General features: G+C 64.8%; 49 protein-coding genes and 2 tRNA genes (1 of these 51 running past the window's edge). 32 read left to right on the top strand and 19 right to left on the bottom strand.

All coding sequences use genetic code 11. From position 1 onward, the window contains the following. The 3 genes from HU735_RS15870 to HU735_RS15860 all read right to left on the bottom strand — a co-directional run. On the bottom strand, positions 1-155 hold the 5' end (the start) of the coding sequence (locus HU735_RS15870) for an ethanolamine ammonia-lyase subunit EutB (RefSeq protein WP_186714266.1). 1,240 nt of this gene lie to the left of the window's left edge; the window shows 155 of its 1,395 coding nt (coding positions 1-155); the start codon lies at positions 153-155; the stop codon falls past the left edge of the window. A 49-nt stretch (positions 156-204) separates the two neighbouring features. Further along, positions 205-1,653, bottom strand: coding sequence for an ethanolamine permease (eat, locus tag HU735_RS15865; RefSeq protein ID WP_028690369.1), 1,449 nt, complete (start codon positions 1,651-1,653; stop codon positions 205-207). Between the two features lie 124 nt (positions 1,654-1,777). Further along, positions 1,778-3,298, bottom strand: a complete 1,521-nt coding sequence (locus tag HU735_RS15860; protein WP_186714265.1) for an aldehyde dehydrogenase family protein — start codon at positions 3,296-3,298, stop codon at positions 1,778-1,780. A 267-nt stretch (positions 3,299-3,565) separates the two neighbouring features. On the opposite strand from HU735_RS15860, the gene HU735_RS15855 reads away from it, so the two are divergent. From HU735_RS15855 to HU735_RS15840, 4 genes are all read left to right on the top strand, one after another. Continuing rightward, entirely contained in the window at positions 3,566-5,539 is a 1,974-nt protein-coding gene (locus HU735_RS15855; RefSeq protein ID WP_186714264.1) for a sigma-54-dependent Fis family transcriptional regulator, read from the top strand. Positions 5,540-5,605: 66 nt separating this feature from the next. Continuing rightward, positions 5,606-6,955 (top strand): UDP-N-acetylmuramate:L-alanyl-gamma-D-glutamyl-meso-diaminopimelate ligase, encoded by a 1,350-nt coding sequence (gene mpl, locus HU735_RS15850; protein ID WP_186714263.1) that lies wholly within the window; start codon positions 5,606-5,608, stop codon positions 6,953-6,955. Beyond that, positions 6,952-7,581: a flavin prenyltransferase UbiX gene (ubiX, locus tag HU735_RS15845; protein WP_050707140.1), complete on the top strand. Its 630-nt coding sequence runs from the start codon at positions 6,952-6,954 to the stop codon at positions 7,579-7,581. Before mpl ends, ubiX begins: the two co-directional genes overlap by 4 nt. Further along, positions 7,578-7,865, top strand: a complete 288-nt coding sequence (locus HU735_RS15840) for a YceK/YidQ family lipoprotein (RefSeq protein WP_050707139.1) — start codon at positions 7,578-7,580, stop codon at positions 7,863-7,865. Before ubiX ends, HU735_RS15840 begins: the two co-directional genes overlap by 4 nt. 94 nt (positions 7,866-7,959) lie before the next feature. Here the strand turns inward: HU735_RS15840 and HU735_RS15835 are convergent, their stop codons facing one another. Further along, positions 7,960-8,601 carry an oxidoreductase gene (locus tag HU735_RS15835; protein ID WP_186714262.1) on the bottom strand — a complete coding sequence of 214 codons (642 nt, stop codon included), beginning with the start codon at positions 8,599-8,601 and terminating at the stop codon, positions 7,960-7,962. 27 nt (positions 8,602-8,628) lie between these two features. Beyond that, the gene (locus tag HU735_RS15830) at positions 8,629-10,362 is read right to left on the bottom strand and encodes a C13 family peptidase (RefSeq protein WP_186714261.1); all 1,734 of its coding nucleotides are present in this window, start codon (positions 10,360-10,362) and stop codon (positions 8,629-8,631) included. Positions 10,363-10,617: 255 nt separating this feature from the next. Between HU735_RS15830 and HU735_RS15825 the strand changes: the two genes are divergently transcribed. Further along, complete coding sequence (locus tag HU735_RS15825) at positions 10,618-12,552, top strand: methyl-accepting chemotaxis protein (protein WP_186714260.1); 1,935 nt, start codon at positions 10,618-10,620, stop codon at positions 12,550-12,552. A 135-nt stretch (positions 12,553-12,687) separates the two neighbouring features. On the opposite strand, the gene HU735_RS15820 is transcribed toward HU735_RS15825, so the two are convergent. From HU735_RS15820 to HU735_RS15805, 4 genes are all read right to left on the bottom strand, one after another. Next, positions 12,688-14,253, bottom strand: coding sequence for an iron ABC transporter permease (locus tag HU735_RS15820; protein WP_186714259.1), 1,566 nt, complete (start codon positions 14,251-14,253; stop codon positions 12,688-12,690). Beyond that, positions 14,253-15,266: an extracellular solute-binding protein gene (locus tag HU735_RS15815; protein WP_186714258.1), complete on the bottom strand. Its 1,014-nt coding sequence runs from the start codon at positions 15,264-15,266 to the stop codon at positions 14,253-14,255. The genes HU735_RS15820 and HU735_RS15815 overlap by 1 nt, the downstream gene beginning before the upstream one ends. 283 nt (positions 15,267-15,549) lie before the next feature. Next, a tRNA-Leu gene (locus HU735_RS15810) sits at positions 15,550-15,636 on the bottom strand. Between the two features lie 87 nt (positions 15,637-15,723). After that, positions 15,724-15,810: transfer RNA gene (locus HU735_RS15805), tRNA-Leu, on the bottom strand. A 271-nt stretch (positions 15,811-16,081) separates the two neighbouring features. Here HU735_RS15805 and rnr point away from each other — a divergent pair. The 8 genes from rnr to HU735_RS15765 all read left to right on the top strand — a co-directional run bounded on the left by rnr (position 16,082) and on the right by HU735_RS15765 (position 25,774). Beyond that, positions 16,082-18,655 carry a ribonuclease R gene (gene rnr / locus HU735_RS15800; RefSeq protein ID WP_186714257.1) on the top strand — a complete coding sequence of 858 codons (2,574 nt, stop codon included), beginning with the start codon at positions 16,082-16,084 and terminating at the stop codon, positions 18,653-18,655. Continuing rightward, complete coding sequence (gene rlmB / locus HU735_RS15795; RefSeq protein ID WP_186714256.1) at positions 18,652-19,398, top strand: 23S rRNA (guanosine(2251)-2'-O)-methyltransferase RlmB; 747 nt, start codon at positions 18,652-18,654, stop codon at positions 19,396-19,398. Before rnr ends, rlmB begins: the two co-directional genes overlap by 4 nt. Before the next feature lie 292 nt (positions 19,399-19,690). Continuing rightward, positions 19,691-20,116, top strand: a complete 426-nt coding sequence (rpsF, locus tag HU735_RS15790; protein WP_011535936.1) for a 30S ribosomal protein S6 — start codon at positions 19,691-19,693, stop codon at positions 20,114-20,116. Between the two features lie 28 nt (positions 20,117-20,144). Then, entirely contained in the window at positions 20,145-20,375 is a 231-nt protein-coding gene (rpsR, locus tag HU735_RS15785; RefSeq protein WP_003249563.1) for a 30S ribosomal protein S18, read from the top strand. Positions 20,376-20,410: 35 nt separating this feature from the next. Continuing rightward, positions 20,411-21,277, top strand: a complete 867-nt coding sequence (locus HU735_RS15780) for a hypothetical protein (RefSeq protein ID WP_186714255.1) — start codon at positions 20,411-20,413, stop codon at positions 21,275-21,277. Positions 21,278-21,297: 20 nt separating this feature from the next. Further along, the gene (rplI, locus tag HU735_RS15775) at positions 21,298-21,744 is read left to right on the top strand and encodes a 50S ribosomal protein L9 (protein WP_011535934.1); all 447 of its coding nucleotides are present in this window, start codon (positions 21,298-21,300) and stop codon (positions 21,742-21,744) included. A gap of 113 nt (positions 21,745-21,857) precedes the next feature. Next, on the top strand, positions 21,858-23,255 hold the full coding sequence (gene dnaB / locus HU735_RS15770; protein WP_023629368.1) for a replicative DNA helicase: 1,398 nt from the start codon (positions 21,858-21,860) through the stop codon (positions 23,253-23,255). 221 nt (positions 23,256-23,476) lie between these two features. After that, positions 23,477-25,774, top strand: coding sequence for a YgiQ family radical SAM protein (locus tag HU735_RS15765; protein WP_186714254.1), 2,298 nt, complete (start codon positions 23,477-23,479; stop codon positions 25,772-25,774). Positions 25,775-25,889: 115 nt separating this feature from the next. Here HU735_RS15765 and HU735_RS15760 read toward each other — a convergent pair whose 3' ends face one another. Next, entirely contained in the window at positions 25,890-26,477 is a 588-nt protein-coding gene (locus tag HU735_RS15760) for a TIGR00730 family Rossman fold protein (protein ID WP_186714253.1), read from the bottom strand. A 348-nt stretch (positions 26,478-26,825) separates the two neighbouring features. Here HU735_RS15760 and azu point away from each other — a divergent pair, with 348 nt between their 5' ends. Beyond that, positions 26,826-27,272 carry an azurin gene (gene azu, locus HU735_RS15755; protein ID WP_050707129.1) on the top strand — a complete coding sequence of 149 codons (447 nt, stop codon included), beginning with the start codon at positions 26,826-26,828 and terminating at the stop codon, positions 27,270-27,272. A 111-nt stretch (positions 27,273-27,383) separates the two neighbouring features. Here azu and nadE read toward each other — a convergent pair whose 3' ends face one another. Beyond that, positions 27,384-28,211, bottom strand: coding sequence for an ammonia-dependent NAD(+) synthetase (nadE, locus tag HU735_RS15750; protein WP_186714252.1), 828 nt, complete (start codon positions 28,209-28,211; stop codon positions 27,384-27,386). A gap of 3 nt (positions 28,212-28,214) precedes the next feature. After that, positions 28,215-29,420 (bottom strand): nicotinate phosphoribosyltransferase, encoded by a 1,206-nt coding sequence (gene pncB, locus HU735_RS15745; protein WP_186714251.1) that lies wholly within the window; start codon positions 29,418-29,420, stop codon positions 28,215-28,217. A gap of 441 nt (positions 29,421-29,861) precedes the next feature. On the opposite strand from pncB, the gene HU735_RS15740 reads away from it, so the two are divergent. From HU735_RS15740 to HU735_RS15710, 7 genes are all read left to right on the top strand, one after another. Beyond that, a complete protein-coding gene (locus tag HU735_RS15740; protein WP_050707126.1) occupies positions 29,862-30,998 on the top strand; it encodes a branched-chain amino acid ABC transporter substrate-binding protein in 1,137 nt (378 codons plus the stop codon). 156 nt (positions 30,999-31,154) lie between these two features. After that, on the top strand, positions 31,155-32,069 hold the full coding sequence (locus HU735_RS15735) for a branched-chain amino acid ABC transporter permease LivH (RefSeq protein ID WP_186714250.1): 915 nt from the start codon (positions 31,155-31,157) through the stop codon (positions 32,067-32,069). A 2-nt stretch (positions 32,070-32,071) separates the two neighbouring features. Then, the gene (gene livM / locus HU735_RS15730; RefSeq protein ID WP_050707125.1) at positions 32,072-33,373 is read left to right on the top strand and encodes a high-affinity branched-chain amino acid ABC transporter permease LivM; all 1,302 of its coding nucleotides are present in this window, start codon (positions 32,072-32,074) and stop codon (positions 33,371-33,373) included. Further along, on the top strand, positions 33,370-34,245 hold the full coding sequence (locus HU735_RS15725; protein ID WP_186714249.1) for an ATP-binding cassette domain-containing protein: 876 nt from the start codon (positions 33,370-33,372) through the stop codon (positions 34,243-34,245). The genes livM and HU735_RS15725 overlap by 4 nt, the downstream gene beginning before the upstream one ends. Beyond that, positions 34,242-34,958 (top strand): ABC transporter ATP-binding protein, encoded by a 717-nt coding sequence (locus tag HU735_RS15720; RefSeq protein ID WP_028688239.1) that lies wholly within the window; start codon positions 34,242-34,244, stop codon positions 34,956-34,958. Before HU735_RS15725 ends, HU735_RS15720 begins: the two co-directional genes overlap by 4 nt. A gap of 649 nt (positions 34,959-35,607) precedes the next feature. Continuing rightward, positions 35,608-36,375 (top strand): SDR family oxidoreductase, encoded by a 768-nt coding sequence (locus HU735_RS15715; RefSeq protein WP_186714248.1) that lies wholly within the window; start codon positions 35,608-35,610, stop codon positions 36,373-36,375. A 50-nt stretch (positions 36,376-36,425) separates the two neighbouring features. Then, positions 36,426-36,905, top strand: a complete 480-nt coding sequence (locus HU735_RS15710) for an NYN domain-containing protein (protein WP_186714247.1) — start codon at positions 36,426-36,428, stop codon at positions 36,903-36,905. Positions 36,906-36,946: 41 nt separating this feature from the next. Here HU735_RS15710 and HU735_RS15705 read toward each other — a convergent pair whose 3' ends face one another. Continuing rightward, positions 36,947-37,405, bottom strand: coding sequence for an Lrp/AsnC family transcriptional regulator (locus HU735_RS15705; protein WP_186714246.1), 459 nt, complete (start codon positions 37,403-37,405; stop codon positions 36,947-36,949). A gap of 153 nt (positions 37,406-37,558) precedes the next feature. Between HU735_RS15705 and yedA the strand changes: the two genes are divergently transcribed. Then, complete coding sequence (yedA, locus tag HU735_RS15700; RefSeq protein WP_186714245.1) at positions 37,559-38,479, top strand: drug/metabolite exporter YedA; 921 nt, start codon at positions 37,559-37,561, stop codon at positions 38,477-38,479. A 55-nt stretch (positions 38,480-38,534) separates the two neighbouring features. Continuing rightward, complete coding sequence (locus tag HU735_RS15695) at positions 38,535-39,866, top strand: DEAD/DEAH box helicase (RefSeq protein ID WP_186714244.1); 1,332 nt, start codon at positions 38,535-38,537, stop codon at positions 39,864-39,866. Positions 39,867-39,899: 33 nt separating this feature from the next. On the opposite strand, the gene HU735_RS15690 is transcribed toward HU735_RS15695, so the two are convergent. The 3 genes from HU735_RS15690 to HU735_RS15680 all read right to left on the bottom strand — a co-directional run bounded on the left by HU735_RS15690 (position 39,900) and on the right by HU735_RS15680 (position 43,054). Continuing rightward, the gene (locus HU735_RS15690; RefSeq protein ID WP_186714243.1) at positions 39,900-41,141 is read right to left on the bottom strand and encodes a TIGR03862 family flavoprotein; all 1,242 of its coding nucleotides are present in this window, start codon (positions 41,139-41,141) and stop codon (positions 39,900-39,902) included. 149 nt (positions 41,142-41,290) lie between these two features. After that, positions 41,291-42,205: a histone deacetylase gene (locus tag HU735_RS15685; protein WP_186714242.1), complete on the bottom strand. Its 915-nt coding sequence runs from the start codon at positions 42,203-42,205 to the stop codon at positions 41,291-41,293. Between the two features lie 162 nt (positions 42,206-42,367). Beyond that, positions 42,368-43,054, bottom strand: coding sequence for a histidine phosphatase family protein (locus HU735_RS15680; RefSeq protein WP_186714241.1), 687 nt, complete (start codon positions 43,052-43,054; stop codon positions 42,368-42,370). 166 nt (positions 43,055-43,220) lie between these two features. Here HU735_RS15680 and HU735_RS15675 point away from each other — a divergent pair, with 166 nt between their 5' ends. From HU735_RS15675 to HU735_RS15660, 4 genes are all read left to right on the top strand, one after another. Next, entirely contained in the window at positions 43,221-43,790 is a 570-nt protein-coding gene (locus tag HU735_RS15675) for a GNAT family N-acetyltransferase (protein ID WP_186714240.1), read from the top strand. A gap of 91 nt (positions 43,791-43,881) precedes the next feature. Continuing rightward, the gene (tesB, locus tag HU735_RS15670; RefSeq protein ID WP_050707021.1) at positions 43,882-44,751 is read left to right on the top strand and encodes an acyl-CoA thioesterase II; all 870 of its coding nucleotides are present in this window, start codon (positions 43,882-43,884) and stop codon (positions 44,749-44,751) included. Then, positions 44,748-45,338 carry an HAD family hydrolase gene (locus HU735_RS15665; RefSeq protein ID WP_186714239.1) on the top strand — a complete coding sequence of 197 codons (591 nt, stop codon included), beginning with the start codon at positions 44,748-44,750 and terminating at the stop codon, positions 45,336-45,338. The genes tesB and HU735_RS15665 overlap by 4 nt, the downstream gene beginning before the upstream one ends. Before the next feature lie 66 nt (positions 45,339-45,404). Then, a complete protein-coding gene (locus HU735_RS15660; protein WP_186714238.1) occupies positions 45,405-46,415 on the top strand; it encodes an NAD(P)-dependent alcohol dehydrogenase in 1,011 nt (336 codons plus the stop codon). A 25-nt stretch (positions 46,416-46,440) separates the two neighbouring features. Here the strand turns inward: HU735_RS15660 and HU735_RS15655 are convergent, their stop codons facing one another. Together HU735_RS15655 and HU735_RS15650 are read right to left on the bottom strand one after the other, a co-directional pair. Next, complete coding sequence (locus HU735_RS15655; protein WP_186714237.1) at positions 46,441-47,334, bottom strand: GNAT family N-acetyltransferase; 894 nt, start codon at positions 47,332-47,334, stop codon at positions 46,441-46,443. 92 nt (positions 47,335-47,426) lie between these two features. Next, a complete protein-coding gene (locus tag HU735_RS15650; protein ID WP_186714236.1) occupies positions 47,427-48,098 on the bottom strand; it encodes an FCD domain-containing protein in 672 nt (223 codons plus the stop codon). 316 nt (positions 48,099-48,414) lie between these two features. Between HU735_RS15650 and HU735_RS15645 the strand changes: the two genes are divergently transcribed. Together HU735_RS15645 and gudD are read left to right on the top strand one after the other, a co-directional pair. After that, positions 48,415-49,743 carry an MFS transporter gene (locus HU735_RS15645; RefSeq protein WP_186714235.1) on the top strand — a complete coding sequence of 443 codons (1,329 nt, stop codon included), beginning with the start codon at positions 48,415-48,417 and terminating at the stop codon, positions 49,741-49,743. Positions 49,744-49,760: 17 nt separating this feature from the next. After that, positions 49,761-51,116 carry a glucarate dehydratase gene (gene gudD / locus HU735_RS15640; RefSeq protein ID WP_186714234.1) on the top strand — a complete coding sequence of 452 codons (1,356 nt, stop codon included), beginning with the start codon at positions 49,761-49,763 and terminating at the stop codon, positions 51,114-51,116. A 190-nt stretch (positions 51,117-51,306) separates the two neighbouring features. Here gudD and HU735_RS15635 read toward each other — a convergent pair whose 3' ends face one another. Further along, on the bottom strand, positions 51,307-52,404 hold the full coding sequence (locus tag HU735_RS15635; protein WP_186714233.1) for a peptidase C39 family protein: 1,098 nt from the start codon (positions 52,402-52,404) through the stop codon (positions 51,307-51,309). Between the two features lie 92 nt (positions 52,405-52,496). On the opposite strand from HU735_RS15635, the gene HU735_RS15630 reads away from it, so the two are divergent. From HU735_RS15630 to gabP, 3 genes are all read left to right on the top strand, one after another. Continuing rightward, positions 52,497-54,083, top strand: a complete 1,587-nt coding sequence (locus HU735_RS15630) for a RimK family protein (protein ID WP_238349831.1) — start codon at positions 52,497-52,499, stop codon at positions 54,081-54,083. Between the two features lie 12 nt (positions 54,084-54,095). Further along, positions 54,096-55,112 (top strand): magnesium transporter CorA family protein, encoded by a 1,017-nt coding sequence (locus tag HU735_RS15625; protein ID WP_186714232.1) that lies wholly within the window; start codon positions 54,096-54,098, stop codon positions 55,110-55,112. A 352-nt stretch (positions 55,113-55,464) separates the two neighbouring features. Then, positions 55,465-56,859, top strand: coding sequence for a GABA permease (gabP, locus tag HU735_RS15620; protein ID WP_186714231.1), 1,395 nt, complete (start codon positions 55,465-55,467; stop codon positions 56,857-56,859). Positions 56,860-57,164 lie beyond the last annotated feature (305 nt).

The following is a 57,164-nucleotide window of genomic DNA, read 5'->3' as shown; positions in this document are numbered from 1 at the left end:
AGGGCCATCTGCGCCGCCACCCGCTCGCCGTCGTTGCTGGCGGCGACCCCCGCCAGGTAGTCGCCCGAACGCGCCGGGCTGGCCTTGGCCATTACCTCTTTGAGGCTGTCGAAGCGGTAGACCTGGTGGCCCACCGTATGCGTGAAACTTGCCATACAGAATCTCCAGGGCGCCGCAGGCCTGGCCTGCGGCGCAAGTCGGCGATCAGTGCAGGGCCTCTTCGGCCTTCTGGATCGCGGCGAATTCCTCTTCCGGGGTACCGGCCACCAGGTGGTGACGGCTGTAGAAAGCAAAGTAGGCAATTAATACTGCATAGATCACCGCAGCGCCAATCACCACCCGCGGATCGACCAGGAACCCGGCGACCACGGCGATGCAGGCCAGCACCAGGGCCACGCCCGAGGTAAAGATGCCGCCGGGGGTGCGGTACGGACGCTCCATTTTCGGGCGGCGAATGCGCAGGGTGATGTGCGCGGCCATCATCAGCACGTAGGACAGCGTGGCGCCGAAAACGGCTACCAGGATCAGCAGGTCGCCCTGGCCAGTCAGCGACAGGGCGAAGCCGATGATGCCGGGGATCACCAGGGCCAGCACCGGGGCCTTGCTCTTGTTGGTTTCCGACAGCTTGCGCGGCAGGTAGCCGGCACGGGAAAGGGCGAAGATCTGCCGCGAATAGGCGTAGATGATCGAGAAGAAGCTGGCGATCAGGCCGGCCAGGCCCACCAGGTTGACGAAGCCGCCCATCCAGGTGGAGCCGCCGTAGGCCTTGGACAGTGCCTCGACCAGCGGGTTGCCCGATGCTTTCAGGGCTTCGGAACCGGCGCCGCCGGGGCCGACCACCAGGATCAGCAGGGCGAAGGCCAGCAGCACCAGCATCGCGCCGATCAGGCCGCGGGGCAGGTCGCGTTTCGGGTTCTTGGTCTCTTCGGCGGCCAGCGGCACGCCCTCGACCGCGAGGAAGAACCAGATCGCGTAGGGAATCGCCGCCCACACGCCGACGTAGCCGAACGGCAGGAAGCTGCTGGCACCCACGGCGTCGGTCTTGGCGATGTCGAACAGGTTGGCTGCATCGAAATGGGGCACCATGCCGATCAGGAACACCGCCAGGGCGATGGCGGCGACGGCGGTGATGATGAACATCAGCTTCAGCGCCTCGCCCACCCCGAAGATGTGGATGCCGATGAACACGATGTAGAAGGCCAGGTAGATCATCCAGCCGCCGATGCCGAACAGCGACTGGCAGTAGGCGCCGATGAACACGGCGATGGCCGCGGGGGCGATGGCGTACTCGATGAGGATCGCCGTGCCGGTGAGGAAGCCGCCCCAGGGGCCGAAGGCACTGCGGGCGAAGCCGTAGCCGCCGCCGGCGGTGGGGATCATCGACGACAGTTCCGCCAGGGAGAAGCACATGCACAGGTACATGGTGGCCATCAGCAGGGTGGCGAGGAACATGCCGCCCCAGCCGCCCTGGGCCAGGCCGAAGTTCCACCCGGCGTAGTCGCCGGAGATCACGTAGGCCACGCCCAGGCCCACCAGCAGGACCCAGCCGGCGGCGCCTTTCTTCAGTTCACGTTGCTGGAAATAGTCCGATCCGACTTTTTCGAAGTCGACGGAGGAACTCGCCGGCGCGCTGCCGGAATGATCGCTTGGCATAGGGTTCACCTGTTGTTTTTCTTAGGTTGCCGGAGGGACTGCCGGCCACTGGTGATTCGTTTTGCAGGAAGCGGGCCAGAGCGGTTCGTGCACGCGACCCGACTTGCCCCGCGATGAGCCGAACTTAGAAGAAGCCCAGCGGATTGATGTCGTAGCTCACCAGCAGGTTCTTGGTCTGCTGGTAGTGGTCGAGCATCATCTTGTGGGTTTCACGGCCGACGCCGGACTTCTTGTAGCCACCGAACGCGGCATGCGCCGGGTACAGGTGGTAGCAGTTGGTCCATACGCGGCCGGCCTTGATGCCGCGGCCCATGCGGTAGGCGCGGTTGATGTCGCGGGTCCACACGCCGGCACCGAGGCCGAACTCGGTGTCGTTGGCGATGGCCAGGGCCTCGGCTTCGTCCTTGAAGGTGGTGACGCTGACCACCGGGCCGAAGATCTCTTCCTGGAACACGCGCATCTTGTTGTTGCCCTTGAGCAGGGTCGGCTGGATGTAGTAGCCGCTGGCCAGCGCGCCTTCGAGTTGCTCCACCTTGCCGCCGGTCAGCAGCTCGGCGCCTTCTTCCTGGGCAATCTTCAGGTACGACTGGATCTTCTCGAACTGCTGCTGGGATGCCTGGGCGCCGACCATGGTGTCGGTGTCCAGCGGGTCGCCGCGCTTGATCTGCAGGACCTTCTTCATCACCACTTCCATGAACTGCGGGTAGATCGACTCCTGCACCAGGGCGCGCGACGGGCAGGTGCACACCTCGCCCTGGTTGAAGAACGCCAGCACCATGCCTTCGGCGGCCTTGTCGATGAAGGCAGGCTCGGCCTGCATGATGTCCTCGAAGTAGACGTTGGGCGACTTGCCGCCCAGCTCGACGGTGGACGGGATGATGTTCTCGGCCGCGCACTTCATGATGTGCGCGCCGACCGGGGTGGAGCCGGTGAAGGCGATCTTGGCGATGCGCTTGCTGGTGGCCAGGGCTTCACCGGCCTCGCGGCCATAGCCTTGGACCACGTTGAGCACGCCCTTGGGCAGCAGGTCGCCGATCAGCTCCAGCAGCACGGTGATGCCCAGCGGCGTCTGCTCGGCGGGCTTGAGCACCACGCAGTTGCCGGCGGCCAGGGCCGGGGCCAGCTTCCAGGCAGCCATCAGCAGCGGGAAGTTCCACGGGATGATCTGCCCGACCACGCCCAGTGGTTCGTGGATGTGATAGGCCACGGTGGTTTCGTTGATCTCGGCGGCGCCGCCTTCCTGGGCGCGGATGCAGCCGGCGAAGTAGCGGAAGTGATCGACCGCCAGCGGGATGTCGGCGTTGAGGGTTTCGCGGATCGGCTTGCCGTTGTCCCAGGTCTCGGTGATGGCCAGCAGTTCGAGGTTCTGCTCGATGCGGTCGGCGATGCGCAGCAGGACGTTGGAGCGGTCTTGCACCGATGTGCGGCCCCAGGCATCAGCGGCGGCGTGGGCGGCGTCGAGGGCCTTGTCGATGTCTTCGGCGCTGGAGCGGGGGAACTCGGCGATCGGCTGGCCGTTCACCGGCGAGGTGTTGGTGAAGTACTCACCCTTTACCGGAGGAACGAACTCACCACCGATGTAGTTGCCGTAGCGGCTCTTGAAGGAAACCTTCGCGCCCTCGGTACCGGGATGTGCGTAACGCATGGTGTGTCTCCTGGTCGTTGTGATTGTTGCGGAGTTTCCTAGCGTAGAGCAAAGGTCGGGCCAGTGCCTGGAGGTCCTTGTGTATCAATGACTTGGGTCAAGATCGGGCAGTGACTGGCGCTGCCCTGTGCCAGGGCTGGCACGGTCTGGGTGACACTTTGTACCGTTTGCGACACAGCCCGTGACCGCAGGGTCAGTGCACCATTGCAAAGCGTTCCCGCCTGGAGGATGCTGGCGACACGCTCTATCTGCGGAGAACAACTACAAATGCAGAGCAACCCGTTCAGCCGCCATGCCCAGCAAGTGCTCACGGTCGCCCACGGCCAGGCCAGCGGGCCGGGCAGTGACCCGTCGATCGCCCGCTCCTGGCTGCGTTGCCTGGAGGACTACCACCTCGACCCGGCACGGGCCCAGGCCCCGGTGGTGCTCGAGCACGGCCGACTGCTGGAGAGCCGCGAGCGCCTGCACCAGGTACTGCAGATCGCCGACAACGAAATGAACAGCCTGCATCAGCAGCTCTCCGGCAGCGGGCACGCCGTGTTGCTGACCGACGCCCGCGGGGTGATCCTCAACTGCGTCACCGCCCCCGGCGAGCGGCGCATCTTCGAGCGCGCCGGGCTGTGGCTTGGCGCCGACTGGAGCGAAGCCCGCGAGGGCACCAATGGCATCGGCACCTGCCTGGTCGAGCGCCAGGCCCTGACCATTCACCAGGACGAGCATTTCCGTGGCCGCCACACCGGCCTGACCTGCTCGGCCAGCCCGGTGTTCGACCCCCATGGTGAGCTGCTGGCGGTGCTCGACGTGTCGTCGGCGCGGCCGGATGTATCGCGCCAGAGCCAGTTCCACACCATGGCCCTGGTCAACCTGTCGGCGAAGATGATCGAAAGCTGCTATTTCCTGCGCCATTTCGAGCAGCAGTGGCTGCTGCGCTTCCACCTGCAGGCCGAGTCGGTCGGGCTGTTCAGCGAGGGCTTGCTGGCCGTCGATGGCGACGGGCGGATCTGCGCCGCCAACCAGAGCGCCTTGAACCTGCTGGGCACCATCCGTGGCGGCGTGCTGGGCAAGCCCCTGGACAGGTTCTTCGCCTGCAGCCACGACGAGCTGTTCAGTCGCGCCACGCCCCAGGGCAACAGCGCCTGGCCGCTGCATACCCGCGATGGCCGCCAGGTGTTCGCCAGCCTGCGCGGCCAGGCCCGGACGCCGGTGTGGTCGGTGCCGGTGGCCTTGCCCCAGGCCAGCGCCCCCGGCATCTGCCTGCTCGATCCGGCCCTGCGCGAGGAGTTCCGTCGTGCCGTGCGGGTGTTCGAGCGCGACGTGCCCCTGCTGCTGCGCGGCGAGACCGGCTGCGGCAAGGAGGCCTTCGCCCAGGCCGTGCACCAGGCCAGTTCGCGCCGGCACAAGCCGTTCGTGGCAATCAACTGTGCGTCGATTCCCGAGAGCCTGATCGAAAGCGAGCTGTTCGGCTATCGCGGCGGCAGCTTCACCGGCGCGCGCAAGGAAGGCATGCGCGGCAAGCTGTTGCAGGCCGATGGCGGCACCTTGCTGCTGGACGAGATCGGCGACATGCCGTTGGCGCTGCAGACCCGCCTGCTGCGGGTGCTCGAGGAGCGCCAGGTGGTGCCCATCGGTGGCGAGCCGCAGGCGGTGGATGTACGAATCGTCAGCGCCACCCACCGTGACCTGCTGGAACGGGTGGAGCAGGGTGGTTTCCGCGAAGACCTCTATTACCGCCTCAATGGCCTGGAGGTGGCCCTGCCGGCGCTGCGCGAGCGCAGCGACAAGGCGCAGTTGCTCGACTTCCTGCTGGCGCAGGAGGCCGAGGGCCAGGCCATCGGCCTCGACCCGGCCGCCCGCCAGGCGCTGCTGGACTTCACCTGGCCGGGGAACGTGCGGCAGATGAGGAATGTGCTGCGCACCGTGGTGGCGTTGTGCGAGGAGGGGCGAGTCGAGTATCGGGATCTCCCGCTGGTGGTGCGCAACGTGGGAGCGGGCTTGCCCCGCGATGGCGCGCGACCAGGCAACGCCAATGACACTGCCGACGCCATCGCGGGGCAAGTCGCATCGGCGCACCGCCGCTCCCACAGTGGGCGTACCTGCCTTGAGGGGGCCGAACGCCAGGCCTTGCTCACCGTACTGGAGGCAAACCGCTGGCACCTGACCCGCGTCGCCGAGCACCTGGGCATCAGCCGCAATACCTTGTATCGAAAACTGCGCAAACACGGCATCGCCAGGGCCGGTTGAGCGAAACAGCGAGTGCGATTTCCCTCGCCCTGGGCTACCCTGCCTCGACGTTTTGCGAGGTCGATCATGCACATTCATATTCTCGGTATTTGCGGCACTTTCATGGGTTCGCTGGCCGTGCTGGCCAAGGAACTGGGCCACCGCGTCACCGGCTCCGACGCCAACGTCTATCCCCCGATGAGCACCCAGCTCGAGGCCCAGGGCATCGAGCTGACCCAGGGCTACGACCCGGCCCAGCTGGAGCCGGCGCCGGACCTGGTGGTGATCGGCAACGCCATGTCGCGGGGCAACCCGGCGGTGGAGTACGTGCTGAACAAGGGCCTGCCCTATGTGTCCGGCCCGCAGTGGCTGGCCGATCATGTGCTGCAGGGCCGCTGGGTGCTGGCCGTGGCTGGTACCCATGGCAAGACCACCACCAGCAGTATGCTGGCCTGGGTCCTGGAGCATGCCGGCATGAGCCCGGGCTTCCTGATCGGCGGCGTGCCGCAGAACTTCTCGGTGTCGGCGCGGCTGGGCGATACGCCGTTCTTCGTGGTCGAGGCCGACGAGTACGACAGCGCCTTCTTCGACAAGCGCTCCAAGTTCGTCCACTACCACCCGCGTACCGCGATTCTCAACAACCTCGAGTTCGACCACGCGGACATCTTCCCGGACCTGGCGTCCATCGAGCGGCAGTTCCACCATCTGGTGCGCACCATCCCCAGCGAAGGCCTGGTCATCCACCCGACCACCGAGCAGGCGCTGGAGCGGGTCATCGGCATGGGCTGCTGGACCCCGGTGCAGACCACCGGCGAAGGCGGGCAATGGCAGGCGCGCCTGCTCAGCGCCGACGGTTCGCGCTTCGAGGTGCTGTTCGACGGTGAGGCGCAGGGTGTCGTGGATTGGGCGCTGACCGGTCAGCACAACGTCGCCAACGCCCTGGCTACCTTGGCCGCTGCCCGGCATGTCGGCGTGGCGCCGGCCATGGGCATCGAAGGCCTCAGCGCGTTCAAGAGCGTCAAGCGGCGCATGGAGAAGGTCGCCGAAGTGCAAGGCGTGACTATCTATGACGACTTCGCTCACCACCCGACCGCCATCGCCACCACCCTCGACGGCCTGCGCAAGCGCGTCGGCGAGGCGCCGGTGATCGCGGTGATCGAGCCGCGTTCCAACTCCATGAAGCTCGGCGCCCACCGCGATGGCCTGCCGGAGAGCGTCAACGATGCCGACCAGGTGATCTGGTACGCGCCGCCCAACCTGGGCTGGGACCTGGCGGGCACCGCCGCGCAGTGCAAGGTGCCAAGCGTGGTGGCCGACAGCCTCGAAGCCATCATCGAGCGCATCAAGGGCCAGGCCCGCCCAGGCACCCATGTGGTGATCATGAGCAACGGCGGCTTCGGCGGCCTGCACGGCAAGCTGGCCGAGGCGCTGAAGTGAACGGGCCGGAACGCATCACCCTGGCCATGACCGGCGCCTCCGGGGCGCAGTATGGTCTGCGCCTGCTCGACTGCCTGGTGCGCGAGGACCGTGAGGTGCACTTCCTCATCTCCAAGGCCGCGCAGCTGGTGATGGCCACCGAGACCGACGTGCTGCTGCCGGCCAAGCCCCAGGCCATGCAGGCGTTCCTCACCGAGTACACCGGCGCGGCCGACGGGCAGATCCGCGTGTACGGCAAGGAAGACTGGATGTCGCCGGTGGCCTCGGGCTCCGGCGCGCCGGCGGCGATGGTGGTGGTGCCCTGTTCCACCGGTACCCTCTCGGCGATCGCCACAGGTGCCTGCAACAACCTGATCGAGCGCGCCGCCGACGTGACCCTCAAGGAGCGTCGGCAATTGATCCTGGTGCCGCGCGAGGCGCCGTTCTCCACCATCCACCTGGAGAACATGCTCAAGCTGTCGCAGATGGGCGCGGTGATCCTGCCGGCGGCCCCGGGTTTCTACCACCAGCCGCAGAGCATCGACGACCTGGTCGATTTCGTCGTGGCGCGCATCCTCAACCTGCTGAACATCCCGCAGGACATGCTGCCGCGCTGGGGCGAGCATCACTACGGGGTCGATGATTGAAGCGGGTGCTGGCGGGGCTGGTGATACTGGCTCAGCTCGGTGGTTGCGCGACGGTGCGCACCCTCGATGCCAACAAACCGGGGGCGCCGGTGGTGTATGCCGGGACGCGGCTTGACCTGTACGTGATCAATGGCGGTTGTTGCCCCGAGGATCGCTTTGGCGCCGAGGCGCCGGCCTATCCGGGGCTGGACCTGCCGGGGAGCGCGTTGCTGGATACCTTGCTGCTGCCGTTGTCGTTGTTGACGGCGGCGGGGGTGGGGTTCAACGCCACGGGCGGTCTGTAGCGGCCCTTTCGCGGGTAAACCCGCTCCCACAGGGCCTGTGCACAACCTGTGGGAGCGGGTTTACCCGCGAAAGGGCCATAACAGGTCAACGCTATTACTTGCCGAGTTTTCGCAACTCGTCCGACTCGACCACCCGAATCCCGTCTTCCTCCTCCAGCGCCAGGCGCCACAGCGCCCGAGCCAGGGTGCAGGCCTCGATACCCCGGTACTTGCCCGGTATCAGACGGGCAAACGGCGCCGCCATGCGCTCACCCAGGCGCGGCTCCATGCGCTCTCCGAGCAACAACGAAGGCCGCACGATGGTCAACTGCGGCCAGTCCTGCTGCTTGAGCGCCTCTTCCATCTCGCCCTTGACCCGGTTGTAGAAGACCGACGATTTCGGATCGGCGCCCAAGGCGCTGATCACCAGCAGGTGGCGTGCGCCCATCTCGCGGGCACGCTTGCTGAAGGCCACGACCATGTCCAGGTCGACGGCGCGGAAGGCGTTTTCCGAGCCTGCCTGCTTGAGCGTGGTGCCCAGGCAGCAGAAGGCGATATCGACGCGGCCGGCCAGTTGCGGGAGAAACACGGCCGGGTCGCCCACCGGGTTTTCCAGGTGCGGGTGCTCGGCCAGGGGGCGGCGGGTCGGTGCCAGCACGCGGCTGATGGTGGGCTCGTTGAGCAGGCGGTCGAGCAGGTGTTCACCCGTCAGACCCGTGGCACCGGCAAGCAGGACATGTTGGGGCGTCAGGTACATGATGTCTCTCCCTCGTTACTACACAGCTTAGTGGGCGCCAGGTTTTTTTGCCTGTTGCCCCGAAGCTGGCTGGGCTTCATTGCGCAGGGCTTGCTCGGCCTGTTGGCGGCGCAGGCGCTGCCAGTGGCTGATCACTGCTGGCGGCGCCCAGAGCTGTGGCTCCGAGGCTTCGAAGCCTTCCCTTCGTTCTCTTTCGGCAACGCTTTGCCGCGCCAGTTCAAACGCCTGTTTCAGATCGTCGGTCTGGTTCAGCGCCTGGGCGAACAGGGCGTCGCCGAAATAGGTGAAATCGGCTTCTTCGGAGCAGCCGAACGACACCCGGTCGGGGCGGGCGGCGGTCATGACCAGGGTGCGGTCGTCCTTGAGCGGGGCGATGTAGCCACCGGAATAGCAGGCCGAGATGACGATCACCTTGTCGCGGTCCTTGAGCGGGGCCAGGGCGCTGGCCAGCTCGTCTGCGGATAGATCGGCCAGTTGCAGGCGCGGCTGGTCGAGCACCAGTTGGTGGTCGTGGCTGCCGTGGCTGGTCAGGTAGATGAACACCAGGTCCTCGGGGCCGCTGCGCTCGGCCAGGGTGTGGGCGGCGCGGCTGAGGTTCTCGCGGGTGGCCATCGGGCGGTCGGCCAGATGGTCGCGATGGTTGACCAGGGTCACCTGGCCGTGGGCGCCGAAGCGCACCTTGAGCATGTTGCTGACATAGTCGGCCTCGCGCAGGAACACGCTCTGCTGGCCGTCGCCGGCCACCACCAGGCTGTACAGCTGCACTGGCGGCTCCGAGGCCGGCACCTTGGCCAGGGCATCGGCCAGCAGCTTGCCCTGGTTGAGCAGGGCCAGGTCCAGCGGGTCGGGCAGCAGCTTGCCCTGGGCATCGCGCACGCGCACGCCGTTGACCCAGGTGCCGCTCTCGACCCGGCCGTCCGGATGGGTCAGCTTGCCGCGACCGTGGTAGGCGTCATCGACGAAGCCGCCGACATACTGGCTGCCGTCGGCCAGTTGCAAGGTGCCGTTGCCGGCAAAGCGCCAGTCGCGAAAACCACCTTTGTAGCGGCTGCCGTCACTGCCCAGCAGTTCGCCCTGGCCGACCAGCGATCCATCCTTGAAGTCGCCGATCCAGACGTCGCCGTCGGCGCTCTCGTAGCGGCCCCGGCCTTCGAGGCGGTTGTCCTTGAATTCGCCGATGTACTGCTCGCCGTCGGCGCTGTCGTAGGTGCCGGCGCCTTGCAGCTGGCCGTCGCTGAAGTGGCCGCTGAACTGGTTGCCGCTGGCGTCGCTGCGCACCCCGGCGCCGTTGGGCTTGCCCTTGGCGAACAGGCCCTGGTAGCGACTGCCGTCGGCCAGTTCGAGCTGGCCGGCACCTTCATACTGGTCGTCCTTGAACTGGCCGCGGTAGGTCTGGTCGTTCTGCCTGAGCGCGCCCTCGCCGTCGCGGCGGCCATGCTTGAAGGTGCCCGCATAGTGGCTGCCGGGGGTGGTCAGGTCGCCCAGACCCTGGAACAGGCCGGCGCTGAACTGGCCGCGATAGACCTCGCCGTTGCTGCCGTGCCATTCGCCCTGGCCATGCCACTGGCCGTCCTTGAAGGTGCCGGCGTACCAGCTTCCATTGGGGTAGTCGATGCGCCCCTCGCCTTGCAACAGGCCGTCGACTACCTGGCCACGGTAGCGACCGCCATCGGGCAGCCGGGCGTCCGGGGGCGACAGCGGTTCGCCTTCGCCGCAGGCGGCGAGCAACAGGATCAGGGTCAGGGGGAGCAGGCGGCGCATGGCGGGTTCCGGGAAAATCGATGCGTCGAGTATGCCGCAGAATGCCTGGACGGGTGAATTGGGGCTCTTCTTCCGGTAAGCCGACACCCATGGCAATCGCACCGTACCTGTGGGATCGGGCCTGCCCGTGGCAGTGTCGGTATAGATGCCGCGCATACTGGCATTTTTACCTGCTGCCTTCGGCACAACCCTTGCTGTAAGAAGTTTCTGACGATGCCATCAAAGTAATGGCGCCAGAAACACGAGGGTTACAACGTGTCTGCCATCCTTTCACTGTTACGAAGCCGCCTCTTGCGGCCTGTGTTTGTTGCGCTTGGTATCGCTCTTCTGGTGCAGGTGCTGGTTGCCGTTGCACTGACGCGGAGCACGGTCACCGCCCTGGAGGCCGATTTGGGCGCGCGCCTGGGTAACGACAGCCAGAAACTGGCCGCCGAACTGGAGCAGGCCGGGCAGGATGTCCGTGCCGGGCTCGACAGCCTTTCGGCCAGTACCCGCCAACGCCTCAGTGCCGGTCTTTCCGAGCGGCTGCAGGGCGAACAGCAGCAGCTGCGCGCTACCCTGGAGAAGAACCTCAAGGACTCGGCCAACGACATGGCCGAGCTGCTGGCCTCGGTCGCGCCGCGGGCGATCTGGGACAATGACGTGCCGACGCTGTCGGACTTCGCCCGTCGCGCCCAGCGCAACCCCAATGTGCTGTTCGTGATCTATGACGACGCCCAGGGCCAGCACCTGACCCGCTACCTCAACCGACAGAACCCGATCAACCAGGCGCTGATGGACAAGGGGCAGGGTGAGCGGGCGCTGGACAAGGTACTGGACGCCGCGCGCAAGGATCCGTCGGTGTACTACGTCGAGGCCTCGATCAACCCCAACGGTGCCGAGATCGGCAAGGTGCTGATGGGCGTCTCCACCGCCGGCGTCGACCAGGAGCTCAAGGCCCTCGACCAGCGCTTCGCCGCGCTGATCGCCAGTGGTGAGCAATTGGTCGGCGACAGCCTGGTGGCTGCCGCCGCCGACAGCGGCAAGGCCCTGCGGGCGCGGCTGGAGACGGCGCAGAACAGCGCCACGGCGATGCAGGCCAATACCGCGCAGACCGTGCGCGATGCCGCCGCCGAGCTGCGCTGGCGCATCGGCCTGGGCCTGGTGCTGGTCGGGCTGGGCGTGCTGGTGGTGGTGGCGGTGGTGCTCGGGCGCCGGGTGCTGAGCAAGCTCGGCCTGCTGATCGCTGCGCTGAACGACCTGGCCGCGGGCGAGGGCGACCTGACCAAGCGGGTCAAGCTCGACAGCCGTGACGAGATCGGCGACATGGCCTCGGCGGTCAACCGCTTCGTCGACAAACTCCAGCCCATCGTTCGCGAGGCCGGTGAGGTAGCACAGCGCACCGGCGTGGAGATCGGCAGCATGGCCCAGCGCAACGCGGGGGCCGATGCCGCTGCCGCGCTGCAACGCGACGAAGTGGCGGCAAGCCTGCGCGACCTGTCGAGCATGGCCGACGAGGCCCAGGCCGAGAGTCATGCCATGCAGGCGGCGTTGCAGCAGGTGGTGGACATTCGTCAGGCCACCGACGAGAACAGCCGCGCCTCCACCCAGCTGGCGCGGTTGATCGAGAACCTGGCCGGCGAGGTGCAGACCGGCTCCCAGGTGATCGAGCGCCTGGCCAAGCAAAGCGAGCAGATCGAGGTGGTGCTGACGGTGATCCATGGTATTGCTGAACAGACCAACCTGTTGGCGCTGAACGCCGCCATCGAGGCGGCTCGGGCCGGCGAAACCGGGCGTGGTTTCGCCGTGGTGGCCGACGAGGTGCGGGCGCTGGCGAGCAAGACGCAGAGCTCGACCGGGGATATCCAGTCGCATATCGCCGCCCTGCAGCAGGGGGCCAAGGAGGCGGTGGCGACCATCAGCCAGGCCGGGCGCCAGGCCAGCGAAGGCTTGCTGGTGCTGCGTGACAACGAACGTCGTCAGCAGTCGGTGCAGGCGGCGGTGGAGCAGGTGCATGCGGCGATCGGCCTGGCCACCCGCGCGGCGGAGCAGCAGGCCAATGGCGCGCAGGCGGTGCGCGGGCGGGTGGAGAATATCCATGCCCAGGCCGAGCGCTCGGCCGAGGTGGTGATGCAGACCACGGCCAGCAGCAAGGTACTGGATGACCTGGCGGCGCAGTTGCGCGCCAGCCTGGGGCAGTTCAGGGCCTGACTCGGGCGAGGGCTGCGCCCTCGCATCGCGACACAAGGCCGCTCCCACAGGTTCGGCGCTGATCTTGAAGCCAGTGCAGTACCTGTGGGAGCGGCCTTGTGTCGCGATTGGGCCGCAAGGCGGCCCCAGCGGGTGTTACGCCTTGTTCAGATACATCCGCGTGGTCAGCAGATACACCGGCAATCCCGACACCACGATCAGCAACGCCGCATAAGGCGCCGCCGCCGCGAACTCGACGTTGGCGGTGTGCGCCCACACCTCGGTGGCCAGGGTGGTCATGCCGGTCGGGCTGAGCAGCAAGGTCGCGGTCAACTCCTTCATCGCATCCAGGAACACCAGGGCGAACGCCGCCGCCATCGCCGGGAAGATGATCGGCAGGGTGACCCGGCAGAACGCCGCGAAACTGCTCGCACCCAGGGTGCGCGCGGCTTCTTCCAGCGTCGGCGAGGCCTTGTTCAGTGCGGTGCGCACCGGCGACTGCGCCAAGGGCAGGAACAGCAAGGCATAGGCCAGGATCAGCAGCGCGGTGGTCTGGTACAGCGCCGGCACATAGTGCAGGGCGAAGAACACCAGGGTCAGGGCGATCACCAGCCCGGGCAGGGCGTGCAGCAGGTACGGCAGGCGCTCGGCCCAGATCGCCAGGCGTCCTTTGTAGCGCACCACCAGGAAGCTGATCGGCAGGGCCAGCAACACGCAGAAGCCGGCGCCGCCCAGGGATACCGACAGCGACGTGGCCAAGGCCTTGCCGATGGCCGCGACCGGGAAGGCCGCCGACGACCCGACGCTGAGCCAGTAGCCGAGCATTGCCAGCGGAATGCCGCTGCCCAGCACCGCCAGGGCCAGGCAGAACAATTGCCCCAGTGGCATCCAGCCGCGCAGGCGCAGCGGCTGCGCGCGACGAGCGACGCCCTGGCCAATGCGCACATGGCGGGCCTTGCCGCGCACCCGCAGTTCCAGCCAAAGCATTGCCAGGCACAGCACCAGCAGCACCGCCGAGAGCATGGCCGCGTTGGCGTTGCTGAACTCCAGCTCGAACTGCTGGTAGATCGCCGTGGTGAAGGTCTGCAGGCCGAGGATCGACAGGGCGCCGAACTCCACCAGCATGTGCAGGGCGATCAGCAGCGCGCCACCCAGCATCGATGGCCACAGCAGCGGCAGGGTGATCTTGTGGAACACGCCCCAGCGGCCGCAGCCCAGGGTGCGCGCCGATTCCTCCAGCGAGGTGTCGAGGTTGCGCAGGGTGGCGGCCACCGGCAGGAACACCAGTGGGTATTTCGACAGCGCCATCACCAGAATGGCCCCACCCAAGCCCTCGAAGTCCGAACTCAGCGACACCCAGGTGAAGCTGCTGACGAACGACGGCACGGCGAACGGCAGGCACAGCACCACGCCCCACAGGCGCCGCCCCGGCAGGTCGCTGCGCTCCAATAGCCAGGCCAGGGCCACGCCCACCACCAGGCACAGCACGGTGACGCCGACCATCAGCAGCAGGGTGTTGCGCAGCAGGCCCCAGACAAACGGACGCCAGAGCAGGCGCAGGGCTTCGTGCCAGCCGGCTTCCCAGGCCTTGAGCCCGACATAAAGCAGAGGCAACAGGCTCATCGCCACCAGGAACAACACGGGCAACACCACCCAGACGGAGGGTCGCTTGCGCTTCGGTACGAAGCGCGACAAGGCGGGCGAGGGCAGGGCGGCGGTCATCAGAGCAGGCCAACCTCACGTTCGAGCTCGATGGCTTCCTCGGCATTGCCAAGGTCGGCCGGCGAGATCTTCGGCGGGCGCAGATCCTCGAACGGCTTCAGGCCACGGTCCGAGACCATGCCCTTGTGCAGCGGATATTCGGCGGTGGTCTGGGTGATTACCCGCTGGCCTTCTTCGCTGGCCATCCAGTTGAGCAGGGCCTGGGCTTCCTTGGGGTGCTTGCTGGCCTTGACCACCGCGGCGCCGGAAATGGTGACCAGGTTGCCGGCATCGCCATCGGCCAGGTAGTACAGCTTGGAGTCGAGCTTGCCGCGCTCGCGCTCAAGCGCATACCAGTAGTAGTTGTTCACCAGTACCGCGGCCACTTCGCCTTTTTCCACGGCCTTGAGGGCCACCATGTTGTTGGTGTAGGTCTTGCCGAAGGCTTTCAGGCCGGTCAGCCATTCCTCGGTGGCTTCGCGGCCATGCATCTTCAGGATGGCCACGGCCTGTTCCTGGAAGGCGCCGCTGGTGGGGACGTAGCCGACGCGCCCTTCCCACTCGGGGTTGGCGAAGTCCATGACCGTGGTCGGCAGGTCTTTCTCGTCGATCTTCTTCGGGTTGAACACCACGATACGGGTACGGGCGGTGATGCCCATCCAAGTGCCATTCGCACCTACGTATTCCTTGGGCATCATGTTCGCGGTGGCGTCGTCGATCTTCGCCAGCAGGCCCAGCTCGCCCAGGTTGTTCAGGGGCGGGGACTCTTCGGTGTAGATGATGTCGGCCGGCGAGCGTGCGCCTTCCTCGATGATCTGGCTGGCCAGCTGGTTGCTGCTGCCCTTGCGGATATTGATATGGATGCCGGTCTTGGCCTCGTAGGCCTTGGCGATGGCGTCGCCGATTTCCTTGTGCTGGCCGTTGTACATCGTCAGCGTGACCGGTTCGTCTGCCAGGGCGGCCGGAGCGCCGATCACCAGGCTCAGAACTGCGGCGGCCAGGGCGCGCATCAGCGGTTGCGGGCGGATCGTCATGCGGGTACTTCCTCGCTTACGGCTACATATTTGGAAACAATGGTAAACGAAATTGTTTCTCAAATGGGCGCATGACGGGAAATTCATGGGATCTGTGTAGGAGCGGCCTGGTTTCGCGAAAGGGTCGCGCAGCGGCCCTCGGTTTCAGCGTTCACGTCAAGATCGCCGGGGTCGCTGTGCGACCCTTTCGCGACACAAGGCCGCTCCTACAGGGGAGGGCGTTGGTCGGCTGCAAAAATCGCAGGCAAGAAAAAACCCACTAGCAAGCTAGTGGGTTTTTGTATGGTGCCCAGGAGAAGACTCGAACTTCCACGACCGTTAAGTCACTGATACCTGAAACCAGCGCGTCTACCAATTCCGCCACCTGGGCAAAGCTTTGCATCATCTGAGGAAGGCGACTATCGTTCGCTTTCACACAGTAGTAACAGATCCTTGGTCATCTGTTACTTGAAAAATTTGGTGCCCAGGAGAAGACTCGAACTTCCACGGCCGTTAAGCCACTGATACCTGAAACCAGCGCGTCTACCAATTCCGCCACCTGGGCACACATTCGAGATTACAAGATGCTTTACAGCGTCGTTCATCTCTACTACAACTTCGGGGTTGTCCGTCGTTGTGGTGCGCACTATACGGACGCTCCTGATGCCTGTAAACCCCCCGAACGAAAAAAAATTCAAAAAATTCAACTTGTTGATTCCGCAGGCCTATTGCCGCACGACGGACACACTGCCGGGGCTGTCCAAGGCTGACATTTCCGGTTTCAATACGCCTATGCCAGAATTCCACTCTATATACCCCAAGGTGAATCCTTTCTGATGGCCGATTGGCAATCCCTCGATCCCGAGGCCGCTCGCGAAGCGGAAAAATACGACAACCCCATCCCCAGCCGTGAGCTGATCCTGCAGCGCCTCGCCGACCGTGGCGAACCGGCTGCCCGCGAACAGCTGGCCGAGGAGTTCGGTCTTTATGAAGAAGACCAGATCGAAGCCCTGCGCCGCCGCCTGCGTGCCATGGAGCGCGATGGTCAGCTTATCTATACCCGGCGCGGCACCTATGCCCCGGTGGACAAGCTCGACCTGATCTGCGGCCGCGTATCCGGCCACCGTGATGGTTTCGGCTTCCTGATCCCCGACGACGGCAGCGAGGACCTGTTCCTCAGCCCGGCGCAGATGCGCCTGGTGTTCGATGGCGACCGCGGCCTGGCCCGGGTGTCCGGCGTCGACCGCCGTGGCCGCCGTGAAGGCGTGCTGGTCGAAGTCATTTCCCGCGCCCATGAAAGCGTGGTCGGCCGCTACTTCGAAGAAGGCGGCATCGGCTACGTGACCCCGGACAACCCGAAGATCCAGCAGGAAGTGCTGGTCACCGCCGGGCGCAACGGCGGCGCCAAGATCGGCCAGTTCGTCTCGATCAAGATCACTCACTGGCCAACTCCGCGCTTCCAGCCCCAGGGCGACGTGATCGAGGTGATCGGCAACTACATGGCGCCGGGCATGGAGATCGACATCGCCCTGCGCAGCTATGACATCCCGCATGTCTGGCCGCAGGACGTGATCAAGGAAGCGCGCAAGTTCCGCTCCGAAGTCGAGGAGAAGGACAAGGAAAAGCGCGTCGACCTGCGCCATCTGCCGTTCGTCACCATCGACGGCGAGGACGCCCGCGACTTCGACGACGCCGTCTATTGCGAACCGCTGGGCAAGCTGCGCCTGTTCTCCGGCGGCTGGCGCCTGTACGTGGCGATCGCCGACGTCTCCAGCTACGTGCGCCTGGGCTCGGCCCTGGACGTCGAGGCCCAGCAGCGCGGCAACTCGGTGTACTTCCCCGAGCGCGTGGTGCCGATGCTCCCCGAGGAGCTGTCCAACGGCCTGTGCTCGCTGAACCCGCACGTCGATCGCCTGGCCATGGTCTGCGAAATGACCATGAACAAGGCCGGCCAGATGGTCGACTACCAGTTCTACGAAGGGGTGATCCACTCCCACGCGCGCCTGACCTACAACAAGGTCAGCAGCATGCTCGAACATGCCCGTACCCGTGAAGGCAAGGCGCTGCGCGAGGAATACAAGGAAGTCCTGCCGGACCTGAAGAACCTGTACAACCTGTACAAGGTGCTGGTCGACGCCCGTCACACCCGTGGCGCGATCGACTTCGAAACCCAGGAAACCCGGATCATCTTCGGCGAAGACCGCAAGATCGACGAAATTCGTCCGACCGTGCGCAACGATGCCCACAAGCTGATCGAGGAATGCATGCTGGCGGCCAACGTCGCCACCGCCGAGTTCCTGCAGAAGCACAACGTGCCTGCGCTGTACCGCGTGCACGACGGTCCGCCGCCGGAGCGCCTGGAAAAACTGCGCGCCTTCCTCGGCGAGCTGGGCCTGACCCTGCACAAGGGCAAGGACCCATCGCCCAAGGACTACCAGCAACTGCTGGCGAGCATCGCCGGGCGTCCGGACTTCCACCTGATCCAGACCGTCATGCTGCGCTCGCTGAGCCAGGCGGTGTACAGCGTCGAGAACAACGGCCACTTCGGCCTGAACTACGAAGCCTACACCCACTTCACCTCGCCGATCCGCCGTTACCCGGACCTGCTGGTGCACCGTGCCATCCGCAGCGTGATCCGCTCCAAGGTCGATACCCCGCACGTCAAGCGTGCCGGCGCCATGAGCATCCCCAAGGCGCGCATCTACCCGTACGACGAGAACACCCTCGACCAGATGGGCGAACAGTGCTCGATGACCGAGCGCCGCGCCGACGAGGCCACCCGCGACGTGGTCAACTGGCTCAAGTGCGAGTACATGCGTGACCGCGTGGGCGAGACCTTCCCTGGCGTGATCACCGCGGTGACCGGTTTCGGCCTGTTCATCGAGCTGACCGACATCTATGTCGAAGGCCTGGTGCATGTCAGCGCCCTGCCGGGCGACTACTACCACTTCGACCCGGTACACCACCGTCTGTCGGGCGAGCGCAGCGGCCGCAGCTTCCGCCTGGGCGACACGGTCGAGGTCAAGGTCATGCGCGTCGATCTCGAACAGCGCAAGATCGATTTCGAGATGTCCGAGGCCACCGTCAACGCGCCGGTCGGCCGCAAGTCCGCCGCGCCTGCCGGCAAGGCCGCGGCGGAGCCGGCAGCGGCGCCCGAGGCGAAGATCTCGCCCAAGCCGCGCAGCCGCAAGAGCGAGACCGCCGAGGCGTACTTCCCGAAAGACGCGGTGCAGCGTAACGCCGAGGTGCGCAAGAGCCGCGAGATGAAGAAGGCGCTGATGAGCGACGCCAAGCACAGCGCTCACGCCGGCGGCAAAGCGGAGAAGGGCGCCAAGGCGTCGGGCAAGACCAAGCATCGCAAGGGGCCGTCGAAGTCCGGCGCGCCACGAAAGGGCAAGAGCAAGTCATGAGTCAGCTGGAAAAGATCTACGGTGTGCATGCCGTGCAGGCGCTGCTGCAGCACCACCCCAAGCGCGTCAAGCAGATCTGGCTGTCCGAGGGGCGCAGCGAACCGCGCATCCAGGCCTTGCTGGCCCTGGCCGCGGAAAACCGCGTCCAGGTCGGCCAGGCCGAGCGTCGTGAGCTCGACGCCTGGGTCGAGGGCGTGCACCAGGGCGTGGTCGCCGAGGTGAGCCCGAGCCAGGTGTGGGGCGAACTGATGCTCGAGGAGCTGCTCGAACGCACCGAGACGCCGCCACTGATCCTGGTGCTCGATGGTGTCACCGATCCGCACAACCTTGGCGCTTGCCTGCGCACTGCCGATGCTGCCGGTGCCACCGCCGTGGTGATTCCCAAGGACAAGTCCGCGAGCCTGACCGCCGTGGTGCGCAAAGTGGCCTGCGGCGCCGCGGAAGTGATTCCGCTGGTGGCCGTGACCAACCTGTCCCGCACCCTGGAAAAACTCCAGCAGCGTGGCCTGTGGGTGGTGGGCACTGCCGGCGAGGCCGAGCAGGAGATCTACCAGCAGGACCTGACCGGTCCATTGGTGATGATCATGGGCGCCGAAGGCAAGGGCATGCGCCGTCTGACCCGCGAGCACTGCGATTTCCTGGTCAAGCTGCCGATGGCGGGCAGCGTCAGCAGCCTGAACGTCTCGGTGGCGACCGGGGTGTGCCTGTTCGAGGCCGTGAGGCAGCGTCAGATCAAGCGCTGATGGCTTGATATCGGGCAGCGTGGGAGCGGGCTTGCCCCGCGATGGTGGTGGACTCGACATCGTATCGCGGGGCAAGCCCGCTCCCACGTTCCATGGTTGCCCGCGAAATGTGTTTCCGGCTGTTCAAATATTCGCCAATCACCTTGCTTGTCCCCCCGGCCTTCTCTACAATTGCGCCCCTTGCCAGCTGGCCGGTGCGCATGCGCCTACACGCCGGGGCAAGACTTACAGTGTCATTCACTCCTTGTCTGACCAGATTCGCTGGCAGACTACTAACCCGTAAGGAGCATTCATGCGTCATTACGAAATCATCTTCCTGGTTCACCCGGACCAGAGCGAGCAAGTCGGCGGCATGGTTGAGCGTTACACCAAGCTGATCGAAGAAGACGGCGGCAAGATCCACCGTCTGGAAGACTGGGGCCGTCGTCAACTGGCCTACGCAATCAACAATGTTCATAAGGCTCACTACGTGATGCTGAACGTTGAGTGCACCGGCAAGGCCCTGGCCGAGCTGGAAGACAACTTCCGCTACAACGATGCCGTGATCCGTAACCTGGTCATCCGTCGTGACGAAGCCGTTACCGGCCCGTCCGAGATGCTCAAGGCAGAAGAGAACCGCAGCGAGCGCCGTGAGCGTCGCGAACGTCCTGAGCATGCTGATGGCGCCGAAGGCGACGACAGCAATGACAGCGACAACAGCGATAACGCTGACGAGTAATCCACGGACCTTTTGAGGAGCCAATCACATGGCACGTTTCTTCCGTCGTCGTAAATTCTGCCGCTTCACTGCTGAAGACGTGAAAGAGATCGACTTCAAAGATCTCAACACCCTGAAAGCTTACGTATCCGAAACCGGCAAGATCGTTCCAAGCCGCATCACCGGTACCAAAGCTCGTTATCAGCGTCAGCTGGCTACCGCTATCAAGCGCGCCCGCTTCCTGGCCCTGCTGCCCTACACCGACAGCCACGGCCGCTGAGACCGGGTCGTCGACTTAAGTAGCAAGGGATAAGCATGCGAGCGTTGGCAAGTTTCATCATGCGCGGTCGTGTGCAGGCCACCCTGGTGGTGGTCATCAGCGCGGTACTGCCGCTGCTGTTCTGGTTGAGTGCCGCCGCCGGGAGCCTGGTGCTCCTGCGGCGCGGGTTCAAGGACGCGTCATCGGTTATCGCCTGGGGCCTTTTGCCAGCGTTGATCATCGCGTTCTTCGGCGAACCGAGCACCTTGCTGGTGCTGTTGGGAACGCTGGGTCTGGCCGCCTTGTTGCGGGCCGGGCATTCCTGGACCCGGGTGCTGCTGTCCAGTGTCGCATTAGGCTTGCTGTACAGCCTGATCCTGGACGCGGTGATGCGCGAGACCTTCGAGGTGCTGGCCAAGGCGCTTGAAAAAGCCCTGCCGCAGATCGAGGGCCAACCGGTGCTACCTGGTGAGCTGATCGGCCCGTTGCTGGTCGCTTCCAGTGCGGTAATGCTGCAGCTGTTCAGCCTGCTGGCTTTGATGCTGGCGCGCTATTGGCAGGCTGCGTTGTACAACCCCGGCGGTTTCGCCCGCGAGTTTCGCGAGCTGAGGCTGCCGCTGGTGCCAATGCTGGTGCTGGTGTCATTGATGGTGCTGGGCCCGTTCCTCGGGTCGTCGTTCATCGTCCTGGCCTCCGCCTCCAGCCTGGTGCTGCTGCTTGCTGGCATCGCCCTGGTTCATGGGCTGGTGGCGCAGCGGCGACTGGCCGGTTTCTGGCTGGTGGGGATGTACGTGACGCTGCCGCTGCTCATGCAGCTGATGTATCCGTTGCTCGTGGTTTTGGCCATTGTCGACAGCCTGATTGATTTTCGCGGTCGCAAGTCCCCTTCACAGGGTGACGACTCCGCGAACGGTGAAGGTTAAAAGTTAAGAGGTTTTACCAAATGGAACTGATCCTGCTGGAAAAAGTCGCCAACCTGGGCAACCTGGGCGACAAAGTAAACGTTAAGGCTGGTTACGGCCGTAACTTCCTGCTGCCATTCGGCAAGGCCACCGTTGCCAACGCCGCCAACCTGGCCGCGTTCGAAGAACGCCGCGCCGAGCTGGAAAAAGCCGCAGCAGACAAGAAAGCTTCGGCTGAAAGCCGCGCTGCCCAACTGGCCGAGCTGGAAGTGACCATCACTGCCACCGCTGGCGACGAAGGCAAGCTGTTCGGTTCGATCGGCACCCACGACATCGCTGACGCCCTGACCGCCTCCGGCGTTGAAGTGGCCAAGGCTGAAGTTCGTCTGCCGAACGGCACCATCCGTCAGGTTGGCGAATACGACGTAGCCGTGCACCTGCACAGCGACGTTGAAGCCACCGTACGTGTGGTCGTCGTAGCTGCCTAAGCTGCGCTGACCGGCTGGCTCCCTGTGGGTCAGACGGTTAACATCGGGCACGGTCCTGTGTTGAACAGGCCGTGCCCTTTGTCTTTTTCATCCCCCAGAATTCTTTCGTGGCCATGAACGAGATCACCACCCCCGAACAGCTCGACCTGCAAACCGCCGCCCTGAAGGTGCCGCCGCATTCCATCGAGGCTGAACAAGCCGTGCTCGGTGGCCTGATGCTGGACAACAACGCCTGGGAGCGGGTGCTGGACCAGGTGTCGGACGGCGATTTCTACCGGCATGACCACCGCCTGATCTTCCGCGCCATTCACAAGCTGGTGGACGCGAACCAGCCGTTCGACGTGGTGACCCTGCACGAGCAGCTGGACAAGGAAGGCGTGTCCACCCAGGTCGGTGGCCTGGCGTACCTGGCCGAGCTGGCCAAGAACACCCCGTCGGTGGCCAACATCAAGGCCTACGCCGCGATCATCCGCGAGCGGGCCACGTTGCGTCAGCTGATCAGCATCAGCACTGACATCGCCGACAACGCCTTCAACCCCCAGGGGCGCAACGCCGAGGAGATCCTCGACGACGCCGAACGGCAGATCTTCCAGATCGCCGAGGCGCGGCCGAAGACCGGTGGCCCGGTGGGGGTCAACGAGCTGTTGACCATGGCCATCGACCGCATCGACACGCTGTTCAACTCCGACAGCGACATCACCGGCGTGTCCACCGGTTTCACCGACCTGGACGAGAAGACCAGCGGCCTGCAGGCGGCCGACCTGATCATCGTCGCCGGCCGTCCGTCGATGGGCAAGACCACCTTCGCCATGAACCTGGTGGAAAACGCCGTGTTGCGCAGCGACAAGGTGGTGCTGGTGTTCTCCCTCGAGATGCCCGGTGAATCGCTGATCATGCGTATGCTCTCGTCGCTCGGGCGGATCGACCAGACCAAGGTACGTTCCGGCCAGCTGGACGACGATGACTGGCCGCGCCTGACCTCGGCGGTGAACCTGCTCAACGACCGCAAGCTGTTCATCGACGATACCGCCGGTATCAGCCCCTCGGAGATGCGTGCGCGTACCCGCCGGCTGGCCCGCGAGCATGGCGAGATCGCCATGATCATGGTCGACTACCTGCAGCTGATGCAGATTCCGGGTTCGGCCGGTGACAACCGGACCAACGAGATTTCCGAGATCTCCCGCTCGCTCAAGGCGCTGGCCAAGGAGTTCAACTGCCCGGTGATTGCCCTGTCGCAGCTCAACCGCTCCCTGGAGCAGCGCCCCAACAAGCGCCCGGTCAACTCCGACCTGCGTGAATCGGGTGCGATCGAGCAGGACGCCGACGTGATCATGTTCGTCTACCGCGACGAGGTGTATCACCCCGAGACCGAGCACAAGGGCGTGGCCGAGATCATCATCGGCAAGCAGCGTAACGGCCCTATCGGCTTCGTGCGCCTGGCGTTCATCGGCAAGTACACCCGCTTCGAGAACCTCGCCCCGGGCATGTACAACTTCGACGACGACGAATAAAGCCCTCGGGCTGGACTTGGCCCCCTGTGGGAGCGGATCGTGGGAGCGGGCTTGCCCCGCGATTGCTTTGTTGAAGCATCCACCGCCATAGCGGGGCAAGCCCGCTCCCACAGTGATATTTGTTCGCATGCATGAATCCGACCACTACCGTCGGATTTGGTCAAAATTTGTGCTATATTCCGCGCCCGCGATTTTCCTGCACATTAGAACCGGTCACTGACATGCAAGCAGCCAAACCACTCTACGACTATCCCAAGTACTGGGCCGAATGCTTCGGACCAGCGCCTTTCCTGCCGATGAGCAGGGAGGAGATGGATCAGCTCGGCTGGGATTCCTGCGACATCATCATCGTGACCGGCGACGCCTACGTCGACCATGCGTCGTTCGGCATGGCCATCATTGGCCGCCTGCTGGAAGCCCAGGGCTTTCGCGTAGGCATCATCGCCCAGCCGAACTGGCAGTCGAAGGACGACTTCATGAAGCTCGGCGAGCCGAACCTGTTCTTCGGCGTCGCGGCGGGCAACATGGACTCGATGATCAACCGCTACACCGCGGACAAGAAGATCCGTTCCGATGACGCCTACACCCCCGGCGGCATGGCTGGCAAGCGTCCGGACCGTGCCAGCCTGGTGTACAGCCAGCGCTGCAAGGAAGCCTACAAGCACGTGCCGATCGTGCTCGGCGGCATCGAGGCTTCGCTGCGCCGCATCGCCCACTACGACTACTGGCAGGACAAGGTCCGCCACTCGATCCTGGTCGACGCCAGCGCCGACATCCTGCTGTACGGCAACGCCGAGCGGGCGATCGTCGAGGTCGCCCAGCGCCTGTCCCAGGGTGAAAGCATCGAGCACATCACTGACGTGCGCGGCACCGCGTTCATTCGCCGCGACACCCCGCAGGGCTGGTTCGAGATCGACTCCACCCGCATCGACCGTCCGGGCCGGGTCGACAAGATCATCAACCCGTACGTGAACACCCAGGACACCCAGGCCTGTGCCATCGAGCAGGCCAAGGGCGAGCAGGAAGACCCGAACGAAGCCAAGGTCGTGCAGATCCTCGACAGCCCGAGCGTCACCCGCGAGAAGTCGGTGATCCGCCTGCCGTCGTTCGAGAAGGTACGCAACGACCCGGTGCTCTACGCCCACGCCAACCGCGTGCTGCACCTGGAGACCAACCCTGGCAACGCCCGCGCCCTGGTGCAGAAGCATGGTGACGTGGATGTGTGGTTCAACCCGCCACCCATTCCCATGACCACCGAGGAAATGGACTACGTATTCGGCATGCCGTATGCGCGTATCCCGCACCCGGCCTATGGCAAGGAGCGCATCCCGGCCTACGAGATGATCCGCTTCTCGGTGAACATCATGCGTGGCTGCTTCGGTGGCTGCACCTTCTGCTCGATCACCGAGCACGAAGGCCGGATCATCCAGAACCGCTCCCACGAGTCGATCCTGCACGAGATCGAGGAGATGCGTGACAAGGTGCCGGGCTTCACCGGCGTGGTCTCCGACCTCGGCGGCCCGACCGCCAACATGTACCGCATCGCCTGCAAGAGCCACGATATCGAGAAGCACTGCCGCAAGCCGTCGTGCGTGTTCCCGGGCATCTGCGAGAACCTCAACACCGACCACAGCTCGCTGATCGAGCTGTATCGCAAGGCCCGTGCCCTGCCGGGGGTGAAGAAGATCCTGATCGCCTCGGGCCTGCGCTACGACCTGGCGGTCGAGTCGCCGGAATACGTGCGCGAGCTGGTCACCCACCACGTTGGCGGCTACCTGAAGATCGCCCCGGAGCACACCGAGCGTGGTCCGCTGGACAAGATGATGAAGCCGGGCATCGGCACCTACGACCGCTTCAAGCGCATGTTCGAGAAGTTCTCGAAGGAAGCCGGCAAGGAGCAGTACCTGATCCCGTACTTCATCGCCGCGCACCCGGGCACCACCGACGAAGACATGATGAACCTGGCCCTGTGGCTCAAGGGCAATGGCTTCCGCGCCGACCAGGTGCAGGCGTTCTACCCCTCGCCGATGGCCTCGGCCACCGCCATGTACCACTCGGGCAAGAACCCGCTGCGCAAGGTCACCTACAAGAGCGAAGGGGTGGAGATCGTCAAGAGCGAGGAGCAGCGCCGCTTGCACAAGGCGTTCCTGCGCTACCACGATCCGAAGGGCTGGCCGATGCTGCGTGAAGCGCTGCAGCGCATGGGCCGCGCCGACCTGATCGGACCGGGCAAGCACCAGCTGATCCCGCTGCACCAGCCGCAGACCGACAGCTACCAGAGCGCCCGGCGCAAGAACTCGACGCCGGCCGGCAGCCACAAGGTGGGCAAGGACCAGAAGATCCTCACCCAGCACACTGGCCTGCCACCGCGCGCCAGTGATGGCAGCAAGCCGTGGGACAAGCGCGAGAAGGCCAAGGCCGAGGCGTTCGCCCGCAACCAGCAGGCGGCCAAGGAGCGTAAAGAGGCAGCCAAGGGCGGCAAGGGCAAGAAGCCGCGCCAGCCGGTCATTCCGCGCTAACGCCAGTGGCAGGATAGTCCTTTGTGGGAGCGGGCTTGCCCCGCGATTGCAATGTTGGATTCACCATCGCAATCGCGGGACAAGCCCGCTCCCACAAGGCCGATGTTTGCCGGGATCAATCCGGCTGCTTGTCGACCCACTTCGGCAACACCGGCGATTCGAACCGATCCATCCCGTCCAGCAGCTCATCCGGCTGCTGCCCAAGCAACAGCATCGCCCGATGCTGCGGCCGCACGAAGCCCTCCTCGACGATATGGTCGAGGAACCCGCCCAGCTTTTCATAGAACCCGTTCACATCCAGCAGCCCCAGCGGCTTGGCGTGATAGCCCAGTTGCCCCCAGGTCCATACCTCGAACAGCTCCTCCAGCGTGCCCAGGCCACCCGGCAGGGCGATGAAGGCATCGCTGAGCTCGGCCATGCGCGCCTTGCGCGCGTGCATGCCGTCCACCACCTCGAGGCGGGTCAGGCCCTTGTGGCCGATCTCGGCGTTCATCAGACTCTGGGGAATGATGCCGATGACTTCGCCACCAGCAGCCAGCGCGGCATCGGCGACGGTGCCCATCAGGCCGACCGCGCCACCACCGTAGACCAGGGTCAGGCCACGGCGGGCGATGGCCTGGCCCAGGGCCACGGCGGCTTCGCGATAGGCGGGGTTGGCACCGATGCTGGCGCCACAGAAGACACAAACGGAACGTACAGGCATTGCTTATCTCCCTTTACATGCGCGCACAGGGTAAGGCGCATGCCTGTCGCTTCCAAGGGGGAGGTCACTCGGGGCGGGCGAACTCGCAGATGGCGCCACTGGCGCCGTGGGCGTAGGCGGCGAGCAGGCTGTTCATGAAGCTGGAAAGGGACATTTCATTCAACTCCTAAATGAGAGGTTGTCCCATCGTCTATCAAGAGGGCATGATGTGCACTTTGATTGGTTGTATACAATCCATTGAACAAATCTACTGCCTGGCCACTTGACACCCCTTGACCCACATCAGGTACGGGCGTCCGGTTTTCAGGCAGTCTCGCAATTGATAAAACCCTGCCAAGGAGATTCATGATGTTTGCGAAAGCTGTAGCGGTATCCCTGCTGACCCTCGCCAGCGCCTCTGTCTTTGCCGCCGACTGCAAGGTGACTGTCGACTCGACCGACCAGATGTCGTTCAACACCAAGGAATTCACCATCGACAAGAGCTGCAAGACCGTCGAGATCGAACTGACCCACGGTGGCAGCCTGCCGAAGAACGTCATGGGCCATAACCTGGTGATCAGCAAGACCGCCGACATGCAGGCCATCGCCACCGAAGGCATGTCGCAAGGCCTGGACAAGGACTACATCAAGGCCGACAACGCCGCGATCATCGGCCACACCAAGATGATCGGTGCCGGCGAGAAGGACACCATCAAGCTCGACACCTCGAAGCTGGAAGCCGGTGGCGACTACAGCTTCTTCTGCACCTTCCCGGGCCACATCTCGATGATGAAGGGCAAGGTTGTCGTCAAGTAATCAAAACCTGACGCAGTACCCTGTGGGAGCGGGCTTGCCCCGCGATGGCGATGGTGAAATCACCGATGTCATCGCGGGGCAAGCCCGCTCCCACGTTCAACCTCATGCTATTCAGGGCGCGAACGGCAGCTCGCGCTTGTGCTGGGTCTTGCGGTAGGTGGCGACGATGATGTCGAACGCTGCCTGATCGACCGGCTGCCCATGCAGGAATGCATCGATCTGCTGGTAGGTCACGCCGTGTGACGCCTCGTCCGGCTTGCCCGGCTCGAGGTCTTCCAGGTCCGCGGTCGGCACCTTCTCCACCAGCGACTCTGGCGCGCCGAAGCTGCGCGCGATGGCCCGCACCTGGTTCTTCACCAGCCCGCTCAGCGGCGCCAGGTCGCACGCTCCGTCACCGAACTTGGTAAAGAACCCCATCACCGCCTCAGCGGCATGGTCGGTGCCGATCACCAAACCCGCCCGGGCGCCGGCGACGGTGTACTGGGCGACCATGCGCGTGCGCGCCTTGACGTTGCCGACGACGAAGTCCACCAGGGTCGGCGAGCCATTTTTCAGCGCCTGAACTTCCGCGGCCAGGGCCTTCACCGCCGGGGCGATGTCGATGGTGTGCACCTCGTCGGCCTTGATCACCTCCAGGCAGGCCTGGGCGTCATGCTCGTCATGCTGCACTTGATACGGCAGGCGCACGGCGATGAAGGTGTAGGCCTTGTCGCCGGTTTCGCTGCGCAGCTCGTTGATGGCGCGCTGGGCGAGCAGGGCGGCGGTCAGCGAGTCGACGCCGCCGCTGATGCCCAGTACCAGGGTCTTGAGCCGGGCATTGGCCAGGCAGTCCTTGATGAAGGCCACGCGCCGGGCGACTTCCCGCTCGAGCGCGGTGGCGTCTGCGAACGGCGGCTGCACCTTGAGCGCCCGGGCAATCTCTTGCTGAACGGCTTGCATGGGTTACTCCTTGCTGGGGACTTTGAATACGTGACGCAGGTAGGCGACGAAGTTCGCGTCGCGGCACTGGGTCTTGGCGGCTTCGTCGGAGATCTTCGCCACCGGCGAGCCGTTGCAGTCGGTCATTTTAAGCACGATGTTCATCGGTGCCACACCGGGGATGTCGCAGGTCAGGTTGGTGCCGATACCGAAGCTGACATTGATGCGCCCGCGCAGGGCCCGGAAGATCTCCAGCGAGCGGGTCAGGTTCAGGCCGTCGGAGAACACCAGGGTCTTGGTCATCGGGTCGATCCCCAGCTTCTGGTAGTGGGCGATGGCCTTCTCGGCCCAGGCCACCGGCTCGCCCGAGTCGTGGCGCAGGCCGTCGAACAGCTTGGCGAAGTACAGGTCGAAGTCCTGGAGGAAGGCATCCATGGTGATGCAGTCGGTCAGGGCGATACCGAGCAATCCACGGTATTCGCGGACCCAGCAGTCCAGGGCGGCGATCTGGCTGTCGATCAGCCGCGGGCCGAGCTGCTGGTGGGCCATGATCCACTCGTGGGCCATGGTGCCCAGGGGCTTGATATCCAGTTTCCATGCCAGGTCGACGTTGCTGGTGCCGACGAAACGGCCCGGGAACTCATCGCGCAACACCCGCACCACCTCTTCCTGGACGCGGCTGGAGAAGCGCCGGCGGGTGCCGAAGTCGGCCACCTGCAGGTGGGCCAGTTCGTCGTCGCTGGCGTGGGCGCGCAGCCAGTCGAACTTGCGGTGCAGCTGGTCACGGGCTTCGGCCAGGCGCATGCGCGGGTGCAGGTGGCGGTTGCGCACCTCGCTGATGATCGCCAGCAATGGCACCTCGAAGAGGATCACATGCAGCCAGGGGCCGCGCAGGCGCAGGAACAGCTGATCGTTTTCGATGCCGATGCGCACATAGCGCAGGTTGAAGCGGAACAGGCGCAGGAAGCGCAGGAAGTCCGGCTTGAGGAAGCTGATGCGTTCGAGGAAGGCCAGTTGATCGTCATCCAGGGTCAGCTCGCTGAGCAGTTCGAGCTGGTTGCGGATCTCGCCCAGGTAGGGCCGCAGGTCCTCGCCATTGCGGCAACGGAATTCCCATTCGACGTCGGCGTCCGGGTAGTTGTGCAGGACCGCCTGCATCATCGTCAGTTTGTAGAAGTCGGTGTCGAGCAGGTTGTGCACGATGCGCTCGGCGAATGCGCTCTCGCTCATCAGGGGGAAGCTCCAAGGCGGGCAATGGCGACCATTGTGCCAGATCGCGGGGCAAGCCCGCTCCCACGGCGCCCGCGATCATGGCCTTTGCAGGTAATTTTCCGTGCGCCAGCTAGCCTTCTAACGGTGCCGCCTGTAGCAGTCACGCACCAGCGGTGTGCAGTTCGGTGACGTCCGCTGTTACAGGTCGGTTGCACGTTAACACTCGCAAGGGTTGCAATGATGGCGTTCGATGGTTGCTCCTTGTCTAGGCGTGTCGGTAGCGCTTGCTCCGCAGTAGACGGTTGCACGCTCAATAAAGAAAAGGCCGCCGGTCGCCTCTGTTCACCCCCTGTCGTGTGTTTTCCCGGAAGACAAAACCACTGGCACGGCCCTTGCTCGGAGCACAGGGCTGAGAAGTTGTAGTGCCAACCAAAAAAAATACTCTAGGAGCACCACCTCATGTCGCAGACGTTTTACAAGAAAGGTTTCCTGGCACTGGCCGTAGCCACGGCACTGGGTGTTTCTTCGTATGTTCAGGCCGACATCAAGATCGGCGTCGCGGGTCCCATGACCGGGGCCAACGCAGCGTTTGGCGAGCAGTACATGAAAGGTGCACAGGCAGCAGCCGATGTGATCAACAAGGCCGGTGGCGTGAACGGCGAGAAGATCGTCCTGGTCAAGGGCGATGACGCCTGCGAGCCGAAGCAGGCCGTGGCCGTGGCCAACCGCCTGGTCGACCAAGACAAGGTGGCGGGCGTGGTTGGTCACTTCTGCTCCTCCAACACCATCCCCGCTTCCGAGGTCTACGACGAGGCCGGCGTGATCGCCATCACCCCAGGCTCGACCAACCCGCAGGTCACTGAACGCGGCCTGTCCGCGATGTTCCGCATGTGCGGCCGTGACGACCAGCAGGGCATCGTCGCCGGCAACTACATCGTCGATGTGCTCAAGGGCAAGAAGGTCGTCGTGCTGCACGACAAGGACACCTACGGCCAGGGCCTGGCCGACGCGACCAAGGCGCAACTGGAAAAACGTGGCGTCAAACCTGTGCTGTACGAAGGCCTGACCCGTGGCGAGAAGGACTTCAGCGCCGTGGTCACCAAGATCCGCGCCGCCGGTGCCGACGTCGTCTACTTCGGCGGCCTGCACCCCGAGGCCGGTCCGCTGGTACGCCAGCTGCGCGAGCAGGGCCTGAAGGATGTGGCGTTCATGTCCGACGACGGCATCGTCACCGACGAACTGGTGGCCACCGCCGGCGGCGCCCAGTACACCAACGGCGTGTACATGACCTTCGGCGCCGACCCGCGCCTGCTGCCCGACAGCAAGACCGTGGTGGAAGAGTTCCGCAAGAACGGCACCGAGCCTGAAGGCTACACCCTGTACGCCTACGCTTCGGTCCAGGCCCTGGCCGCCGCCTTCAACGGCGCCAAGTCGAACAAGGGCGAGGACGCCGCCAAGTGGCTGAAGGCCAACCCGGTCAAGACCGTCATGGGCGAGAAGAAGTGGGACCAGAAGGGCGACCTGACCGTCTCCGACTACGTGGTCTACCAGTGGGATGCCAACGGCAAGTACCACCAGCTGGAAAAACAAAAATAACAATGGCCAACGGCCCGTGTGCGTTTCGCACCGGGCCGTAGCCCCGCGGTACCTGTCATTGTCAGTAGATCTGCACAGTTCTGCGCTGCGAGGGCCGTTGCATCCGGATCCTGCGTGGTCGGCGCTCGTGCAATCTCAATCAGGTGAGATTGCGTTATGGATGGTATTTTCCTGCAGCAACTGGTCAACGGCCTGACCCTCGGGTCGGTCTACGGCCTGATCGCCATCGGCTACACAATGGTCTATGGCATTATCGGCATGATCAACTTCGCGCACGGCGAGGTGTACATGATCTCCGCGTACCTCGCGGCGATCAGCCTGGCATTGCTGGCCTACTTTGGTATCGAGTCGTTTCCGCTGCTGATGCTGGGCACCCTGTTGTTCACCATCGTCGTTACCGGCGTCTATGGCTTCACCATCGAACGCATCGCCTACAAACCCCTGCGCAACTCCACCCGCCTGGCCCCGCTGATCAGCGCCATCGGCATCTCGCTGATCCTGCAGAACTACGCGCAGATCAGCCAGGGCGCCCGCCAGCAAGGCGTGCCAACCCTGCTCGAAGGCGCCATGCGCATCGAGGTGGGCACCGGCTTCGTGCAACTGACCTACACCAAGATCTTCATCCTGGTGGCCGCCTTCGCCGGCATGGCGCTGCTCACCTACGTCATCAAGTACACCAAGCTCGGGCGGATGTGCCGGGCGACGCAGCAGGATCGCAAGATGGCCTCGATCCTGGGCATCAACACCGACCGGGTGATCTCCTACGTGTTCGTCATCGGTGCGGTGATGGCCGCGCTGGCCGGCGTGCTGATCACCATGAACTACGGCACTTTCGACTTCTACGCCGGCTTCATCATCGGCATCAAGGCGTTCACCGCCGCGGTGCTCGGCGGCATCGGCTCGCTGCCGGGGGCGATGCTCGGCGGCATCATCCTGGGGATCTCCGAGTCGTTGTTCTCCGGCCTGATCAACTCCGACTACAAGGACGTGTTCAGCTTCTCGCTGCTGGTGATGATCCTCATCTTCCGTCCCCAAGGCCTGCTGGGTCGCCCGCTCGTGGCTAAGGTGTGAACATGTCCGCTGCCAATTCTGCCTCTGTTGCCCAAACCAAAGGTTTCGACCTCAAACGCAGCCTGCTGGAGACGATCGTCGCCGGCCTGCTGGCCCTCATCGTCTTCGGTCCGGTCGTCGGCGTGGTGCTCGACGGCTACAGCTTCAACGCCGAGCCGGCCCGCGTGGCCTGGCTGGTCGGCGGCGTGATGATCGGGCGCTTCATCCTCAGCCTGTTCCTGCAGACACCGACCGGCCAGCGCATGCTCCAGGGCTTCGACAGCGGTGGCTCGGGTGTGCATGTGCTGGCGCCGGACTACAAGTCGCGGCTGCGCTACATCATCCCGGCGCTGATCGTCATCGCCATCGTGTTCCCGGTGTTCGCCAACAAGTACCTGCTGACCGTGGTCATCCTCGGCCTGATCTACGTGCTGCTGGGCCTGGGCCTGAACATCGTGGTGGGCCTGGCAGGCCTGCTCGACCTGGGCTACGTGGCGTTCTACGCCATCGGCGCCTACGGCCTGGCCCTCGGCTACCAGTACCTGGGCCTGGGCTTCTGGAGCGTGCTGCCGCTGGCGGCGATCGCTGCCGCGTTGGCCGGGTGCATCCTCGGCTTCCCGGTGTTGCGCATGCACGGCGACTACCTGGCCATCGTCACCCTGGGCTTCGGCGAGATCATTCGCCTGGTGCTGAACAACTGGCTGTCGTTCACCGGCGGCCCGAACGGCATGCCGGCGCCGTCGCCGACCTTCCTGGGGCTGGAGTTCGGCCGTCGGGCCAAGGACGGCGGAGTGCCGATCCATGAGTTCTTCGGCTTCGATTACAACCCCAACCTGAAGTTCGTGTTCATCTACGCCGTGCTGTTCCTGGTGGTGCTGGCGGTGCTGTACATCAAGCACCGGCTGACCCGCATGCCGGTGGGCCGCGCCTGGGAGGCCCTGCGCGAGGACGAGATCGCCTGCCGCTCCATGGGCCTGAACCATGTGCTGGTCAAGCTCTCGGCGTTCACCCTGGGCGCTTCCACCGCCGGTTTGGCCGGGGTGTTCTTCGCCACCTACCAGGGCTTCGTCAACCCGTCGTCGTTCACCTTCTTCGAGTCGGCGCTGATCCTGGCCATCGTCGTGCTTGGCGGCATGGGTTCGACCGTGGGCGTGGTGATCGCGGCATTCGTGCTGACCGTGGCCCCGGAGCTGCTGCGCAGCTTTTCCGAGTACCGGGTGCTGCTGTTCGGCGTGCTGATGGTGCTGATGATGATCTGGCGACCGCGGGGGCTGATCCGCATCAGCCGTACCGGCGTGGTCCCGCGTAAAGGAGTGGCGCCATGAGCGAGGAAATCATTCTGTCGGTCGACAACCTGATGATGCAGTTCGGCGGCATCAAGGCGCTCAGCGATGTCAGCCTGAAGGTCAAGCGCAACCAGATCTTCGCCCTGATCGGCCCCAACGGCGCCGGCAAGACCACCGTGTTCAACTGCCTCACCGGCTTCTACAAGGCCAGCGGCGGACGTATCGAGCTCAACGTGCGCGGCAGCCACACCAACGTCATCCAGCTGCTCGGCGAGCGCTTCCAGGCGGCGGACTTCGTCTCGCCGGCGCGCTTCGCCAACCGCCTGTACTACAAGATGTTCGGCGGTACCCACCTGGTCAACCGCGCAGGTCTTGCCCGCACCTTCCAGAACATTCGCCTGTTCAAGGAAATGTCGGTGGTGGAAAACCTGCTGGTGGCCCAGCACATGTGGGTCAACCGCAACCTGCTGGCCGGCGTGCTCAACACCCCGGGCTACCGCAAGGCCGAGAGCGACGCGCTGGACCATGCGTTCTACTGGCTGGAGGTGGTCGACCTGGTCGATTGCGCCAACCGCCTGGCTGGCGAGCTGTCATACGGCCAGCAGCGGCGCCTGGAGATCGCCCGGGCCATGTGCACGCGACCGAAGATCATCTGCCTGGACGAGCCGGCCGCCGGCCTCAACCCGCAGGAGACCGAGGCCCTGAGCCGCATGATCCGCGTGCTGCGCGACGAGCACGACATCACCGTGGTGCTGATCGAGCACGACATGGGCATGGTCATGAGCATCTCCGACCATATCGTCGTGCTCGACCATGGCAACGTGATCGCCGAGGGCACCCCGCAGGACATCCGCCACAACCCGACGGTGATCGCCGCCTACCTGGGTGCAGACGAAGAGGAGCTGATATGAGTGCGCCCATTCTCGAGTTGAAGGACCTGGATGTGTTCTACGGGCCGATCCAGGCCCTGAAGAAAGTCTCGATGCACATCAACGAAGGCGAGACGGTGAGCCTGATCGGTGCCAACGGCGCGGGCAAGTCGACACTGCTGATGTCGATCTTCGGCCAGCCGCGGGCGGCCTCCGGGCAGATCGTCTATCGCGGCACCGACATCACCCGCAAGTCGTCGCACTACATTGCCTCCAACGGCATCGCCCAGTCTCCGGAAGGGCGCCGGGTGTTCCCCGACATGACCGTCGAGGAGAACCTGATGATGGGCACCATTCCGATTGGCGACAAACATGCCGGTGAAGACATGCAGCGCATGTTCGAGCTGTTCCCACGGCTCAAGGAACGGCGCAACCAGCGCGCCATGACCATGTCCGGCGGCGAGCAGCAGATGCTCGCCATCGCCCGGGCGCTGATGAGCCGGCCCAAGCTGCTGCTGCTCGATGAGCCCTCGCTGGGGCTGGCACCGATCGTGGTCAAGCAGATCTTCTCCACCCTGCGCGAGCTGGCGCAGACCGGCATGACCATCTTCCTTGTGGAGCAGAATGCCAACCATGCGCTGAAGCTGTCGGACCGGGCCTATGTGATGGTCAACGGGCAGATCCGCATGACCGGGACGGGGCAGGAGTTGTTGGTCAATGAGGAGGTGCGTAACGCCTATCTGGGCGGGCACTGATTTACGTTCCACAGATCGCGGGGCAAGCCCGCTTCCACAGGTGCCGGTTGGGTCTGTGGGAGCGGGCTTGCCCCGCGATGCGTTTTATGTCAAACGGCGGATGTGGACAACTTGTCGCATATCTTTCTTGAAGCGCTCCACAAGTCCACTGCAACCCCTTGTTTCCACAAGTGCAAAACTTTCCACGGATTATGTGGAACCGCCTGTGGAAAACATGGTGGCACCTCGCTCCAGCCCAGATAAATCAGCGCGTGCAAGCATTTGGTCGTTTTTTGACCAAGTGCTGTTTGTGCATGATTTTGCATGTGTTTTGCGCAGCCAATGGATCCGCCTAGAGCGTGGGGCTTTCTGTGGATAACTCTGTGGGAAAACCTTGGACAGACCGCCAGAGGCGGCATGGTTGAAAGCGTTGCGCCATCATCCACGGATGTCCACAACGCGCAGAGGTTCCCTTGACCCGACGAGTTGCCCCCAATCCATGGGGAAAGCCTTGTGGATAAGGTGCGCATAGCCCGTCGCAGACCTTCTACCACGGGCCTCAGCGGGGTTAGTACATTTTTTGACCAGCGGTGATGACGGTTGTGGTCGAGCCCTGCGCCGGGCATGCTGCGAGGCCTGTCGACGACAATCCAACGCTGAGGAGAAGAGCATGACATCCACCGTATTCATCACCGGCGCGACGTCCGGTTTTGGCGAGGCCACCGCCCGCCGTTTCGCCGACGCCGGCTGGAAGCTGGTGCTCACCGGCCGGCGCAAGGAGCGCCTGGATGCGTTGTGCCATGAACTGTCGGCCAAGACCGAGGTGCACGGCCTGGTGGTCGATGTGCGTGACCGTCAGGCGATGGAGGCCGCCATCGCCAGCCTGCCGCCGACGTTCGACAAGCTGCAGGGCCTGGTCAACAACGCCGGGTTGGCGCTGGGCGTCGACGCTGCGCAGAATTGCAGCCTGGACGACTGGGAAACCATGGTCGACACCAACATCAAGGGGTTGATGTACACCACCCGTTTGCTGCTGCCTCGACTGATCGCCCATGGGCGCGGCGCGTCGATCCTCAACGTCGGTTCGGTGGCGGGCAACTACCCGTACCCGGGTGCGAACGTGTATGGCGGCACCAAGGCGTTCGTCGGCCAGTTCTCCCTGAGCCTGCGCTGCGACCTGCGAGGCACCGGCGTGCGGGTGAGCAATATCGAGCCGGGGCTGTGCGAGAGCGAATTCTCGCTGGTGCGTTTCGGTGGGGACCAGGCGAAGTATGATGCGACCTACGCCGGTGCCAATCCGATCCAGCCCCAGGATATCGCCGAGACCATCTTCTGGATCCTCAACCAGCCGGCGCATATCAACATCAACAGCTTGGAGCTGATGCCGGTGAGCCAGGACTGGGCTGGCTTCTCGATCGACCGATCGGCCAAGGGTTGAATCATGGTGCGGGGTTGTCAGGCAGCCCCGCAGACACGAGGTGTCCACGCTTGAAGAAAATCGCCCTGTTCGCCGATGTGCAGAACCTCTACTACACGGTTCGCCAAGGCCATGGCTGCCATTTCAACTACGCCGCGCTGTGGGCCGAGGTCAGCCGTGAAGGGCAGATCGTCGAGGCGGTGGCCTATGCCATCGACCGTGGTGACAGCAAGCAGCAGCAGTTCCAGCAGATCCTGCGCAACCTTGGGTTCGAGGTGCGCCTCAAACCTTTCATCCAGCGCGCCGATGGCTCGGCCAAGGGCGACTGGGACGTGGGCATCACCCTCGATGTGATCGAGGCGGCGGCGCGGGTCGACCAGGTGGTGCTGGCCTCGGGCGACGGTGATTTCGACTTGTTGCTGGAGCGGGCGATGCTACGCCATGGCGTGGAAACCGTCGTGTACGGTGTGCCGGGGTTGACCGCGTTGTCGGTGATCCGCGCCGCAAGCCGCTACGTGCCTATCGAAGGCCGGCTACTGCTGCGCCACTGACCTGTCATGCTGCGGGCAGGAAGCGGATGTGGGAGTGGGCTTCAGCCTTTCTTGCCATTGCCTTCCAGATGCCCCAGCGGCACCCGTCGCGCCACCGCGCTCGACAGGATGATCGACGTCTTGGTGAAGCCCAGCTGCGACACACGGTTGATCAGCGCCTCCAGCTCGCCCATCGAGGTGACGGCCGCCTGCATGATCACGCATGGGTCGCCGGTCACCCGATGGCATTCGGTGAGTTCGGGGATTTTCTCCAGGGCCTCGTAGGCCTGCTGGTTGCCATGGCTGGCCAGGCGCAGTTCCATCACGCACTGGATCGGCAGCCCGATCTTCTCCAGGTCGACCTTGGCCGTGTAGCCGCTGATCACCCCGCTGGCCTCCAGCTTGGCCACCCGCTCGGCCACTGCCGGGGCCGAGAGATTGACCTGGCGCGCCAGCTGCGCGTAGGTGGCCCGGCCATTTTCCAGCAGGGCGGCGAGGAGCATGCGGTCGTACTTGTCCATGGTAACTCCTGCTGACTTTGTAATCGATTGGAAAGGCGCTGCATAACCATGCATTACAAAGTATTTCGGTGTTTTAAACGTGTTTTGTAACTTAAGTTTGCGCCTGGGCCTTTCTAAACTAATCCACCCGTAAACGGATTTCGAGCCCTTGCCATGTCCACTGCCCGTCGCTTCCCGTTATTGCTTGTCGGCGCCTTTCTTGCCCTGTACCTGGTCTGGGGCTCGACCTACCTGTTTATTCGCATCGGCGTGGAGTCCTGGCCGCCGATGCTGATGGCCGGGGTGCGTTTCGTGATTGCCGGCAGCCTGCTGTATGGCTTCCTGCGCTGGCGCGGTGTGCCGGCGCCGACCTGGCCCCAGTGGCGCGCGGCCGGGGCGATCGGTTTCCTGCTGCTCAGTTGCGGCAACGGCGGGGTGACCCTGGCCGAGCATGCCGGGGTCGCCTCGGGCGTGGCGGCGCTGGCGGTGGCCACGGTGCCGCTGTTCACCCTGGTGTTCGGCCTGTTCTTCGGCCATCGCAATTCGCGCCTGGAGTGGGCGGGGATCGCCCTCGGGCTGGTCGGTATCGGCATGCTCAACATGGGTTCGAACCTGCAGGCCAGCCCCATGGGCGCGGCGCTGATCCTGTTCGCTGCAGCGGCCTGGGCCTTCGGTTCGGTGTGGAGCAAGAGCCTGCCGCTGCCCCAGGGGGCGATGGCCAGCGCCGCGGAAATGCTGGTGGGCGGCGCCGCGCTGCTGATCGGCAGCGCCGTCAGCGGCGAGCGCCTGACCCAGATGCCCACCGCCGCCGGTTGGGGCGCGCTGGCTTACCTGGTGTTCTTCGGTTCGATCCTGGCGTTCAGTTCCTACATGTACCTGCTCAAGCACGTGCGCCCGGCGGCGGCCACCAGTTATGCCTACGTCAACCCGGCGGTGGCGGTGCTGCTGGGGATCGTCTTCGCCGGCGAGCAGATCGGCGCCGAGGAGTGCGTGGCCATGGCGGTGATCATCGGCGCGGTGGTGCTGATCGGCCTGCCGCAGTGGCGCAAGGCGCCGGAGCAACCTGTGCCGCTCAAAGGCGAAATGTGCAAGTAGGGCAGGGCGTTGCGGTAAACTTGCCGCCTTCGCTGAACCCCCTGACGGTATTGCCATGAATTTCGCCCAACTCGGCCTGATCGAACCGCTGCTGCGCACCTTGCAGACGCTGGACTACACCACGCCCACCCCGGTCCAGGCCAAGGCCATCCCTGCGGTGCTCGCCGGCCGCGACCTGATGGCCGCTGCCCAGACCGGCACCGGCAAGACCGCCGGCTTCGCCCTGCCGGTGCTGCAGCGCCTGGCGCTGGAAGGGGAGAAGGTCGCCAGCAACTCGGTGCGCGCGCTGGTGCTGGTACCGACCCGCGAACTGGCCGAGCAGGTTCACGCCAACGTGCGTGAGTACGCCGAGAATCTGCCGCTGTCCACCTACGCGGTATACGGTGGCGTCAGCATCAACCCACAGATGATGCGCCTGCGCCGCGGCGTCGACCTGCTGGTGGCCACCCCGGGCCGTCTGCTCGACCTGTTCCGTCAGAACGCCATCAAGTTCGGCCAGGTGCAGACCTTGGTGCTCGACGAAGCCGACCGCATGCTCGACCTGGGTTTCGCCGAGGAGCTGCAGGCGGTGTACGCAGCGTTGCCACGCAAGCGCCAGACGTTGCTGTTCTCCGCCACCTTCTCCGACCAGATCCGTATGCTCGCGGGCCTGGCGCTGAACGACCCGCTGAGCATCGAGGTCAGCCCGCGAAATGCCGCTGCCAACACGGTCAAGCAATGGCTGGTGCCGGTGGACAAGAAGCGCAAGGCTGACCTGTTCTGCCACCTGCTGCGCAAGCAGCGCTGGAAGCAGGTGCTGGTGTTTGCCAAGACCCGCAATGGCGTGGATCAGCTGGTCGAGCGTCTGCTGGCCGAGGGCGTGAACGCCGACGGCATCCACGGTGATCGCCCGCAGGCGACCCGCCAGCGCGCCCTGGACAGCTTCAAGGCGCGTGAGGTCCAGGTGCTGGTGGCCACCGATGTGGCCGCCCGCGGCCTGGATATCGATGACCTGCCGCTGGTGGTCAACCTCGACCTGCCGATCGTCGCCGAGGACTATGTGCACCGTATCGGTCGGACCGGTCGCGCGGGCAACAAGGGCGAGGCGATCTCGCTGGTGTGCGCCGACGAGGTGCAACTGCTGGCGTCGATCGAGACGCTGATCCGCCAGGTGCTGCCGCGCCACGAGGAGCCGGACTTCATCCCCGATCACCGGGTGCCGGTGACCGACGCCAGTGGCCAGGTGCTGAAGAAGCCGAAGAAACCCAAGAAGCCGAAAGAGAACAGCGCCAAGCGTGGCCTGGGGCGCTGGATGGACAGCGAGGAGGCGGGGGCTTCGGCGCCGGCGGTCAAGGCCGTGCGCAAGGTGCCGAGCTTTGGGGGCAAGCCGGGCAAGCGTAAGCCTTGAGATTTTGGGGGCTGCAAAGCAGCCCCGGCAATCTTAGGCCAGGCGCGCCAGCCAATCCGCCGCCGCGCTCCCAGCCCGCAACCCACTGGCGAAACACGCCGTCAGCAAGTACCCACCCGTCGGTGCCTCCCAATCCAGCATCTCCCCCGCGCAGAACACCCCAGGCAGGTTGCGCACCATCAGCCCCTCATCCAACCCTTCGAAGCGCACGCCACCAGCACTGCTGATCGCCTCGTCCAGCGGCCGGGTCCGCACCAGCGTGATCGGCAACGCCTTGACCGCCGCCGCCAGGCGCTCAGGGTCGGCAAAGGTCGCCTGGTCGGTCAGCTCGCGCAACAACGCCGCCTTCACCCCGTCGATCCCGAGCTGGCCGTGCAGGTGCTTGGCCATCGAGCGCGATCCCCTGGGCTTGGCCAGGGCTTGGGCAATCTTGTCCACAGGCCGGTCCGGCAGCAGGTCGAGCAGCAGCGTCGCCCGCCCGTCGCGGTCGATCGCTTCACGCAGCGCCGCCGACCAGGCATACACCAGGCTGCCCTCCACCCCTTGGGCGGTGAGGATGAATTCGCCCTTGCGCGAGGCGGTGCCAGGCACGCCGAGGGCGATGTTCTTCAGCGGGGCGCCGGCGAACTTGTCCTTGAGCAGATCGCTCCAGCCCTCGACCTCGAAACCGCAGTTGCTCGCCCGCAACGCAGAGATATCCACACCCCGTTCGGCCAGCAGCGGCACCCAGGCGCCGTCCGAGCCCAGGCGCGCCCAGCTGCCGCCACCCAGGGCCAGCACCACGGCGTCGGCCCGTACCTGCAGCTCGCCTTGTGGATAACTGATCCGCAGGGCGCCTTCGGCTGTCCAGCCCAGCCAACGGTGCCGGGTGTGGATAACCACGCCGGCTTCGCGCAGGCGCTTGAGCCAGGCGCGCAGCAGCGGCGCGGCCTTCATGTCGCGAGGGAACACGCGGCCCGAGGTACCGACGAAGGTTTCGATGCCCAGGCCGTGAATCCACTGGCGCAGGGCCTCGCCATCGAAGTCGCGCAGCAGCGTGTCGACCTCGCCCTGGCGTGCGCCGTAACGGCCGATGAAGGCGGGGTAGGGCTCGGAATGGGTGATGTTCATGCCGCCGACGCCGGCCAGCAGGAACTTGCGGCCCACCGAAGGCATGGCGTCGAACACTTCGACCGCCATCCCGCGCCGGGCCAGGGTCTCGGCGGCCATCAGGCCGGCGGGGCCGCCGCCGATCACGGCGACGAGGGGGCGGGAGGCGGGGCGGGGATCGTTCATGGCGGGCGACAGGCTGTGGAAAAGACCGCGCATTCTACCTCAGCGGGGCCTGCCACGACACTGCTCAAAAAACGATCAACTCTTTGCAGCTCAGGCAGTTAAAGGGCTGGAGCGGCTTTCCCGCAGGTTATCCACAAGCGGTTCCACAGTCATTGTGAACAACCGAGCACCCGCGCCGCGCTGTGGTGGAGGATGCCGTGGCGCCGGGCCAGGGCTTCGCGGTCCTTGCTGTAGCCGCCGCCGATCACGCCCATCACCGGGATGTCGCGGCCCAGGCACTGGCGCAACACGTGCTCGTCGCGGGCGGCCAGGCCTGCGTCGGTCAGTTGCAGGTAGCCCAGGGCGTCGTCCTTGTGCACATCGACGCCGGCGTCGTACAGCACCAGGTCGGGCTGGTACAGCGGCAGCAGGTAATTCAGCGCGTCTTCGACCACCTTGAGGTAGGCGTCGTCGTGCATGCCGCGGGGCAGGGGGATGTCCCAGTCGCTCTGGGCCTTGCGTGCCGGGAAGTTCTGCTCGCAGTGCAGCGACACGGTGATCGCCTCCGGCGTGTCGTGGAGCATGCGCGCGGTGCCATCGCCCTGGTGCACGTCGCAGTCGAAGATCAGCACCCGGTGCACGCGACCGGCCTCCAGCAGGTAGCGGCTGATCACTGCCAGGTCGTTGAAGATGCAGAAACCGGCCGGGTGATCGTAGTGGGCGTGATGGGTGCCGCCGGCCAGGTGGCAGGCGATGCCGTGTTGCAGGGCCTGCTCGGCGGTCAGCAGCGAACCGCCCACGGCGCGCACGGTGCGCCGGGCCAGGGCTTCGCTCCAGGGCAGGCCAAGGCGGCGCTGGTCCTCGCGGGACAGTTCACCGTTCATGTAGCGCTCGATGTAGTCGCGGTCGTGGGCCAGGGCGAGGATGTCGTTGGGGCAGATCTCGGGGCGCAGCAGGGCGGCGTCGGTGGTCAGGCCGCTGTCCACCAGGTGATCGCGCAACAGGCGGAACTTGTCCATCGGGAAGCGATGGTCCGGGGGGAACTCGGGGCTGTAGTCGTCGTGGTAGATCAGCGGCAGGGGCATGGTGTCGGCGTGATGGTGGCGAGCACCGATCTTGCCAGCTTTGGTGGCTTCTGTGGGAGCGGGTTCACCCGCGATCACCCGCGTAGCGGGTGCCAGAGACCGCGCTGGCTGCTTCGCGGGTAAACCCGCTCCCACAGGGGCTGGCGAATTGCCGATAGCCGATCACTTGTCGGCCGAGGCCAGCACCCTTTGCCAGTCCGGCTCGTTCATCCGCCCAAGGATCCGTGCCTTGCCGTTGCCATCCACCGACACGAACAGCGCGCTGGCATAACCGCTCTCGCGCTCGCCGCCCGGCACATGCTGCTGGCGGGCGAAGTGATCGATGCAACCGTTGTGGGTCACCAGCACCAGGTTGTGCCCGGGCCGCTTGCGGGCCATGGCCTCGGCCGGGAACGGGTGGTCGCAGCGCTCCAGCCAGTCTTCACTGGTCACGGCCTGGCCGAGGATGAAGTGCGCGGTCTGGCGGGTGCGCAGCTTCGGGCTGCTGAGCAGGTCGGCGCCGGCCAGCCCCAGTTGCTGCAGGCCCTGGCCGACCCGTTGCGCCGCCTGGCTGCCGGCCAGGGTGATGCCGGTCGGATCGTCCAGGCATGGTCCCGGGGCGCTGTCGCAGCGTTCGGCATGGCGAATCATCACGATCACCGCGCCTTCCTTCCAGTCCTGCAGCAGGCCGCTGTCGCTCAACTGTTGCTCGTTGCCAAGGTTCACGATGTGCGTCCTCGTCGCTAGCCAGGTGCTGGCCCCGGCCAGTGCCAGGAGCAGGCCGATGGCAGCGCTGATCGTGGTGCGCGAGCGGCGGCGTTTGCGGGGGGCCAGCAGGGCCGGATTGTGCAGGGTGTTGCTGGGGTGCATGCGTCACTCCGATGGCAATGCGGCGTCGACGAAGGCCGCGGTAGTGTCGGCATTGTGCGAAGCGGCCTGTCGGGGGGCGGTGAAGCCGATGTGAAAAAAGCATCGGCTGGCCGATGCGCGCGGCCTACGCTGTACACTGCCAGACCGTGATTTCGGAGCCGTGCCGATGACCCCCCTCCTGGAACTGGAAAGCCCGCGCCTGGTGTTGCGCCAATGGCAGGATGACGACCTGCGCGAGTTCGCCGCCCTGTGCGCCGACCCGCAGGTGATGCGCTATTTCCCCGCGCCGATGACCCGGGTCGAGGCGGCGGCGCTGATCGGCCGCATCCGTGGCCATTTCAACGAGTACGGCTTCGGCCTGTGGGCCCTGGAGCGCAAGGACAGCGGCGCCTTCATCGGCATGACCGGCCTGCTCAACGTCAACTTCGACGCCCCGTTCGGCCCGGCGGTGGAGATCGGCTGGCGCCTGGCCCGTCGCCACTGGGGGCTGGGCTTCGCCAGCGAGGCGGCCTGGGCCTGCCTGCGCTGTGCCTTCGCCCAGCTGCACCTGGACGAGGTGGTGTCGTTCACCACCGAGGGCAACCTGCCGTCGCAGAAGGTGATGCAGGCCATCGGCATGGTCCAGGACCTGGCGGGCAGCTTCGAGCACCCGCGCCTGCCCGTCGGCGATCCGCTGCGCCCCCATGTGCTGTACCGCATCGACCGCGAGCGCTGGCAACAGAACCTGCGCGGCTGAATAGGTCGCCATTCGTACGACGGGACGAACGGCAAAACCCTGTATCATTCGCCGGTATAACCGCGCCGTATTGCCTTGCCAGGAGAATCCCATGAGCCACGTACTCGACGATCTGGTCGACTTGCTGAGCCTCGAGTCCATCGAGGAGAACCTGTTCCGCGGACGCAGCCAGGACCTGGGCTTCCGCCAGCTGTACGGTGGCCAGGTGCTCGGCCAGTCGCTGTCGGCGGCCAGCCAGACAGTCGAGGACGCCCGCCATGTGCATTCGCTGCACGGTTACTTCCTGCGTCCGGGCGATGCCAGCATGCCGGTGGTCTATTCGGTGGACCGTGTGCGCGACGGCGGCAGCTTCAGCACCCGGCGGGTCACGGCGATCCAGAAGGGCCAGCCGATCTTCACCTGCAGCGCCTCGTTCCAGTACGACGAGGACGGTTTCGAGCACCAGGCGCAGATGCCCGACGTGGTCGGCCCGGAAAACCTGCCCAGCGAAGTCGAGCTGGCCAGTGCCATGGCCGACAAGCTGCCCGAGCGCATCCGCGAAAAGGTGCTGTGCGCCAAGCCCATCGAGATCCGCCCGATCACCGAGCGTGATCCGTTCGACCCCAAGCCGGGCGAGCCGATCAAGTACGCCTGGTTCCGCGCCGACGGCAACCTCCCGGACATCCCGGCGCTGCACAAATACCTGCTGGCCTATGCCTCGGACTTCGGCCTGCTGACCACATCCTTGCTGCCCCATGGCAAGTCGGTGTGGCGCAAGGACATGCAGATCGCCAGCCTCGACCATTCGCTGTGGTTCCACCGTGACCTGCGCGCCGACGAGTGGCTGCTGTACGCCACCGACAGCCCCTGGGCCGGCAATGCCCGCGGCTTCTGCCGTGGCAGCATCTTCAACCGCGCCGGGCAGCTGGTGGCCTCGTCCACCCAGGAAGGCCTGATCCGCCATCGCAAGGACTGGGCATGAGCCTGGGGGACATTCGCCACTGGGTGTTCGACATGGATGGCACCCTGACGGTCGCCGTGCATGACTTCGCGACCATTCGCGAGGCGCTCGATATTCCGTCCGACCACGACATCCTCACCCACCTGGCCGCCTTGCCGGCGGCGGAAGCGGCGGCCAAGCATGCCTGGCTACTGGAACACGAGCGCGACCTGGCGATTGCCTCGAAGGCCGCGGACGGTGCGGTGGAGCTGGTGCGTGAGCTGGCCAGGCGCGACTGCCGGCTGGCCATTCTTACCCGCAATGCCCGCGAACTGGCCCATGTCACCCTCGAGGCCATTGGCCTGGCCGACAGCTTCCCGGTCGAGCACATCCTCGGGCGCGACGAGGCGGCGCCCAAGCCCAGCCCTGACGGGCTGCTGCAGATCGCCCGGGCCTGGGGCGTGAGCCCAGCTGAAATGGTGATGGTCGGTGACTACCGCTTCGACCTCGACTGTGGCCGGGCCGCAGGCACCCGCACCGTATTGGTCAACCTGCCGGACAACCCATGGCCGCATCTGGCCGACTGGCATGCGGCCGATTGCCGGGCGCTGAGGGCATTGCTGGGCTGACGGCCCCGCGATCACCCAGACCTGTCTAAGCTGCACTGCACCTTTTCCCACGATGGAGACCCACCCATGACCACCAAGGCCCTCTACGTCCTGCCCGGCGGCGGCTACGACAAGGTCCAGGCCGGCACCTGCGAAACCGCCGCGCCCAAGGCCGGCGAGATCACCGTGCGCCTGCACGCCAGTTCCCTCAACTACCACGATTTCGCCGTGGTCAGCGGCATGTGGGGGCCGAGCGAGCGGCGCATCCCCATGGCCGACGGCGCTGGCGAGGTGATTGCGGTGGGCGCCGGGGTCAGCGAGTTCCAGGTCGGTGATACGGTGGTCAGCACCTTCTTCCCCGACTGGCTCGATGGCCAGGCCCAGGTCGAGGGCTTTGCCAGCGTGCCGGGTGACGGCATCGACGGCTATGCCCGTGAACAGGTAACCGCCCGGGCCACCTCCTTCACCCTCGCGCCCAAGGGCTACAGCCATGCCGAGTCGGCGACCCTGACCACCGCTGGCCTTACCGCCTGGCGCGCCCTGATGAGCGATGACCACCTCAAGCCCGGCGACAGCGTGCTGGTGCAAGGCACTGGTGGCGTGTCGATCTTTGCCCTGCAATTCGCCAAGCTGGCCGGCGCCACGGTGATCGCCACCTCGTCCAGCGATGCCAAGCTGGAGCGTCTCAAGGCGCTTGGCGCAGATCACCTGATCAACTACAAGACCACGCCCGCCTGGGGCGAAAAGGTCCGTGCACTGACCGGCGGACGCGGCGTGGACCATGTGATCGAAGTCGGTGGCCCGGCCACGCTGGAGCAGTCGATGATCGCCGCGCGCATCGGCGGGCATGTGTCGCTGATCGGCATCCTCACCGGCGTGGCCGGGCAGCTGCCGCTGGTGCAGGCACTGGTGCGGCAGATCCGCCTGCAGGGCGTGCTGGTGGGCAGCCGCGCCCAGCAGCAGGCGATGGTCCGCGCCATCGACGCCAATGGCCTGCGGCCGGTGGTGGACAAGCATTTCGAGCTGGAGCAGATGGTCGAGGCCTTCAAGTACCAGGAGAGCAACAAGCATTTCGGCAAGATCTGCCTGACCTGGTGACGTGGGAGCAGGCTTGCCCCGCGACTCAGGTATGCGAGAGCAATGGAAACATCAGCACCTGCCCATCGACACGGGTAGGTGCCGCTCCCCAGACGAACAGCGCATCATCGTTATCCACAACACGCGCCGCGAAGCCTTCGCAGTTCAGCGGCGCGAACCCCAGCACCACCTCCCGCGTGGTTGAGGTGACCAGCTCGGCCAGCACATCGGCCAGCGCCAGTTCGCGTTCACAGAACACATCCACCAGCACCATCCGCTCGCCATCCTGTTCCATCACCACATAGGCCTCGTGCGCTGAGGAATGGAACACGGCCTCCCGGTAGGGCCCATCGCAATAGAACATCGTCAGCGGCACATTCGGCATCAGGCTCAATCGCGCCTGTGGACAACTCTTTTCCACCGCATCGATGAAGCGTTGGCGTTGATCGCCATCATCCAGGTTCACCAGGTGGAAGGTCGTGGCCCGTGGTTGCGCCGACCAGGTCTGGTAGTACTCGTGTTCGACCACTCGGCGAAAACCGAACCTGGGATAGAGATCCAGCACCGTGCTGTTGGCGAACAGGTACAGCAGGTCGCAGTTACCTGCCCAGCGCTCCACCAGCACCTCCATCAGGTAACGGCTGTAGCCACGTCCCTGTGCTTCGGGCGCGGTCATTACCGTACCGATCTGGACGCAACGCAGGGGCTGGCCATCCAGGGTGAAGTCGAGCAGGTTGGCCGAGGCGTTGGCCAGCATCTTCCCGTCGCGAACCAGCGAGCACGGCTGGTTGTCGGCTTGCCAGAAGCCTGCCTGGTACCAGGCTTCGAAGTCGAAGCCATAGGTCTGCTGGGTGAGGGCGTTGAGTTCGGCGCGCAGGTGCGGGTCGTCGCGGTAGTGCTCGACCTGCGCGAGTGCGGGGTCGTCGAGGAGGAGTGCCATGGCGTCCATACCGGTCCGTGAAGTGAGGGTGAACGTTAACCGCAGCGTGGATGAAAAGTTGTAAGGGTTTGTACCCGGACGCGGCGCGGTCTTCACTCCGGCACCAGCCGATCCCGGCTGTTGGACAGATGCAGGCACATGGCTGCCCGCGCCGCGTCCGGGTCCTGCCGGCGGATGGCGTTGAGGATCGCCTCGTGTTCCAGGTTCGCCAGGTACGCGTGCCTGGCCAGCCTGGCCCCGGCGCGCTCGGCCTGGGCGATACGATTGCGGGGAATCAGCGCCGTCCCCAGGTGCGCCATCATCTCGCCGAAATACAGGTTGCCGGTGGCCTCGGCGATCAGCAGGTGAAAGCGCCGGTCGGCTTCGATGCAACTGTCGCCGGCGGCGGCCAGGTCCTGGTAGTCGTCCAGCGCCTGGCGCAACTGCGCCAGCTGGCGCTCGTCGCGACGCAGGGCGGCGAGGGCGGCGGCCTGGCCCTCCAGGCCAAGGCGCAACTCCAGTAGGTCGCGCACGCTGGCCGCGCTTTCCGGGCCCACCCGCAGCCCGGACTGGGCCTGGCGTTCGATGACGAAGGTGCCGATGCCGTGGCGTGTTTCCACCAGGCCCGAGGCCTGGAGTTTCGACAGCGCCTCGCGGACCACGGTGCGGCTGATGGCGTGGTCGCGCACCAGGGTGTTTTCCGAGGGAAGTCGGTCGCCCGGTGCGTAGGTGCCGAGGAGGATCTGCTGGGTCAGGCGGGAGACCAGGTCGTGGGCGCGGGACATCAGAGGTTCTCAGGTGATGTGGGCTTGCCTGGCGATTGCCATGGAGGCTGCATGAACATCGTCAATCTACTTGTATGACAAGTTGCGCGCAAAGATTTTTTTGATCTGGAAATTGGCTACCTATTGTCAGCTTCAGTGTTCTGATTTTTGGGTATTTAACCGATTTTATCCATTAAATAGCTTGTATTTTACGATTTATCTGAAAAATTGCCGTTGTCGTACAACTCCCTCGAGAATATGCTTCCTCTCACCTGGAGGTCTGACAACTCTCTGTCCACCACCAGCCCCCCAATAAAAACAATGAGTGGGAGCCCCCATGAACGACACCCCAGATCCGTCTGCGCACGCGCTCGCCAGTGCCGTGGCCAAGGTCAAGCGCCATGTCCTGCCGCTGTTCGTCATCATGTTCATCGTCAACTACCTGGACCGCGTCAACATCGGCTTTGTCCGCCCGCACCTGGAAAGCGACCTGGGCATCAGCGCGGCGGCCTACGGCTTCGGCGCCGGCCTGTTCTTCATCGGCTATGCGCTGTTCGAAGTGCCGTCGAACATGCTCCTGCAGCGGGTCGGCGCGCGCCTGTGGCTGACCCGCATCATGTTTACCTGGGGGCTGGTGGCCACGGCCATGGCTTTCGTGCAGACCGAAACCCAGTTCTACGTGCTGCGTTTTCTGCTTGGAGTGGCAGAGGCCGGGTTCTTCCCCGGGGTGATCTACTACTTCACCCGCTGGCTGCCGGCCGCCGAGCGTGGCAAGGCCATCGCCATCTTCCTCAGCGGCTCGGCCTTCGCCTCGCTGATCTCCGGGCCTCTGGCCGGGGCGCTGATGCAGATCCAGGGCATGGGGATGCACGGTTGGCAATGGATGCTGTTCATCGAAGGCATGGCCTCGGTTTTGCTGTGCTTCTTCGTGTTCTTCTGGCTCGACTCCAAGCCCCATGACGCCAAATGGCTGAGCCGCGAAGAGCAAGACGCGCTGGTGGCCGCCATCGACTTGGAGCAACGCGAACGCGAGGCCGGCGGCATGACCAAGGTCTCGGCCTGGCGCCTGCTCAAGGACCGCCAGATCATGCTGTTCTGCCTGATCTACTTCTGCATCCAGCTGACCATCTACGCCGCGACCTTCTGGCTGCCGAGCATCATCAAGCGCATGGGCGATTTGAGTGATCTGCAGGTTGGCTTTTTCAACTCGATCCCCTGGCTGATCTCGATCATCGCCATGTACGCCTTCGCCGCCTGTGCCAAGCGCTGGAAGTTCCAGCAGGCCTGGGTCGCTGCGGCACTGCTGGTGGCGGCTTGCGGCATGTTCATGTCCACCACCGGTGGTCCGGTGTTCGCCTTCGTCGCGGTGTGCTTCGCCGCCATCGGCTTCAAGGCCGCCTCGTCACTGTTCTGGCCGATCCCCCAAGGCTACCTGGATGCACGCATCGCCGCGGCGGTCATCGCCCTGATCAACTCGGTGGGCAACCTCGGCGGCTTCGTCGCACCGACCACCTTTGGTTTGCTCGAGCAACAGACCGGCTCGATCCAGGGCGGCCTGTACGGCCTGGCGGTGACCTCGGTGCTGGCCGCCATTGCCGTGTTCTTCGTGCGCATGCGCCCCAAGGGCGCGGCTTCCCCTGACCTCAAGGCCGCTTCGGCCAACTGACCCCGAGAGAGATCTCCATGAACATGCAGACAACCCCGCAGGCTCACCTCGGCACGCCAGTGGTCACCGACCTGCGGGTCATTCCGGTGGCCGGACACGACAGCATGCTGCTCAACCTCAGTGGCGCCCATGGCCCGTTCTTCACCCGCAATGTCGTGGTGCTACGCGACAGCGCCGGCAACACCGGGCTGGGCGAGGTGCCCGGCGGCGAGAAGATCCGCCAGACCCTCGAGGATGCCCGTGCCCTGGTGGTCGGCCAGCCTATCGGGCACTACCAGCGCCTGCTCAACGCCATGCGCCAGGTTTTTGCCAACCGTGATGCGGGTGGCCGCGGGTTGCAGACCTTCGATCTGCGCATCACCGTGCACGCCGTCACCGCCATCGAGTCGGCCCTGCTCGACCTGCTTGGGCAGCACCTGGGCGTACCCATGGCCGCCCTGTTGGGCGAAGGCCAGCAGCGCGAGGCGGTCAAGATGCTCGGGTACCTGTTCTACATCGGTGATCGTCGGCGCACTGACCTTGCGTATCGCAACGAGGCCGATGCCGACGACGCCTGGTTCCGGCTGCGCCATGAACAGGCACTGACCCCGGAAGCAGTGGTGCGCCTGGCCGAGGCGGCCCAGGCCCGCTATGGCTTCAATGACTTCAAGCTCAAGGGCGGCGTGCTGCGCGGCGAGGAGGAGATGGAGGCGGTCACGGCGCTGGCCGAGCGCTTCCCCGAGGCGCGCATCACTCTTGATCCCAATGGCGCCTGGTCACTCAAGGAGGCCATCGCCCTGTGCCGCGACAAGCACGCCTTGCTGGCCTATGCCGAAGACCCTTGCGGTGCCGAGAACGGCTATTCCGGGCGTGAGGTCATGGCCGAGTTCCGCCGCGCCACTGGCCTGCCCACCGCCACCAACATGATCGCCACCGACTGGCGGCAGATGGGCCATGCGATCCAGTCCCAGGCGGTGGACATCCCTCTGGCCGACCCGCACTTCTGGACTTTGCAGGGATCGGTGCGGGTGGCGCAGATGTGCCATGACTGGGGACTGACCTGGGGCTCGCACTCGAACAATCACTTCGACATCTCACTGGCGATGTTCACCCAGGTGGCGGCAGCTGCGCCCGGCGAGATCACCGCAATCGACACCCACTGGATCTGGCAGGACGGCCAGCGCCTGACCCGCGAACCGCTGCGCATCGTCGATGGCCATGTGCGTGTGCCGGAGCGTCCGGGGCTCGGAGTCGAACTGGACGAGGACCAGTTGGCCAAGGCCCATGAGTGCTATCGCAACATGGGGCTGGGGGCTCGGGATGACAGCGTGGCCATGCAGTACCTGATTCCGGGGTGGGTTTTCGATAACAAGCGGCCGTGCCTGGTGCGTTGATCAAACACGTACCGGCCCTATCGCGTGGCAAGCCCGCTCCCACGCCACGCATTGCTCGTGGGAGCGGGCTTGCCCCGCGATAGGGCCGGAAGGGAAACCGCAAACATTTCCTGCTGCCACCGGTGTTTCCGGTCGGGCGCAGGCAGACGCCCGTGCAGCATCGCCCCGGCCCGCCGGGGCTTTTTTTCGTTTACGCCGCCTTTGCGTACACCACCACCGCCGCCCGCAACTTGCGCCCGCCGAACAGGCTCATGCGCTGGAACTCCTGGTGGCTGACCGGCAGGTGCTGGCAGTCCAGGGCCTGCCGGTGACGAGCGTGGTCGGTGTCGGGGTCGTGCAGGTAGACGAAGTCGTCGTCGCAGGCGGTGACCAGCACCCAGTGCGGCGCCTTGCTGCCGGTCAGCCGGTAGTTGCTGATCAGCACCAGCGCCAGGCCGCCTTCGGCCAGCACCCGGGGCAGATTCGGCGCCTGCCGGGCGATGACCACGTCGCTTTCCTGCAACTCGGCGCAGAAGTCCTCATGGACCAGGCGCATGACCTCCTTCTTGCCGGGCTGGCGCACGCCGTCGAGAAACAGTGGCCCCTCGGTATTGAGCCGTAGTTGCACGCGAAACCCCCGACGCCAGGCGGCCAGCGCCAGCCCATGAGGGCTGCAGCCGCCGTGACCGGAGGTCATGAACACAGTGGTCGCCTCGCGCCACAGGCGCAGTTCCTCGCGACGGCTCGGCGGGCGCTGCGGTTGCAGCGCGGCCATGGCCATCAGCAGGCAGGCCGGGCCGCAGGTGAAGTCGGTGGTCTGGGCGTAGTAGGGGACCGGTCGCGTCTCGCCCGCCGGGTGCTGGAGGATGCGCTTCTCGTAGCGCAAGGCGCTGGTGTGGTCCTCGTAGTAGTCGTCGACCTGGGCGAAGCGCCGGTATCCATGGCGTTCGTACAGGGCAATGGCCTTGGGATTGTCGGTGCGCACCTCAAGACGCAGGTAGGCGCGCTCGTGCTCCAGGGCGCAGCGCTCGGCCTGTTCCAGCAGACGGGCGCCAAGGCCATGGCCACGCGCCTGCTCGGCAATGGCGATGGAATACAGGCGGGCCAGCGAGGTGCCGCGGTGGAACAGCAGCAATGCATAGCCCATCAGCTGGCCGTCGCGTTGCGCCACTAGCAGGCTGGCATTGGCGTGGGACAGCATCCAGCGAAAGCTGCGCGGGGTCAGCCGGTCGAGGGCGAAGCACTGGTTCTCCAGCGCCAGCAGGGCCGACAGGTCGTCAACAGTTGCCAGGCGAAATTCGATGTGCATAGGGCCGCCGTAAAAGTTGCGTAATGAAACGGGACATTCGAAAAACTTCGTGCTTAATAGAAACCGTGTCTACCCAACACAGGGCTTCAAACATGTCTTCGTTTCAGGAACCCTTACCTGGCTGGCCCGGGGAAAGTTCACACTCAAGTACAACCGGTGTTATTTATCCACTGACCCTGGATAACAAGTCAAGTCAGCTGGTGATCATCGTGGAGCGGCGTGAAGACTGGGCTTCTTACCTGCCCAGCGAGGATGTCGTGACGGCCCAGGAGTACCTGGAAGAGCCACGCGAGGCCGATAACGGCAAGCGTGTCCAGGTAATAAACCTATGTCGTAATTATAAGTATCTAGGTCACGGTTATTATTGTTCGTTGTTGGCCGAGGCGCGCGGGCATAAAGTCATTCCCTCGGTCAGAAGTATCAGTGAGTTGACCCGCAAGTCGTTATACGGACTGGCCCTCGACGACATGGCGCGCAGCCTCGAGAGTGCCCTGGCCAATCACCCCTACGGCGAAACCGAAGGGTTCACCCTGACCCTGTATTTCGGCCGTACCGATCTGGAACCGCTGCAGGACATCGCCCGCCAGCTGTTCGAAAGTTTCCCGTGCCCGATCCTGCTGGTGGAGTTCCGCAAGACCAGCGCCTGGCATATCGCCGGGGTCAAGGCCGGCGCGCTGCACAAGTTGCGTGAAGACCAGCAGGACCCCTTCGCCAACGCCCTCGATGGCTTCAGCCGCCGGATCTGGCGCCAGCCTCGCTCGCGGCGGGTGGCGCGTTACGACCTGGCGATCCTCCACGACCCCGATGAGGCGTTGCCGCCATCCAACCCCAAGGCGCTGGAGCACTTCATTCGTGCCGGTCGCCAACTGGGGGTCGACGTCGAGCTGATCGGCAAGAAGGACTACGCCCGCCTGGCCGAATACGACGCGCTGTTGATCCGCGAGACCACCAGTGTCGACAACCACACCTATCGCTTCGCCAAGAAGGCCGAGAGCGAAGGGCTGGTGGTGATGGACGACCCGGCTTCGATCCTGCGCTGCACCAACAAGGTCTACCTGACCGACCTGCTGCGCAGCCATCGCCTGGCCATGCCGGCCAGCGAGATCCTTTACCGCGACAACCCCCAGGCGCTCGAAGGCATCGGCGAGCGGCTGGGCTTTCCGCTGGTGCTGAAGATTCCCGACGGCTGTTTCTCCCGGGGCGTGATCAAGGTCAAGGACCCCGCCGAACTCCAGGCCGCCAGCGCCGAACTGTTCGAGCACTCGGTGCTGCTGCTGGCCCAGGAGTACCTGTACACCGAATACGACTGGCGTATCGGCGTGCTCAATCGCAAGCCGATCTTCGCCTGCCAGTACTTCATGTCCAAGGGCCACTGGCAAATCTTCAACCACCAGGCCCAGCGCGACGAGGTCAACGGCGAGTGCCGCACCCTGGCCGTGCACGAGGCGCCGCGTGCGGTGGTGGAGCTGGCGGTGAAGGCCGCCAATCTGATCGGCGATGGCCTGTACGGCGTCGACCTCAAGCAGGTCGGTGATCGGGTGGTGGTGATCGAGGTCAACGACAACCCCAACCTCGATGCCGGTATCGAAGACGCCTACCTGCACGACGACCTCTACACCCTGGTGCTGGAGGAATTCATCCGCCGCCTGGAGCAGAAGCGCCGGGGGCAAGCCTGGTAACGAGGTGCTGGCATGATCGAAAGCTACAGCCTGGCCCATGGTCAGTTGCGCAAGCGCGAGGGGCTCGATTGCGAGGTGCTGCTGTTCGTCGAACCGGACAGTGCCGAGCGTGAACTGTTGCAGGCGTGGTTCCACCTGGATGCCCACGCCCTGGCTTCGGCGCTGGACCCGGACGAGGTGTCGCGCATCGAACTGCACCGCGATGGCCTGTTCCTGATCTGGAAGCGCCCGGAGAGCTACACCGGGGGAGACAGCTTCGCCTTCCAGGTGTCTTCGTTCGGCATGCTGATGGTCGACGGCCACCTGGTGCTGATCGCCCCGGACGCCTCCCTGCTCGACGGCCTCGGGCAGCGCCATGCGCTGCACGATCCGATGGATGTGTTGTTGGCCATCCTGCTGGACAACCTGCACCACTACCTGGGACACCTGAAGGTGATCAAGATGGTCGCCCGCGAACTGCAGCAACGCTTCGAGCAGTCGCTGGAGAACCACCACCTGATGCAGATGTTCAACCTCAGCGAGAGCCTGATCCACTACATCAACGCCATCCACAGCAATGGCGCGGTGCTCTCGCGCCTGCGCGCCCATGGCGAGAAGCGTCATTTCAACCCCGAGGTGCTGGCGCTGATCGACGACCTGGTCATCGAGAACAACCAGTGCCACAAGCAGGCCGAGATCTACTCGACGGTGTTCGCCGGCTTGATGGACGCCCGCGGCAACCTGGCCAACAACGCGATGAACGAGACCCTGCGCAAGCTCACCCTGATCAACGTGGTGTTCCTGCCGCTGAACCTGATCGCCAGTATTGGCGGCATGTCCGAGTTCAGCATGATGACCGCGGGCGTGCCGTGGTGGCTGGCGTATGCCTTGCTGGTGCTGGCGATGATGCTGTTGGGCGTGCTCATGGTGCTGGCGCTCAAGCGCCTGGCCCGTGGGCGTCGTCCTGTCGTGACCCCTGCGCAAACCGAGCGCCCCGTTGCGCGGCCGAGCCCCTCATTCCCTGGTATAGCCAACTGGAGAACGCCATGAGCAACCTGCAGATCGGCCTGATGATCGTCACGGTGATCGTGGTGTTCGCGGTGGTGAACTTCTACTGGGACTACCTGCGTGACCGCGACTGACGCAAACAGGCATGCCGAGGGGCTTGACTGACGTGCATGGGCACGTGGTGTCGTGATCGAACAGTTGTCTGACGTTTTCGAGCATTTTGCTCGCGCCACGCCCGGCTTAAAGTGAAGCCCGCATCCCCACGGTGCGTTGCCCGGGCGCTTGAGAAGGCCGTAACAGAGCGTGCGCAACGTACTCCGCCCTTAGCCGAGGAGACCGTTTCGCCCGCGCCTGCCCGTCCCTTCCTTGTGTCAGCAAAAAGAGAACAAGACCAATGAACACCGTGGGAACTGATGGCAACCTTGCTCAAGGTTTCAAGCCACGTCACGTAACGATGCTGTCCATCGCCGGCATCATCGGCGCGGGGCTCTTCGTCGGCTCCGGGCACGCCATCGCGGCGGCCGGTCCGGCCACCATCCTCTCTTATTTCGTGGCCGGCACCCTGGTGGTGTTGGTCATGCGCATGCTCGGCGAAATGGCCGTGGCCCACCCCGACACCGGCTCGTTCTCCACCTACGCCGACCAGGCCATCGGTCGCTGGGCCGGTTACACCATCGGTTGGCTGTACTGGTGGTTCTGGGTACTGGTGATCCCCATCGAGGCACTGGCTGCCGGGCACGTGCTCAACGCCTGGTTCCCCCAGGTGGACAGCTGGATATTCGCCCTGGCCTCGGTACTGCTGCTGGCCTGCACCAACCTGTTCAGCGTGGCCAAGTACGGTGAATTCGAGTTCTGGTTCGCCATTCTCAAGGTCACCGCCATTCTCGGCTTCATCGGCCTGGGCTTCGCCGCGCTGGCGGGCTGGTTGCCGGAGCGCGAGGTCAGTGGGCTGAGCACGCTGGTGGACGAGCACGGCGGCTTCGCGCCCAAGGGCTGGTCCGCGGTGGTCGGCGCCTTCATCACCGTGATGTTCAGCTTCATCGGCACCGAGGCAGTGACCATCGCCGCCTCCGAGTCCAGCGACCCGGCGCGCAATATCGCCAAGGCCACCCGCTCGGTGATCTGGCGCATCAGCACCTTCTATATATTGTCGATCTTCGTGATCATCTCGGTGGTGCCGTGGAATGACCCGCAGTTGGCGGTGGTGGGTTCCTACCAGCGCGCGCTGGAAATCATGAACATCCCCAACGCAGCGCTGATGGTCGACTTCGTGGTGCTGATCGCGGTAACCAGCTGCATGAACTCTTCTATCTATATCGCCTCGCGGATGATGTACTCGCTGGCCAAGCGGGGTGATGCGCCGGCCTTGCTGAAGAACACTTCCAAGGTGGGTGTACCGCGCGCCGCGGTGTTCGGCAGCACCCTGATCGGCGCGGCCATCGCCATCCTCAACTACTTCGCGCCCAAGGGCGTGTTCGAGTTCCTGCTCGCCAGCTCCGGCGCCATCGCGCTGCTGGTGTACCTGGTGATCGCCATTTCGCAGCTGCGCATGCGTGGGCGGCTGGAGCGCGAGAACGCCAACCTCAAGTTCCGCATGTGGCTGTTCCCCTGGCTGACCTGGGCAGTGATCCTGTTCATCAGTGGCGCCCTGGCCGTGATGATGTTCACCGAGGAGCACCGTGCCGAGGTGACTGCCACCTTGAGCCTGGCGATCGTGATCTCGTTCCTGGGAATCGTCACCACGCGCGGCCATTCCCGCAGGGCAGTAGAGGTGGGTTCGGCAGGATAACCAGTGGCGCCCACGCCGAAACCGCGTCAGGCCAACAAGGCGGACCAGGTGATGGCCCAGGATTGACTGGCCCGAAACAGATGTAGGGGCGGCCTTGTGCCGCGATGCGCCGCGCGGGCGGCGCTCGGTCTGATAGGCGCTGCAGGGGCTGTGGCGAGCACCTGGCAGCCCTGACGCGGTGTTTTCCCCCGATATTTCACTTTAATGAAATTAACGGTTGACGCCCTGTCAGATCCCCTTATAATGCGCCCCACTTCCGACGTAGTCGAAACGAAAAACCTCTTGTTAATCAATTGGTTGGATGT

The organism is Pseudomonas sp. BW16M2 (genome assembly GCF_014268865.1).
In the GTDB taxonomy this organism is placed as follows: Bacteria; Pseudomonadota; Gammaproteobacteria; order Pseudomonadales; family Pseudomonadaceae; genus Aquipseudomonas; species Aquipseudomonas peradeniyensis.
Note: the sequence above shows the minus strand (reverse complement) of the source record. Positions and strands in the feature narration are given on the sequence as shown.

Excerpts from the sequence above, each read along its gene's own strand:
- HU735_RS15695 (WP_186714244.1), top strand. The coding sequence starts at position 38,535 with ATGAATTTCGCCCAACTCGGCCTGATCGAACCGCTGCTGCGCACCTTG.
- HU735_RS15635 (WP_186714233.1), bottom strand. The coding sequence starts at position 52,404 with ATGCACATCGAATTTCGCCTGGCAACTGTTGACGACCTGTCGGCCCTG.
- HU735_RS15820 (WP_186714259.1), bottom strand. The coding sequence starts at position 14,253 with ATGACCGCCGCCCTGCCCTCGCCCGCCTTGTCGCGCTTCGTACCGAAG.
- gudD (WP_186714234.1), top strand. The coding sequence starts at position 49,761 with ATGAACATGCAGACAACCCCGCAGGCTCACCTCGGCACGCCAGTGGTC.
- mpl (WP_186714263.1), top strand. The coding sequence starts at position 5,606 with ATGCACATTCATATTCTCGGTATTTGCGGCACTTTCATGGGTTCGCTG.
- HU735_RS15760 (WP_186714253.1), bottom strand. The coding sequence starts at position 26,477 with ATGCCTGTACGTTCCGTTTGTGTCTTCTGTGGCGCCAGCATCGGTGCC.
- rlmB (WP_186714256.1), top strand. The coding sequence starts at position 18,652 with ATGAGTCAGCTGGAAAAGATCTACGGTGTGCATGCCGTGCAGGCGCTG.
- HU735_RS15715 (WP_186714248.1), top strand. The coding sequence starts at position 35,608 with ATGACATCCACCGTATTCATCACCGGCGCGACGTCCGGTTTTGGCGAG.
- HU735_RS15655 (WP_186714237.1), bottom strand. The coding sequence starts at position 47,334 with ATGGCACTCCTCCTCGACGACCCCGCACTCGCGCAGGTCGAGCACTAC.
- HU735_RS15680 (WP_186714241.1), bottom strand. The coding sequence starts at position 43,054 with ATGCACCCCAGCAACACCCTGCACAATCCGGCCCTGCTGGCCCCCCGC.
- HU735_RS15665 (WP_186714239.1), top strand. The coding sequence starts at position 44,748 with ATGAGCCTGGGGGACATTCGCCACTGGGTGTTCGACATGGATGGCACC.
- HU735_RS15780 (WP_186714255.1), top strand. The coding sequence starts at position 20,411 with ATGCGAGCGTTGGCAAGTTTCATCATGCGCGGTCGTGTGCAGGCCACC.
- gabP (WP_186714231.1), top strand. The coding sequence starts at position 55,465 with ATGAACACCGTGGGAACTGATGGCAACCTTGCTCAAGGTTTCAAGCCA.
- HU735_RS15740 (WP_050707126.1), top strand. The coding sequence starts at position 29,862 with ATGTCGCAGACGTTTTACAAGAAAGGTTTCCTGGCACTGGCCGTAGCC.
- rnr (WP_186714257.1), top strand. The coding sequence starts at position 16,082 with ATGGCCGATTGGCAATCCCTCGATCCCGAGGCCGCTCGCGAAGCGGAA.
- HU735_RS15625 (WP_186714232.1), top strand. The coding sequence starts at position 54,096 with ATGATCGAAAGCTACAGCCTGGCCCATGGTCAGTTGCGCAAGCGCGAG.
- HU735_RS15690 (WP_186714243.1), bottom strand. The coding sequence starts at position 41,141 with ATGAACGATCCCCGCCCCGCCTCCCGCCCCCTCGTCGCCGTGATCGGC.
- HU735_RS15650 (WP_186714236.1), bottom strand. The coding sequence starts at position 48,098 with ATGTCCCGCGCCCACGACCTGGTCTCCCGCCTGACCCAGCAGATCCTC.
- rpsR (WP_003249563.1), top strand. The coding sequence starts at position 20,145 with ATGGCACGTTTCTTCCGTCGTCGTAAATTCTGCCGCTTCACTGCTGAA.
- rplI (WP_011535934.1), top strand. The coding sequence starts at position 21,298 with ATGGAACTGATCCTGCTGGAAAAAGTCGCCAACCTGGGCAACCTGGGC.
- nadE (WP_186714252.1), bottom strand. The coding sequence starts at position 28,211 with ATGCAAGCCGTTCAGCAAGAGATTGCCCGGGCGCTCAAGGTGCAGCCG.
- HU735_RS15675 (WP_186714240.1), top strand. The coding sequence starts at position 43,221 with ATGACCCCCCTCCTGGAACTGGAAAGCCCGCGCCTGGTGTTGCGCCAA.
- tesB (WP_050707021.1), top strand. The coding sequence starts at position 43,882 with ATGAGCCACGTACTCGACGATCTGGTCGACTTGCTGAGCCTCGAGTCC.
- HU735_RS15815 (WP_186714258.1), bottom strand. The coding sequence starts at position 15,266 with ATGACGATCCGCCCGCAACCGCTGATGCGCGCCCTGGCCGCCGCAGTT.
- HU735_RS15835 (WP_186714262.1), bottom strand. The coding sequence starts at position 8,601 with ATGTACCTGACGCCCCAACATGTCCTGCTTGCCGGTGCCACGGGTCTG.
- HU735_RS15630 (WP_238349831.1), top strand. The coding sequence starts at position 52,497 with ATGTCTTCGTTTCAGGAACCCTTACCTGGCTGGCCCGGGGAAAGTTCA.
- azu (WP_050707129.1), top strand. The coding sequence starts at position 26,826 with ATGTTTGCGAAAGCTGTAGCGGTATCCCTGCTGACCCTCGCCAGCGCC.
- HU735_RS15735 (WP_186714250.1), top strand. The coding sequence starts at position 31,155 with ATGGATGGTATTTTCCTGCAGCAACTGGTCAACGGCCTGACCCTCGGG.
- pncB (WP_186714251.1), bottom strand. The coding sequence starts at position 29,420 with ATGAGCGAGAGCGCATTCGCCGAGCGCATCGTGCACAACCTGCTCGAC.
- HU735_RS15705 (WP_186714246.1), bottom strand. The coding sequence starts at position 37,405 with ATGGACAAGTACGACCGCATGCTCCTCGCCGCCCTGCTGGAAAATGGC.
- HU735_RS15685 (WP_186714242.1), bottom strand. The coding sequence starts at position 42,205 with ATGCCCCTGCCGCTGATCTACCACGACGACTACAGCCCCGAGTTCCCC.
- HU735_RS15660 (WP_186714238.1), top strand. The coding sequence starts at position 45,405 with ATGACCACCAAGGCCCTCTACGTCCTGCCCGGCGGCGGCTACGACAAG.
- livM (WP_050707125.1), top strand. The coding sequence starts at position 32,072 with ATGTCCGCTGCCAATTCTGCCTCTGTTGCCCAAACCAAAGGTTTCGAC.
- HU735_RS15765 (WP_186714254.1), top strand. The coding sequence starts at position 23,477 with ATGCAAGCAGCCAAACCACTCTACGACTATCCCAAGTACTGGGCCGAA.
- yedA (WP_186714245.1), top strand. The coding sequence starts at position 37,559 with ATGTCCACTGCCCGTCGCTTCCCGTTATTGCTTGTCGGCGCCTTTCTT.
- HU735_RS15720 (WP_028688239.1), top strand. The coding sequence starts at position 34,242 with ATGAGTGCGCCCATTCTCGAGTTGAAGGACCTGGATGTGTTCTACGGG.
- eat (WP_028690369.1), bottom strand. The coding sequence starts at position 1,653 with ATGCCAAGCGATCATTCCGGCAGCGCGCCGGCGAGTTCCTCCGTCGAC.
- HU735_RS15860 (WP_186714265.1), bottom strand. The coding sequence starts at position 3,298 with ATGCGTTACGCACATCCCGGTACCGAGGGCGCGAAGGTTTCCTTCAAG.
- rpsF (WP_011535936.1), top strand. The coding sequence starts at position 19,691 with ATGCGTCATTACGAAATCATCTTCCTGGTTCACCCGGACCAGAGCGAG.
- HU735_RS15855 (WP_186714264.1), top strand. The coding sequence starts at position 3,566 with ATGCAGAGCAACCCGTTCAGCCGCCATGCCCAGCAAGTGCTCACGGTC.
- dnaB (WP_023629368.1), top strand. The coding sequence starts at position 21,858 with ATGAACGAGATCACCACCCCCGAACAGCTCGACCTGCAAACCGCCGCC.
- HU735_RS15645 (WP_186714235.1), top strand. The coding sequence starts at position 48,415 with ATGAACGACACCCCAGATCCGTCTGCGCACGCGCTCGCCAGTGCCGTG.
- HU735_RS15830 (WP_186714261.1), bottom strand. The coding sequence starts at position 10,362 with ATGCGCCGCCTGCTCCCCCTGACCCTGATCCTGTTGCTCGCCGCCTGC.
- HU735_RS15725 (WP_186714249.1), top strand. The coding sequence starts at position 33,370 with ATGAGCGAGGAAATCATTCTGTCGGTCGACAACCTGATGATGCAGTTC.